Source organism: Arthrobacter sp. CJ23 (assembly GCF_024741795.1).
Taxonomy (GTDB): domain Bacteria; phylum Actinomycetota; class Actinomycetes; order Actinomycetales; family Micrococcaceae; genus Arthrobacter.
This window is the reverse complement of the sequence record NZ_CP102950.1, coordinates 397999-454170: the sequence shown is the minus strand read 5'-3', so window position 1 is coordinate 454170 and position 56172 is coordinate 397999. Positions and strand designations below refer to the sequence as shown.

Sequence of the window (56172 nt, the reverse complement as noted above, 5' to 3'; positions counted from 1 at the left end):
ACCTCATCCCTTCAGCCATCGGCGACTACGCCCGCGACCTCGCCGAGATGTCGTCCCGGACCGAGGCCGTCGGCGACGAAGCCCTGCGTAGCTGGATGACCAGCTGGACTATCTTCTACTGGGCCTGGTGGATCTCCTGGACGCCGTTCGTAGGCATGTTCATTGCCCGCATCAGCCGCGGCCGGACCATCCGGCAGTTCGTCACCGGCGTCCTGTTGGTCCCCAGCATCGTCAGCGTGATCTGGTTCGGCATCTTCGGTGGATCCGCCTTCCACGTCCAGCAGGAAGCCGACAAGGCCGGCACTCCCGGCCTGGTCACCATGACCAACGGAACTCCGTCCGTCAACTTCGATGGAGCGCTCTTCGACCTGGTCAAGAACCTGGACATGCCGGGATGGCTCATCACGGCCGTGATCGTGCTTGCCATGGTCCTGGTGGCGATCTTCTTCATCACCGGGGCCGACGCGGCCTCCATCGTGATGGGATCGCTGAGCTCCAACGGCGCGGAACACCCCCGCCGCGGAGTGGTCATCTTCTGGGGCAGCCTCACCGGTGCAGTAGCAGCGGTTATGCTGCTGGCCGGCGGAGATGAACCATCTGAGGCCTTGGCCGGACTGCAAAGAGTCACCATTGTCGCGGCGCTGCCATTCATCGTGGTCATGTTGCTGCTCTGTTTCGCCCTGACCAAGGACCTGCGCCGCGATCCTCTGGCACTGCGCAGGCGCTTGGCAACATCCGTTGTTGAACGGGCCATCCGCACCGGTGTTGAACAACACCGCGGTGTCCAGTTCGACCTCGTGACCAAGCATGACTGCGCGGAGAACTGCCCGGATTCCGACTGTCCCGGCGGAACCCCCACGGGGAGCATTCCCACGGTCCGGTCTCCCCGCCCGGAGCCAACCGACAAGTAACCAGCTTTTGGCTGACCAATCCACACACCAGTAAGGTCCACCATGTCCAACACCTCTGCTCAAGGCACCCTCCGTCTCAGCAACGAAGGCACCAATGATGTGACTCTCACCCTGGACGCGTCCAAACCCATGACAGTCCGGCTTGAGGTTGCCCATTGCCCCTGTGGCACGGAACATAGCCGGCCCGGCTCATACGTCGATAGCGATTTTGGCCAGCGCTGACCGCCCACACCCCCTCCAACACAACGAAGCAGGCGCCGGATTCCGGCGCCTGCTTCTTGTTTTTGCTGCTTCAGACCTAAGGCCTATTTGGGCATCTGCACCGAGTCGATCAGGTGACCGTTGCGTTGGCCGGGTAGACGCTAGAAGTACCGGCGGGTGATCAGCTCCAACGCGTGGCCCGAGGGGTCCTTGAAATAGACGCCTCGGCCGCCGTGTCCGGTGTTGGTCTCGCCGGGCCGGGTCATCTGCGGATCGGCCCAGTGCTCGACGCCGCCAGTCACCAGGCGATCGTAGGCGCGCTCGAAATGCTCCTCGTCCACCAGGAACGCATAGTGCTGCATCTGGATCTCTACAGGTGGTTCAGCGAACTGCAGCATGACCCCGCCGGCGAGGGAAATGTTGGTGAAGGGTCCCCAGCTGGGGGCTTCGTCGGCTTCAAGGATCGAGGTGTAGAAGGCGGCCGAAGCTGCGCGGTCCAGCGACGCGACGATGGTGTGGTTGAAAAGTGCGGGCATGCGTGACTCCTTTGATGTGGATCTATTCGATGAGGGATGTTCAATCGATCCACAAGGAGGTGCTCGCGCGAAGCCAGGATACGCGGTGCCGGCTTGCGCTGTGCGGGCAAACGCGGTCCGGGCGCGGCTCAGGTATCGGCCGGGTAGCCGATCCGTGCAGGGCCAGGGCCCGATCCGGTCATCACGCCCGCCAGTCTAACCGAGCGGCCGCAAACGAACCTACCCTTGTTCGAATGTGCCCACCGTTGAACGGCAGGATTTTCGAACAAGGGTAGGTTTCGTGGGCCGACGGCTGATGATGACCGCTAGGTAATGCCCGCTAGATGATGGCTGCGCGGAGCTCCTTGGCGGCCAGCGCGGGGTCAGCTGCGCTGTAGATGGAACCACCCACGACGGCGACATCCGCACCGGCACGCTGTACGGCGTTGATGGTGTCGATGTTCACGCCACCGGCCACGGAGAACGGCACACGGGCGGCTTCGCCGGCGTTCAGGAGGCCTTCGAGGTTGTAGCCCGGCTTGGCCTGCTCGTCCAGGCCGGCGTGGAACTCGATGAACTTGGCGCCGAGTGCACGGGCTTCCTTGGCGCGGGTGACCTTGTCCTGCACACCAATGAGGTCCACCACGATGCCCTTGTTGTGGGCCTTGGCTGCCTTGACGGCACCGGCAATGGTGGAATCGTCGGCGCTGCCGAGCACGGAGACCAGGTCTGCACCTGCGCTGAAGGCAATCTCGGCTTCGAGTTCGCCGGCGTCCATGGTCTTCATGTCGGCAAAGACGATCTTGTCCGGGTGGGCGTTCTTGACGGCGGTGACGGCGGAGAGTCCGGCGTTCTTCACCAACGGCGTACCGAGCTCGATGATGTCGACATATTCGGCGACCTTGCCGGCGAGTTCGAGGGCGGCGTCAACGGTGAGGACGTCCATAGCGACTTGCAGTTTCATGTGGTGATCACTTTCTTGTTGTCATTGTGTGTACATGAGGAAGCGAGAGGGCCTATTCGAGGTTTGCGTGGCGGAGCCAGAGCTCCTCCGGAGCGGCCGCGTCCTGGTCCCACAGGCTTTGGAAGACGGCTTCGCTGGCGATGAACAGCACCTGTTCAAAGAGGCTCCCCGAGTACTGGCGGGTGACGGTTGAGCCGTGATCGGTCTTCTGCGCGGCGGGGATGACGACGACGACGTCGGCAAGTTCCGCAAGCGGCGAATCGGCGTTGGTGGTGTAGGCAGCCACACGGGCTCCCTGCCTGGCGGCGGTTTCCGCCGCCTTGACCACGCCCGATGTTGTGCCGGAGCCGGACGCCACCAGCAGAAGGTCGCCGGAGCGAATGGCCGGCGCCGTGATTTCACCGACGACGTGCACGTTCAGGCCCAGGTGCATGAGGCGCATGGCGGCCATCTTCAGGACAAGCCCGCTGCGTCCTGCGCCAGTAACGAAAACCCTGCCGGCAGTCTTGAGTTCCGACACGAGCCCGGCAACCTGCCCGGGCTGGACGCCGCCGGCCACCTTTGCGATCTCCTCTTGGATGAGGAGCAGGTTCTTGCTGAAATCCCGGGTTGTATCAGTGAGGCCCGGGTGGGATTCGGCGATGACACTCATGGGTGCTTTGCTCCTTTCGCGGTGTTGCCCCTCAATCGTCGCGCGCTGAACGGGTGGGTGGTACGCCGTTAAAGAGCAGTAATTACTACCCAAAGGGATAGTCGCATCGGAAGACTCACCTAGAATGGGCAGGTGATCACCCCTGCCGAAGCAGCCCGCACCGTACCGTCCTCGCTACTGGCCTCAGGGGGCCGCCCATTCCTTGAGGCGCTGGCCAGGCTGACCACGGCGCCGCTTTCCGAAATCGCCCAACGGCTAAGGGAGGCCACGCTCCTCTATGTGAGTGGCAGCGCGTTGGTCATCTTCACCGAGGACTGCACAGGCCGCCCGCAAAAGAAGGCCGGCGACGAAACGATCATCAGTTCTGTCTCCATCGCCGAACTGGACCAGATCCGGGAGTCCATGCCCGGCGTCGACCCCTGGCATGGTGAGGCGGCCCTCGGCGGCAAGAACCGCCCGGTCCTGGCGCTGGGATCCCCCAGCAACGCGATCCTGGTGATTGCTGATCCGCAGCCGCAGCAGACCGGATCACCAGACAACGCATCCCTTCAGGACGAAGCAGCACTGTGGGTGGTCAACTACCTCTGGACGCTCGCCGCCGAACGCATCCGCGAAAAGGTGGCAGACGCACCGCCGTCGTACCTTATCGAGTCCCGCGCGGCGTCGGCCGAGCGCCTCAGGGTGACGGCCGAGCTCGTGGACCGCCACTCCACCGCCCTGGAAACCCTGCTCGCGGCACTGAGGTCCGGCACGCTGTCAGATTCCGAGGCCCGGAAATCAGCCACCGACACCGCAGCCAAGGCACTGGTCGGCCTGCGCACGCTTAGCGACCGCACCACGGAACTGGTGGAGGAACCCGTGAGCACTGCGTTCCAACGCCTCCGCGAAGACCTGAAGCCGCTCATGAATTTCAGCGGGATCGACGTCCAGTTCATCGAGCCGCCGGTCAATGGCCGTGCGCTGCCGGGCGAGGTGGCCCACGCGGCCCGGGCCATCGTCAGGGGCGTCGTGCTGGCCATGGTGGACCAACCGCAGGTACGGCGCATCCGCACGCAGTGGGATTGCGACGGCGAGAACCTCCTCATCAACGTCCGCGACGACGGTCACGGCGAACTATCCGCCGATTCGCCGGCCATCGGCCGGCTCGTCCAGCGCGTGGAGGCCTTGGACGGACGCATCTCCATAGACGTGATGTCCGGATGGGGTGCAGATGTCGCCGTCACGCTTCCGCTCGACCCGCCGGCCCGCCCCTTGGCGGACATCGCCGACTGGAAACTCGGCGAGCGCGAGCTCGAAGTCCTTCAACTCCTCGCCGCGGGCCAGCGCAACCGCTCCATCGCGGCGAAGCTCCACATCAGCGAGAACACGGTGAAGTTCCACCTCCGGAACCTCTTCCGGAAGATGGGTGCGTCCTCGCGCACCGAGGCAATCGCGCTGGCCCACAGCAGCGGGCTGCGTTAGGGCAACAGCAGATGGCAGGATGGCGGCATGGCAATCGAGGTTCGTCCAGCCACCGTGTTCGAGGACGTCAAGACCATGGTGGGCCCCAAGCACCCTGACGCCAACGTGTGCTGGTGCCTGAGCTACCGCATCCCGTCCAAGCAGAACCTGGGGCTGCAGCGGCAGGAGCGCGGAAAGCTGGTGGAGAAGCTCGTGGCGCAGGACCCGCCGCCTGGGGTGCTGGCTTACGACGGCGACGAAGTAGTCGGGTGGGCAGCTGTCCACCCGCGTGCGGACACCAGTTTCGCGAAGAACCGCAAGATCCCGCATGTGGACGACGCCGAAGTGTGGTCTGTCTGGTGCATCCGGGTGAGGCCCGGGCACCGCGGTAAGGGAATCTCACATCACCTCTTGGAGGGCGCCGTGGACCTGGCTCGCAAGTACGGCGCCCCCGCAATTGAGGGCTACCCCGTGGACAACAAGGGAAGCAAAGTGGATCTCACCATGGCCTATGTGGGCACCCGCAAACTCTTTGAGAAGGCCGGGTTCACCAAGGTTGCCGAAACAACCTCGGTGCTCAATGGCTTTCCACGGGTACTGATGCGGCTGGAGCTGGACTAACCGCCGCAGCGTGCTCGGCCAGGACACCTGTCTGGTGCCGGATCTTGAGTCGATACAGCAGTGCTCCGCTGACCACTACGGCTCCGACGAACAGGACACCGCCCCACTGCAGGTACCACTCGAAGGGCGGCACTGAGTTGTAGATTTCCGCTCGGGGCCAGATCAGGTTCACGGTCATCGCGCCGCCCCAGAGGACTGCCAGCACGTTGACCACCACGCCCCACTTCCCGAGGCTGAAGCCCACCTCGGTGCCGTCGTCCGCCAGCGGCCACTTCTTCAGGAAGCGCTGGCGCAGCATCGGCACGGTGACCAGGAGATAGGACAGGTAGATCAGCACGATGCTGATGCTGGAGAGGATGGTGAAGATGGCTGGCTGCATCACGTTGACCAGCAGCGGGATGATGGCCATGATGCCGATCACGATGGCCGCCACCGTGGGGGTCTTGCGGACCGGGTGGACCTTGCTGAGCTGGCGGCTGAAGGGGAGGTTATTGTCGCGGGCCATCGCGAACATCATGCGGATGGCGGCGGCGTGGACCGCAAGGGTGCAGACCACCACGGCCACCACGATGCAGGCCAAGAAGGCCTTGCCGAAGGGGCCGCCCAGCACGGACAGCACGATGTACTGCAGGCCGCCATCGGCAGCGCCGAGCTTGGGGTCGCTGAGATCCGGTGCCGCCAGGATGCCGCCGAAGAGCAGCAGGCCGCCCAGGAGGAAGGACGCCGTGACGGCCCGGATGATGGCCTTGGGCGCAGTCTTCTTGGGGTCCTTGGTCTCTTCGCCGAGGGAGCTCGCAGTATCGAAGCCGTACATGACGTAGCCGGAAGCCATGGCGGCGATCAGGAAAACGCCGAAGAAGCCCATGGGGTGTTCCTGGCCGAAGCCGGACGTGTCGAAGAGGACCTCGGGCCCGTTGACCACGTGCCAGAACAGGGCAACGATGAGCAGCGCCGCAGCGGCCAGCTCAACAAAAACACCGATGCTGTTGATCTTGGTCATGAGCTTCACGCCGAAGGCGTTGATCAAGGTGGAGATGGTGATCATGATGGCGGCCAACAGCACGCCGTTAGCGGCGAAGTCGTACGGGCCGGTGCCGTCGCCCACCAGCTGGAAGCCGGACCAGAGCTGCGGAAGGGTGATCTGCAGGGCCAGCGCCACGGAGCCGAGCGCGACGATCGAGGAAATCATCAGCAGCCAGCCTGACAGCCAGGCCCAGGTGCCGGTGGTGAGCCTCTTGGCCCAGTTGTAGACCGATCCCGCCACGGGATACCTGCCCGCGAGCTCGGCGAAACACAATGCGACCATCAATTGGCCGAGGAAGACGATGGGCCATGACCACGCGTAGGCCGGCCCGGCCGTGGAGAAGCCAAAGTAGAACAGTTGAAAAACACCGGTGAGGATGGAGATATAGCTGACGCCCGCGGCAAAGCTTGCAAATTTGCCGATGCTGCGGTCAAGGGTTTGGGCGTAGCCAAACTCGTCCATGCCGCTGGAGTCAGCACTCTTTTTGGGATCAAACATCTGAGCTCCTAAATCGAATAGCACGATGGTGATAGCCCGGCCCATCGTGGGCGCAGGCGTTATCCACGGCAGGGCGGCGCCGCTGAGGCGCGCGCCCTGCCGGATGTCCCCCTTGGTAGTGCCCTTTCCGGAAGTAGCAGTCCGGTAGTGCTGGTCCTAGCCAGCCTCAGTTGAGCCGAACCAGCGGCTCGGGGCAGGGGCAATGTTCTGCCAGATGTGCTTGGCTTCGCGGTACTCGGCCAGGCCGGCCTGGCCGAGTTCACGGCCGATCCCGGACTTCCCGAAGCCGCCCCATTCCGCCTGGGGGACGTACGGGTGGTAGTCGTTGATCCACACCGTTCCGTGCCGGAGAGCGCCCGCGACGCGCTGCGCCTTCGACGCGTCCGACGTCCACACCGCGCCAGCCAGGCCATACTCAGTGTCATTTGCTATCGCGATCGCCTCGGCCTCGGTTCGGAACGTCTCCACGGTCAGCACCGGGCCGAACGATTCCTCCCGCAGCACGCTCATGCCCGAGCGGCAGTTGCCGAGCACGGTGGGCGGGTAGAAGAAACCGTCGGCGAGCGGCCCGTCGTCGGGGATGTAGCCGCCGCACAACAGTTCTGCGCCCTCCTCGATCCCGGACTGGACATAGGCGTGGACCTGCTCGCGGTGCTTGGCGGAGATGAGCGGCCCAGTCTCGGCGTCGGCGTCGAACGGTCCGCCCATCCGGATCTTCTTCGCGCGTTCGACCACCTCGGCCACAAAACGCCCGGCAATGGTCTCCTCGACGACGAGTCGTGCCCCTGCCGAGCAGACCTGGCCGGAGTGCAGGAAGACCGCGGTCAGGGCGTTGTCGACGGCGGCGTCCCAGTCCGAGTCAGCAAAGACGACATTCGGGTTCTTCCCGCCGAGCTCGAAGGCGACGCGCTTCACAGTTTCGGCGGCGGCAGCCATGATCGTTTGCCCGGTGGAGAGTCCGCCGGTGAGCGAGACGAGGTCCACGCGCGGGTCGGAGCTGAGCGGGCCGCCTACTCTGGAGCCGGTTCCCGTGACCAGATTTGCTACGCCGGCGGGAACGCCAGCCTCTTCAAGGGTCTCCATGAGAAGGATCGAGGTCGACGGCGTGAGCTCGCTGGGCTTGAGCACGAACGAGTTCCCCGCAACGAGTGCCGGCGCCACCTTCCACGCCGCCTGGAGGAGCGGGTAGTTCCACGGCGCAATAAGCGCGCAGACCCCGAGCGGCTCGTACACCACGCGGCTGATCGCATCCGCCCGGCCGGTGTCGATGACACGGCCGGCGTCGAGTCCGGCGACCTTGCCGTAGTACCGGAAGCACGCGGCGATATCGTCCATGTCGTACTCCGCCTCCACGAGCCGTTTGCCCGTGTCGAGCGCCTCGGCCCGCGCATAGGCGGCCTTGTCCCGCACAAGGAGGTCCGCGACGCGCAGCATGACCGCACCCCGCTCGATGTCGGTGAGCCGGCGCCACGGGCCGTCGTCGAACGCGGTCCGGGCACTTGCGATCGCCCGCTCCGCGTCCTGCACCGTCGACGAGGCCACGACCGCCACCTCGCGCCCGTCCGCCGGGCAGCGCACAACGGTGGTCCCGCCGTCGGACGCCTCTTGCCAGGCGCCGTCGATGTATAAACCGCGGGCAAGCCCCAGTTGAGTATCCATGGTCACGCTCATACCCTTAGCCCTTCGCTTTCACGGCAGCGGCTGCTGCTCCTGGCACGGATCCGCCGCGTTCCAGCGGGCTGACCCCGTGGCGGTAGAAATCGGCGTGCTGGGCTTCCAGCGGGGCCTTTCCGGCGATGAGGTCCGCCGCCCTTTCGGCGAGCATCATGACCGGGGCGTAGATATTTCCGTTGGTGACATACGGCATGGCAGATGCGTCTACGACGCGGAGTCCCTGCGTGCCGTGGACCGACATGTCCAGCGGGTTGACCACGGCCATTGGATCCGTGTCCGGTCCCATCTTGGCCGTGCAGGACGGGTGCAGCGCGGTCTCGGCATCGCGGGCCACCCAGTCCAGGATCTCGGCGTCGGTCCGGACGCTGCGGCCCGGGGAAAGTTCGCCGCCGTTGAACGGGGACATCGCGGACTGGCCCAGGATGTCGCGGGCAATCCGGATGGCTTCCACCCACTCACGCCTGTCCTGATCCGTGGACAGGTAGTTGAACAGCATGGACGGGTGGACCGTGGGGTCCGTGGACTTGATCTTCAGGCTGCCGCGGGCATCCGAGTACATAGGTCCAATGTGGACCTGGTAGCCGTGCTTGGCGTCGGCCTTTTGACCGTCATAGCGCACGGCAACCGGAAGGAAGTGGAACATGAGGTTCGGGTAGTCCACATCTTCGTTGGACCTGACGAAGCCGCCGCCTTCAAAGTGGTTGGTGGCTGCTGGACCCTTGCGTCCAAGCAGCCATTCCAGGCCGATGAACGGATAGCGCCACAGTTCCAGGTTTGGCTGCATGGAAACCGGCTGGGTACAGGCGTGCTGGATGTATACCTCAAGGTGGTCCTGCAGGTTCTCGCCGACGCCGGGAAGGTTGACCACGGACTTGATGCCCAAGGAGGCCAGGTGCTTGGCATCGCCCACGCCGGAAAGCTGCAGCAACTGCGGGGTGTTGATGGCGCCGCCGGACAGAATGACCTCGCCAGCGTTCACGGTGTGGGTCTTGCCGTTGCGGCGATACGTGACACCGGTGGCCACGTTGCCGTTGAAATTGACCTTGGTGACCAATGCGCGGGTGAGGACCGTGAGGTTTTCCCGGCCGTAATTGGGACGCAGATACGCCCGGGATGCGGACAGCCGCTGGCCCTTGTGGACGTTGCGGTCAAAGGCCGCGAAGCCTTCCTGGCGGTAGCCATTGACGTCATCCGTGAGCGGGTAGCCGGCCTCCTGTGCCGCGTCGAAGAAGGCCTGGAACAGCGGATTCGTGGCGGGGCCGCGCTCCAGGACCAGCGGACCGGAATGGCCACGGAGTTCGTCATTGGGGTCGGCGGCCAGGGCGTTCTCCATGCGGTTGAAGTACGGCAGGCAGTGTGCAAAGTCCCAGGATTCCATGCCGGCGTCAGCGCCCCAGCGCTCGTAGTCCAGGGGGTTTCCGCGCTGGAAGATCATGCCGTTGATGGAGCTTGAGCCACCGAGCACCTTGCCGCGGGCATGGGCTATTCGGCGCCCATGCATATGGGGCTCAGGGTCGGACTCATACCGCCAGTCATAGAGGGGATTGCCGCTGGGGAACGTCAGGGCGGCGGGCATCTGGATGAACAGATCCCAGGGATAGTCGCTTCGTCCGGCTTCCAGGACCAACACGCTGTTGGTGCCTCCTGCGCTCAGGCGGTTAGCGAGTACGGAGCCTGCGCTTCCTCCACCGACGATCACGTAGTCGTAGCTGTTCACTGACATGTTGAGAATCTCCTTGCATGACGTGCAGTCCAGGCGACATGAGTCCCGGCAATTCAGTGGCCGGGAAGCTGTCGGTGCACCGTGGCAGAAGGATGCCGAAAGAGGCATTCACAACCTGCGTATTACACAACACGGTGCACATTGTGCGTGCTTGAAATATGACAGCCGTCACACTGATATGTCAATAGGCCTGCGCGATCTGCCCGTTTGCGACCAAGGCCGTCAAAGGCATTACGCGCCCTGCAATCTCGCCGTCATCCGGTGGGCTTCGGCCAGCAGCAACCTTCCGAGGAACGCCTGGCGATCCCCGCGAAACCGCGGCTCAATGCCGGTCAAGGAGAGCGCCCAGGCAGGGCGTCCCTGCCGGTCAAAAACGGCCGCACCCATCCCCCAACTGCCTTCCAGGACGAGCCCGGGATTCACTGAATATCCCGCCAGGCGGGCCTCCTCCAGCTTGGCCCGCACCACGTCAGCAGTGTGGCCGGCAGCAAAGTCACCAGCATGCGCGTCCCAGTCGGCGAGCAATTCTTCCTGTTCTTCAGGCGGTAGGAACGCCATGATGGCCGTCCCCGCGGAGGCCACTCCCAGCGGGAAACGCACGCCCTCGTGAAGCACGAAGGATCTCACCGGGAACGAGCCCTCCTCGCGCAGAACGCAGACCGTTTCATTGCCGCGCCGGATGGAGAAGAAGGCGCTCTCGCCCGTCTCGGCGGCGAGCCTGCGCAGCGATGGCCGGGCAAGGTCCTCCATGGGGAAACGTGCAGCAGCCACCGACCCCAGCAGGAAGATCTCAGGCCCCAGCACCCATTTTCCTGTAGCCGTTTCGTGCTCCAACAGGCCTTCCGCGGCCAGCGACGTCAACAGCCGGTGGACCGTGGGCCGGGTGAGCCCCGATTCGCGCACCAGGCCAGCCAGAGACGTCCCTTCCGGCTTGCGGCCAACCAGCCGCAGCAGCAGCGCCACACGGCCCACCACTTGCGCTCCCTGCACCGGGTTCTGGACCGCACTCCGCGTCGCCAAACCGCCTCCTCGAAGATTTCATCCACAATATGGACATCTTCAAGCGTAGCGTCCACACCATGAGTAGCCAAGGGCCCTGGCCGTTGACCACTTCCCGGAAGAAACCTAGGCTCCAACACAAAGACAAGTAGTCCACAAAGTGGATATCCCAAGAGCAAGACTCAAAGAGGAGTTCCGAATGTCCAAGGTGCAGACAGACGCAGCCACGGCGCTACAGGACGTGATGGCGGACGGCATGACCATCGCCGTCGGGGGCTTTGGCCTGAGCGGCATCCCCGCAGACCTGATCGACGCCGTCCGGGACTCCGGCGTCCGGGACCTCACTGTGGTCTCGAACAACATGGGGATCGACGGCAAGGGCCTGGGCGTCCTCATCGAAGCCGGCCAGGTGCGCAAGGTGATCGCCTCCTACGTGGGCGAGAACAAGCTCTTCGCCGAGCAGTACCTCTCCGGCTTGCTCGAGGTCGAGTTCACCCCGCAGGGCACCCTCGCAGAACGCCTTCGCGCCGGTGGTGCCGGCATCCCGGCCTTCTATACGCGGACCGGCGTGGGGACGCTCGTGGCGGAAGGCAAGCCGCTGGAAGCGTTCGACGGCGTGACGTACGTCCGCGAGCGCGCCATCCTGGCCGACGTCGCGCTCGTCCACGCGCACACCGCAGACACGGACGGCAACCTGATCTACCGCTACACCGCCCGGAACTTCAACCCGGTGGTGGCGACGGCGGGTGCCGTGACCGTCGCGGAGGCGGAGGTCATCGTGCAGCCGGGCGAGCTGGATCCCAACCACATCGTCACGCCCGGCGTCTACGTCCAGCGGCTGGTGCAGGCCACCGGCCGGGTCAAGGACATCGAACAGCGCACCGTCCGGCCGCGCGCTGAAGCACTGGCCGCCGTCGGCGCCTCAGGAAACTAGGAGAATCACCATGGCATGGACACGAGACGAAATGGCCGCCATCGCGGCTGAAGAACTGAACGACGGCGACTACGTCAACCTCGGCATCGGCATCCCCACGCTGGTGGCCAACAACCTCCCACGCGGCGTACGGGTGGTCCTCCAGAGCGAAAACGGCCTGCTCGGCATGGGCCCGTTCCCCTACGAGGGCGAGGAAGACGCCGACCTCATCAACGCCGGCAAGCAGACCGTCACCATCACCCCGGGCGGCAGCATTTTCGACTCCGCCACCTCGTTCGGCATGATCCGCGGCGGGCACGTGAAAGTGGCCATCCTGGGCGCCATGCAGGTGTCCGGCAGCGGCGACCTGGCCAACTGGACCATCCCCGGCAAGATGGTCAAAGGCATGGGTGGTGCAATGGATCTGGTGGCCGGGACGCCGCGCGTGGTGGTCCTTACCGAACACAACGCCAAGGACGGCACCGCCAAGATCGTCACAGAATGCACGCTGCCCCCGACCGGCCTGGGCTGCGTGGACCGCATCATCAGTGACCTCGCGGTCTTCGACATCGTGCCGGACGAGACAAACGCCGACGGCGGCGGGCGGCAGCTGCTGCTGACCCGCCTCGCCCCGGGCGTCACCGTGGAGGAGATCCGCAGCAAGACGGAGGCGGAGTTTTCCGTCGCACTCGAGTCCCACACTTTTGAAGGAGTAAACGCATGAGCCTGCAGGACCAATTCGGCAAGGACATCCTGCTTACGGGATGGGGCCACAGCAAGTTCGGGAAGCTGACGGACGACACCCTCGAATCGCTGATCGTGCAGGTTGCCGGCGAGGCCATCCGGAACTCCGGCCTGGAGCCCAAGGACATCGACGAGATCTACCTCGGCCAGTTCAACTCGGGCATGCAGCCGCTGGGCTTCACGTCCTCGCTCGCGCTGCAGCTGTCCGAGGATCTGGCCAACGTGCCCGCCACGCGTGCCGAAAATGCCTGTGCTTCCGGTTCTGCAGCCTTCCAGCAGGGCGTCAAAGCCGTACTGGCCGGGACCGCCCGCAGCGTGCTGGTGATCGGCGCCGAGAAGATGACCGACGCCGGGGCCGACGTGGTGGGGGCCGGCCTGCTTGGTGCTTCGTACGAGATGGCAGGCAAGGCGTCCTCCACTGGATTCACGGGCCTGTTCGCGGAGGTCGCCAAACACTACGAGAAGCGCTACGGGGCTGTCATCGCCGGTTCCGGTTTTGCCGGCGGCCTGGGCGACATCCTCGGTTCCATCGCCGCCAAGAACCACCACAACGGCATGGACAACCCCTATGCGCAGATGCACCGGGACTTCGGCGAGGAGTTCTGCCGGACCATCTCCGAGAAGAACCCCATGGTTGCCGAACCCTTGCGCCGCACGGACTGTTCGCCAGTGTCCGACGGTGCCGCCGCCGTCGTGATTTCAACGTCGGCGAGCGGCGGCGCAACCGCACCGGTGCGCCTGGCCGGTTTCGGGCACGCGAACGACTTCTTCCCCGCGGAGAAGCGCGACCCCACCGAGTTCGCCGCCACCCGGGTGTCCTGGGAGCGGGCGCTGGGGATGGCCGGCGTCGGGATTGAGGGCCTGGACTTCGCCGAGGTGCACGACTGCTTCACCATCGCCGAACTGCTCATGTACGAGGCCATGGGGCTGACACCGCGCGGCGAGGGCTGGCGCGCCATCCAGGAAGGCTGGGTCTACAAGGACGGCAAGCTGCCCATCAACGTCTCCGGCGGGCTGAAGGCAAAAGGCCACCCCGTGGGCGCCACCGGCGTGTCGCAGCACGTCATCGCAGCCATGCAGCTCAGCGGCACGGCGGGCGCCATGCAGCTGCCCAATGCGCGGCGCGGCGCGGTCCAGAACATGGGCGGCGTGGGCATCGCCAACTACGTGAGCGTGCTGGAGGCCGTGTAGGGCCGGCCGGCCTGACCAGCGCAGTTGGGGCGAGCGCCGCCGTCGTGGGCTGCTTTGAGGCTGGTTCTGCAGGAACAGGCCCAATTCCACGGCGTGTCCGCGCCAATGTGCCCCGGGACGGCCGGGCCGGCAGCGCAGGCCGGTCAGCGGCCCCGGATCATCGCCGCGATCTCCGCGAACCCGAGCCGCTCCGCATTCTGCAGGGCGGTGCGGCCCTGGGGGTCGCGGATGTCCGGGTCGGCGCCGGCGTCCAGGAGCTGCCGGACCACGTCCTGCTGCCTGGGCCCGCCGTTGTTGAGCAGGATGGCCTCCTGCATGGCGGTCCAGCCCAGGTTGTTCACGTGGTCCACGGGCACGCCTGCAACGATCAGGATCCGCACGGTGTCCACGTGGCCGTGTTCGCTCGCGGGGATCAGCGCGGTGCCCCCGTAGCGGTTGATGCTGCGGACATCCGCCCCCGCGGCCAGCGTCAGCTGCAGCACCTCGTTGAAGCCCTCGGCCCCCGCGTACAGGAACGCGGAGTCCTGGATGGCGTCCTTCGCGTTGACGTTGCCGCCGGCCGCGATGAGTTCCTTGACCCGGGCCGGATCGTTGGCCTTGGCGGCGAGGATGAGCAGTCGGTCGGTTTCCATCTGTGCCTCCGGAGTGAGGGCGGGCGGTGCCGAAGCGGCCGACGCAGCCGACGACGGCGGTGCGGTGTCCGCGGCGGCGGGCACCGGCGTCGTGTTTGCCGAAGTAGCGGCCGGCTGGGGCGCGGACGGTGCGGAGCCGCACGCGGCAAGCAGCCCGGCGGCCGCGGCCCCGGCCAGGATGACCAGGGTACGGCGCCGGACTACTTTCCTGAACGTTCGCATTGGCTGGAAGCCTACTTGACCAGGATGGCCTCGGCGCCAGCCGTGGCGCAGGCTTCGTCCAGGGCGCCGTCAGGTGCGCCGCCTACGCCGATGCCGGCCACGGAGACGCCGTTGACCTTCAGCGGGACGCCGCCGGCGAGGAACAGGGTGCCGGGAAGATCGGCGATGGAAGGCTTGCCGTTGCCGCTGATCCGGCCGTTGAGCTCGCTGGTGGGGGCGCCGAAGGCAGCTGCGGTGTATGCCTTCTGCTTGGAGGCCTCGATGGTGTGCTCGGCGGCGTTGTCGCCACGCAGCACGGCCTGGACGGTGCCGAAGCGGTCAACCACGGAGACGGTGACGAACGGCAGCTTGTCGGCCGCGCACTTGGCCAGGGCAGCCTGGACAGCCTTCGCGGAGGCGGTGGCGGAGACGCGGTTCTGAGCCACGGTGGTGCCCTCACCGGCGGGGACGTCGACGGCGGGAACGGCTGCGGGAGCCTGCGAGACTGTGGCCTGCTGCGGCACGGAAACGGCGTTGGCAACAGCGGTGATACCGCCGGTAAGGACCAAGGCGCTGACGGCTGCGCTGGTGAACATCATGGTGGACTTCTTCATGGCTTCTCCCGTTGTTCGAGACTTGATTGCTTCAAGGTCTGATTTGGTTCAAGGTCTGTGGCGTGCCGGCAACCTTACCGGCTCGCTCTTCAAGCTTGGCCCGGGCCGCTGCGGAACACATCGCTCGGCCGGCCCTCTCCCTCTCATCCCTTCCGCCCCCCATATCAGCCGAAAGGTTGAGAGACCGGCAATAGCAAGGGAATTAGCATGGTGGATAGCGCCCTTCACGCGGACAGGAACCCATGACAGAGAACAGGATCGGTGGCCGGATCGACGCCGTGGTCCACATGAGCTTCGCCGTGCTGATGGTGGCGTCCGGGGTCCGGTACGTTATGCGGCATTCGCCGGCGGACAATCTCTGGACAGTGGTCCTGGCAGCTATGGTCTGCGTACTCTATGCTGTGACAGCCGTCCTGGCGCAGCACCGCCAGCCCTGGATCCCATGGATGTTCGCGCTGGTGGCCGCCTGGTCCGCGCTGGTCATCGCCGCCCCGAGTTTCGCCTGGTGCTCCTTCGCGCTCTTCTTCCTCTCCCGCACGGCGTTCCGCGGCTGGGCCGCTTACGTTGCGGGGGGCGCAACGGCGGCCGCCACCGCCGTCGGGCTCTTCCGAATGAGCGGCGGCAGCGACGTCGCCATGCTGCTGGGACCGCTCGCCGCCGGCGCGCTGCTGACCCTGATCTACGACAAGATCGAGCGCGACGCCGCCCTGCAGCGCCGGCTGGTGGACGAGGTCACGGAGGCCCAGGACCGGCTCGCGGCGAGCGAACGGGCCGCCGGGGTGGCCGCCGAACGCGAGCGCGTATCCCGGGAAATCCACGACACCGTAACCCAGGGCCTGGCCAGCAGCCTGCTCCTGCTCGAGGCCGCGCAGCGTTCCTGGCCCGATGCCGGGGCCCAGGACGAGGTCCGCAAGGCCGGCATCCTGCTGCGCCAAAACCTGGCCGATACCCGCAGCCTGGTCCACGAGCTCTCCGCCCCCGGCCTGGAAACAGGTCCCCTGCCAGAGGCCCTGGAACAGGCCGCCCAGCAGTACCTCGACGGCGTCCGGCTGCAGATCACGGGCGAGCCCCGCCCCGTGCCCGGCGAGGTCCGCCATGCCCTGCTGCGCGTGACCCAAAGCGCGGCGGCGAACATCAAGCTCCACGCCGGGACCACGCGCGCGAGCCTCACGCTCGGGTACCTGCCCGACGCCGTGACCCTGGACGTGTTCGACGACGGCCGCGGCTTTGATCCCGCAGCGGTGCCAGCCCCCTCCGAACGGGGCGGGTACGGGCTGCGGGCGATGCGGCAGCGCGTCGAACAGCTGGGCGGGGTGTTTTCGGTGGAAAGTTCGCCCGGCGAAGGCACCATCATCGCCGCGCAGCTGCCCCTGCCACCGTCCCCGCCACTGCCCGTGTCGCTGGCGGACCACCCCGAAGCCAACGCTCAGGAGACCCCATGACCCCCATCTCCGTCCTCCTCGTCGACGACCACACCGTGGTCAGGAGCGGACTCAAGGCGCTGCTGGGCACCCAGCCGGACATCGTCGTCGTGGGCGAAGCGGCCTCCGGCGGGGACGCACTGGCGGTAGCGGAAGAACTCACCCCCGACGTGGTGCTGATGGATCTGGCCATGGGCCCCGGCATGGACGGCATCGAGGCCATCAAACGTCTCCGGCAGCGCAATGGCCGGCAGGCGGTGATCGTCTTCACCACCTACGATTCCGACGCCGACATTGTGCGGGCCGTCGACGCCGGGGCCATGGGCTACCTCCTCAAGGACGCGGCACCGGAGGAGATCTTCGCGGCGGTCCGCGGGGCCGTCCAGGGCAAGAGCGTCATGAGCGCCCCCGTGGCCAGCCGGCTGTTCCAACAGCTGCGCAACCCGGACGAGGTCCTCACCCCGCGCGAGGCCGAACTCCTCAGCCTGCTCACCCAGGGCCTGAGCAACCGCGAGCTCGGCAAGCAGCTGTTCATCTCCGAGGCGACGGTCAAGACGCACCTGGCGCACATCTACGCCAAGCTCGGCGTCGAGACCCGGGCGGCCGCGATTGCCACCGCCATCCGCCGCGAGGGAATGCGCTAGGCCCGGCACGCCGCCGTCGTGGGGCGCTTTGGAACGCAAGGGCCCCACGATGTGCCCAACTCGACGGCGTGTCCGTGTCAAAGTGCCCCGAGTTGGGTGTGATCCGGACGGCCTGGCTTCTCGCTTTGGTAGGGGCCGTCGAGGCACAGCAAAAGTACTGGCCGCCCAGAGTCCGCTGTCGAGGTCCTCCAGCACGTCACCCGGGAACTCCGACGCAACGACACCTCCCTGAAAGACTTGGACACCCTGACCCTACTTTCTGCGATTCTCCCGGTCCTGACGCTCAACAAGGGCGGGGCGGGGCGCAAGATAGCGAGGAACTTGCAATGGGCGCTTGAGAGTCCGAGCGGCGCACGCCCCATCCGCCGCGAGGGAATGCGCTGACTCCTGTTGCACCGGACCCCTTTCCCATAAACTGGCCCTATGTCCGACACAACAGGACGCAAGCTGTTTAAGCATTCCGGGACGGCGCTGCTCTTCCGGGGAACCCTCGCCATTGCCCTTGGCTTGCTGGTTGCCTCCTTGCCGGTTGCCACGGTTTTTGGCCTCGTCTACGTGTTCGGCATCTACGCCATCACCGATGGACTCGCCAACTTGGCCCACTACTTCTACGATCCTGCGCGCCACTCCCGTTGGAGCATGGCGGGGGGCTTCATCTCGGTCGCGGCCGGCCTCGTGGCGGTTTCGTGGCCGGGCATCACGGCCACCGCGCTGAGCCTCCTCATCGGCATCTGGGCCTTGGCTCTGGGGATCTCGCAGATCATGCAGGCCTTGGAAGCCCGCGCCGAAACCGCGGCTTGGGGAATCCGTTTGCTGACAGGGCTGGCCATGGCAGCACTTGGCTTCATGTTGGTGCTCAATCCCGGCGCCGGAATCGTCAGCCTGGCCTGGCTGCTGGCGACGTTCACCGTGGTCGAGGGTTTGCTGTTGATCGTTTCCGGTGTGAAGTTCCGCAGGCGCGCCACTTCGACCATGATGCTTGCCCGCTGACGCCTGCCCGCCGCTTCCCCCGGCCCCCCGCCGTCGTGGGCGTCTTTGATTGCGGCAGGTGCCACAAACCGCCTTCCCGACGGCGTGTCCGCGCCAAAGCGCCCCGATTCGGGGCGCACAGCAGCATCCCCCGGCCGCCAAGTTGGGTAAGTTAGTCATGTGAAGATTGCTACCTGGAATGTGAATTCGCTCCGCGCCCGCGCCGACCGCGTGGAGGCCTGGCTGCAGCGCAGTGACTGCGATGTCCTGGCCATCCAGGAGACCAAGTGCAAGGACGACAACTTCCCCTGGGAACTCTTCGAACGCATGGGCTACGAGGTGGCCCACTTCGGCCTGAGCCAGTGGAACGGTGTGGCGATCGCCTCCCGTGTAGGGCTCGACGACGTCGAACGCACCTTCCTGGACCAGCCCGCCTTCGGCAAGGACGGCAAGGATCCCGTCCAGGAGGCCCGCGCCATTGCCGCCACGTGCGGGGGCGTGCGCATCTGGAGCCTTTACGTGCCCAACGGCCGCTCCCTGGATGACGAGCACATGCCCTACAAGCTGAAGTGGCTGGATGTCCTCCAGGGCCACGCCGCCGGCTGGGTTTCCGGGAATCCTGAGGCCCAGATCGCGCTCATGGGCGACTGGAACATCGCCCCGTTGGACGAGGACGTCTGGGACATCGAATACTTCCAGGCCAACGCCCTCACCCACGTCAGCGAACCCGAGCGCGCCGCGTTCCAGGCGTTCGAATCGGCGGGTTTCGCCGATGTCGTACGCCCCCACACGCCGGGTCCGGGCGTGTACACCTACTGGGACTACACGCAGCTGCGCTTCCCCAAGAAGGAAGGCATGCGGATCGACTTCGTCATGGCCTCGCCCGCTTTGGCTGCCCGCGTCACGGGTGCTTCGATCGACCGCGAGGAACGCAAGGGCAAGGGCGCCTCGGACCATGCGCCCGTGATCGTGGAATTGGCTGAGTGATGGGAAGGGCGGGCCTGCGATGACTGGAAACCTGTACAGAGGTCAGGCTGGGCTGCCCTTCTCCTCCTCGCTGCGCATCTACGAACCGATCGAGGCCTTCCCCGAGGAGCAGCAGCGCCAACTGCTGGCCGACGGCCGCCGCACCGGTTCCCGGGCGGACGTCGAGAATGCCGAACTCCAGGCCTCCCTCGGCCGGATCACCCGGCCCGGCGGGGACCCGTTCCCCACAGGCCGCACGGACCTGGTCCGCATGACCAAGGTTCCGCAGGGCCGGCACGCCAAGCAGGACGCGGACGACCCCGACGCCGGGCGGCTGCTTTACTGCCCCAGCCAGCTCGTGATCCGGGCCGGCTTGGCGGCCAACGCGCTGATGGACGGCGTCCACAGCCCGCTGGCCGAACTGCTGATCCCGATATCACAGCGCGACAAGCACCAGGCCCGGATCGACCGGATCAACGCCGGCGACGACGCCAAACGCGTCCACACGCGGGCCTCCACCTGGGGCATCCCGTTCAGCTGGTTCTCTCTGTTCCAGGAATCGGACCGCAAGGACGTGGTGGAGTCGGAGGGACGGATCCAGACGGTGCGGGTATGGTGCCCGCTCACCGACGCCCTGGACCGGGCGCGCTACGCGGTGGCCCACCTGGCGCTGGCAGCCCCGGACCTGGACATGCTCGATGACCTCACGCAGCTCACCGAGTGGCTGGAACTGTTCCACGTGCAGTCCATGGTGGAACTGGACTACGGTGCCGTGGCGGACAAGGTCTACCCGGACGAGTCCCCCATGGATGTTCGGCTGGGCATCGAATGCCTGGCCGAGGGAGACATGACGGGTGCTGCTGCGGCCTACCGCCGCCTGGCCTCCCGCTGGATCCCGATCCGGCAGCTCGCCCGGGCCTCCTGAACTGCTTGCCGCGTCTCTCGCTCGGCGGCCGCGGCCAGGCTGCGGCCTCAGCCGCGTGCAGAACTCAAATCGCGGGGCGGGGCCGTCGTCTCCCTGACGATCAGCTCATGTGGGGCGACGGCCGAGCGCACTGCCCCGGCCACGCCGTCGAGCTCGTCCAGGAGCATCCTGGTGCCAAGCTCTGCCTGGTCATCCGGGCGCTGGCCCACGGTGGTGAGGCCGAGCGCTGCGGAGAAATCGTGGTCGTCGATGCCGATGACGGACAGGTCCTGGGGGATGCGCACACCGTGGCGGCCTGCCTCGAAGATCACACCCATGGCCATCTCGTCCGAGGAGCAGAAGATCGCGGTCGGTTTGCGGCCGGGCTGGGACCACAGCCGGGTGAACGCTTGCTGGCCGCTGGCTACCGTGAAGTCGCCCCACTCATCCCATTCGGGACGGACCTCCAGCCCTGCGTCGGCCATGACGTCCTGGAACGCCCGGATCCGGACGCGGGGGACGTCGAAGTTCAAGTCGGTTTCGTCGTCGCCGTGCAGCAGCGCAATGTCCCGGTGCCCCAGCTCCAGCAGGTGCCTGACCGCGGTGGAGGCGGCGTCGTAGTCGTTGATGCCGATGTAGGGGCAGTCCTCCACATGGCCGCCGACCACCACCAGGGGGATGTCGATCTTGTGCAGGTGCTCCAGTTCTTCCTCACTCAGGGCCATGCAAAGGACCAGAAGGGCATCGATCTGCTTGTAGACCATGGTGGAGCTGAAGAGCCGTTCACGGTTGCTGCCGTGGCCGCCAAGGTTGAAGAGGGAGAGGTTGTAATTGCGCGAGTGCAGTTCCCTGTCGGCACCCTCGATGGCCTTGGAGAAGAACCAGCGGCTCACGAAGGGTGCAAGCACCCCCACGGTCCGGGTGCGGCCGGTGGCCAGGCCGGACGCGGACGATGAGGCCACGTAGCCAAGGGCTGCGGCGACCTCCAGGATCTTCTCCCGGGTGGCCGGCGAAACCCTGGGAAGCCCGCGTACCGCCCGCGACACCGTGGCCGTGGACACGCCGGCAGCCGCGGCAACGTCCTCAATGCTGACGCCCGTATGGCCGCCCCGCTGGGCCCTACCCGTTGTTCGTGACACCATGACCTCTCGTCGGCTGCATGCAGATATGCGCCGCCTTGCTTCCCCAGCGGCGACAAGCCAGTTTATTCCGCGCGGCGGCCGGCTGCGCAGTGTGTCCACGCAGCCGGCAACCGGAGCCGCTCAGCCTTTGAGGCCGCCGGACAGCAGGCCACGGACGAAGTAGCGCTGCAGCCCGAAGAACACCAGCAGCGGAATGATGATCGAGACGAACGCCGCGGCAGGGTTCAGGTAGTCCCTGCTGCCTCGTGTTCCCGAGATCTCCGCCAGTCGCTGGGTGATCGGGGCGACGTCGGCCGTGCCGCCGGAGAAGACCAGTGCAACCAGCAGGTCGTTCCAGACCCACAGGAACTGGAAGATCGCCAGCGACGCGAGAGCCGGCACGGACAACGGCAGGATGATGCGCCAGAAGATCGTGCTGTGCCCGGCACCGTCAACCCTGGCTGCCTCGATCACTTCTCCCGGGATCTCGGAGATGAAGTTGTGCAGCAGGAAGATGCCAAGCGGCAGGCCGAACATGGTGTGGGCGATCCACAGCTGGGCATAGGATCCCGGCGGCAGGTGCAGCACCTGGGTGAAAAGCTGGAGCAGCGGGATCAGCGACATCTGGAGCGGAATGATCTGCAGGGCGAAGACGAAAATGAACAGCCCGTCACGGCCCCTGAACTTGCCCCACGCGAAGATGTAGGCGGCCATCGAGGCCAGCACCAGTACAAAAATGGTGACCGGAATGACGATGGCGATGGAGTTGACGAAGTACTGCGACAAGTTGGGCGACTGGGACCCGGCGCTGACCGTCACATCCACATAGTTCTTGAAGGTGAAGTCCCAGTCCGTGAACGCATTCCACCAGCCGTCCGAACGCGGGCCGATCTGCTTGGCGGCCGGCCGGAAGGAGGACACGAAGAGGCCGAACGTGGGGACAGACCAGACGACGGCGATCAGGATGGCGGCCGACGTTGCCCACTTTGAGGTGAGCTTGGTCTTGACCCGCCGCATGATCGGCTGGGCGTCCTCGGCGGGGTCGGAGGTCCTGGCGCGGCGGGCGGTGCCGGCGGCCTTGGCAGCCTCTTTCGGTGCTGGCGTGGCGGTCATCGGATCTCCCTTTGCTTGCGAAGGACTCGTGCGTTGTACACCACGATGGGCAGGACCAGCAGGAACAGCACCAGGGCGAGGGCTGCACCGCGGCCCGGTTCACCGGCCCGGAAAGCCTGCGTGTACATCTCGTTGGCGATCACGGACGTGTCGTAGTTTCCTGCTGTCATGGTCCGGACGATGTCAAAGACCTTCAGCGTGGCGATGGTGATGGTGGTCAGCACCACCACCAGGGATCCTCGGATTCCCGGAATGGTGACGTTGCGGAACTGCTGCCAGGGATTGGCCCCGTCCAGGCGGGCCGCCTCGACAAGTTCGACCGGGACGCCCTTGATGGCTGCGGACAGGATGACCATGGCGAAACCGGTCTGGATCCAGACCATGACGATGATCAGGAAGACCGTGTTTTCAGGGGCATCGAGCAGGAATTGTTTGGGATCCAGGCCCAGCGCGACCCGCAGGAAGTTGAGCACGCCGGTCTGTTCGATGCCGGGACCACGGTAGTCGTAGACCAGCTTCCAGATGATGCCGGCACCCACGAAGGAGATGGCCATGGGCATGAAGACCAGCGCCTTGAGTGCCCGCTCGCCACGTGCCTTGTCGATGAACACGGCGTAGGCCAGGCCAATGCTTGTTGAGAGCAGCGGGACCAGCACCGTCCAGATCACGGTGTTCCGCAGGGTGACCAGTGCCGCAGGCTGCGTGAACATCCAGACGAAGTTGTCTACCCCATTGCCCTGGCCCTTTGCGTCCGTGAACGCAAAGATTGACGTCTGCACGGCCGGGTAGACGAGCCCCACCAGCATCAGGATGGCTGCCGGAGCCAGGAATCCTGCAACGGTCACTTTGTCTTTGATCGACTTTGGCGCTCTGTCCACGAGCAGCATGATGATGCCGATAACGGCAGCGAACGCCGCGACGGCGATCACTACTTGAAGGAGTTTCCCTCCGATAAAATCCATAGCCCAACCTCCAAGGGGGTGCGTGGGTGCATAGTTCAAGGAAAGGCGCTGCCTTCCCGGGCAGAGAATCCAGCCGGGAAAGCAGCGCCTTGGGCGTCAGCTCTTGGGCCAGCTGGCTTCAATGCTGTCGGCGACCTGCTGGGCAGGCGTGCCGTTGACCCAGGAGACGATGCCCTTCCAGAAGGAGTTGGAACCCACGGCGCCCGGCATCAGGTCCGAACCGTCAAAGCGGAAGACGGTCTTGGGATCCTGCAGGAGCTGGATGGAGAGTTTGTCCAGTTCCGAGCCAGCGTTGTTGGCGTCCAGGCCCTTGTTGGCGCTGATGGCACCACCGAGCTTGACCCGGTTGTTGGCGAAGTCCGCGCTGGCCATGAAGGTCAGGTAGGCCTGGACCTCGGGGGTGTCCTTGTAGGCGCCGATCATCTCGCCGCCACCGGTGATGGCAACACCCTTGCTGGCGTCAACGGGGGGAGCCATGAAAGCCCACACGTCTCCGTCAGGGGCCACCTTGGTACCCGCCGGCCAGTTGGCTGCCTGGAAGGTGGCTTGGTGGTGCATGGCGCACTGTCCGTCCAGAACCGGCTGGCCTGCCTGGGCGAAGCCCGTGCTCAGGATGGAGCGGACGTCACCGAAACCGCCGTTGACATAGTTCGGGTCCAGGAGGACCTTGCCTGTGGTGTTGAAGGCGTTGACGATCTTGGGGTCATTGAACGGGATCCCGTGGGTAACCCATTGGTCGTAGACCTCCGGCCCTTCAGCGCGGAGGACGACGTCTTCGATCCAGTCGGTGCCCGGCCAGCCCGTGGCCTCGCCGGATTCAAAGCCTGCGCACCAAGGCTTCATGGCCTTGTCGTCGGCGATCTTCTTGGTGAGCGTCATCATCTCGTCCCAGGTCTTGGGAACTTGCCAGCCCTTGTCCTTGAAGGTCTTGGGCACGTACCAGATGTATCCCTTGACGTTGGCGAGCATGGGGGACGCGTAGAACGTCCCGTTCACGGTCCCGTACTTCTTCCAGTCCGCGGACCAGTTCTTGTCCACCAGATCGGAAACGGCCTTCGGCGCGGGCTTCAGGTTGCCCGTCTTCGCTTGATCCGCAAGGAGTCCGGGCTGCGGGAAGATGGCGACGTCCGGGGCGTTGCCGGCCTTGGAGCGCACGCCGATCTGCGTCTCGAATTCCTTGCTGCCCTCGTACTTGATGGTGATGCCGGTGCACTTCTCGAACTGCGCCCAGGATTCTTCGAGGTTGGTGGCCTCAGTGTCGACGATGGTCGAGTAGACCGACACCGTCTTACCGTCGTGCTTGCCGTAGCTGCTGTACGCCGAACAGTCGTCGGAGGTGGTGGAGGTGCCACCGCCGCCGGTGGAGCCGCAGGCCGTCAGCGTGAGGGCCAGGGCCCCGACGACGGCGAGCGGTGACAGGTAGTTGTGGGTTTTCATGCTGGGAACTCCTCGGTGAGTGAACCAGAATTTGCCGCAGTGCGGTTGTTGTGGTGAGGCTCACACTAGTAAAGTTCCACACAAGAATGCAAGCGTTTACACAAACCAAAGAACACGGTTTCGTAACAGTCCTCCAACAGCCCCGTAACGGTGCGGAAACAAAGCTGCGGCCTCGCTCTGGCCGCTCCGTGGACCGTCCACGGAGCAGTCGCGGGCTGTTGCCGGCCCGCCCTACTAGGCTGGTGGCAAAGCCGTTGCCGCCGAAAGGAAGCCCATGCCTGAAGCCACAAAGTCCCCGCTCCCCTGGTGGCACGACGCCGTCATCTACCAGGTGTATCCGCGCTCCTTCGCCGATGGAAACGGCGACGGCATGGGCGATCTGCCCGGCATCACCTCACGCCTGGGGCACCTGAAGGAGCTGGGGGTCGACGCCGTCTGGCTCTCCCCGTTCTACAGTTCGCCGCAGGCGGATGCCGGCTACGACGTCTCCGATTACCGGCAGGTGGATGAGCTGTTCGGCACCCTGGCCGACTTCGATGTGCTCCGGGACCGGGCGCACGGGCTTGGCCTGAAAGTCATCGTCGACCTGGTGCCCAACCACACCTCGGACCAGCATGCATGGTTCCAGGAGGCCCTCGCCGCAGCCCCGGGATCCGCGGCACGGGAACGCTACATGTTCCGGCCCGGCAAGGACGCAGTCCCTGGGTCCGGCGACGGAACCGTGCCACCGAACGACTGGAACTCGATCTTCGGAGGCCCCGCATGGACCCGTGTCACCGAGGCCGACGGCACGCCCGGCGAGTGGTACCTGCACCTCTTCGCTGCTGCCCAGCCGGACCTCAACTGGGAGAACCCGGCGGTCCGCACCGAGTTCGAGGACGTCCTCCGCTTCTGGCTGGACCGCGGCGTGGACGGTTTCCGCGTGGACGTGGCGCACGGAATGATCAAGGCGGCCGGGCTCCCGGACTGGTCGGCCCAGGTGGCCATGGTGGAGGGGTCCAAGAAGAAGCGCGGCAAGGACAAGGTTCCGCCCCCTCCCCCGTACTTCGACCAGGACGGCGTGCACGAGATCTACCGCAGCTGGAACAAGTTGCTGGCCACATACGAGGGCGACCGCGTCCTGGTGGCAGAGGCCTGGGTTGAACCGGCATCCCGTCTGGCACGGTACATCCGCCACGATGAAATGCAGCAGGCCTTCAACTTCGGGTACATGTGCTCCGGCTGGGACGCGGAAAAGCTCGGCGGCAGCATCAAGAGCTCGCTCCAGGCCGTGGCCGAGGTGGACCGCCCCTGCACCTGGGTGCTTTCCAACCACGACTCCGTCCGGCACCCGTCCCGCTTCGGGCTCAGCGATCCCACCACGTACCCGCACGGCATCTCCAGCAAGGACGAGCAGCCCAACGAGGCCCTGGGCCTGGCCCGCGCCCGCGCGGCCACCATGATCACCATGGCCTTGCCAGGGTCCGCCTACATCTACCAGGGCGAGGAACTGGGCCTGCCCGAGCACACAACCCTGGCCGCCCGCTTCCGGCAGGACCCCTCGTTCATCCGCACCAAGGGCCAGGAGACGGGCCGCGACGGCTGCCGCATTCCCCTTCCGTGGGCCAAGGACTTGCCGAACTTCGGCTTCAGCACCATTCCCGACGACGGCGGTCCCGACGGCGGCGCACCCGCCAGCGGCGCACCCGCCGCGCCGTGGCTGCCGCAGCCCAGCAAGTACGGTCGTTACGCCGCGGACCAGCAGTCCGGCGTCGAGCACTCAACGTTGGAACTGTACCGGGCGCTCCTCGCCGAGCGCCGTGCTCGGTCCCTGGGGACCGGAACACTTCGGTGGCCGCGGATCCACAAGCCGAAGGCCGGCATTCTCGCCTTCGAGAACAGCGGCGTGCTGGTGATCGCCAACATGTCCGAGGCCCCGGTGGAGCTGCCCAAGGGCTACCGCGTGCTCCTGCGCAGCCAGGCCGCCGCCGTCAGCCACGGCCGCGTCAAGCCCAACCGCGCCGTGTGGCTGGTGGCGGAGACGGGCACCGCTTAACGCGAAAATGGCAGGTTCCGGCGCCGCGCCTGGGCGCAGCGGCCGGGACCTGCCATCCCGTTGAAAGCTGGGTGCTACTTCTCGCCCTTGAAGAAACCGGCGATCTTGGAGCCGAGGCCCTTGACGTTTTCCGCGACGTCTCCGGCCAGTTCCTTGGCGTTCTCCGCGACGTCACCGGAGAAGAACTCCTTGACGTTTTCCGCGGCTTCGCCAGCGAATTCCTTCACATTCTCCACGGCCTCGCCGGCGAACTCCTTAACGTTGTCGACGGCCTCGCCGGCGAACTCCTTGGCGTTCTCCACGGCGTCGGCTGCTGCGTCCTTGCCGTTCTCCACGGCGTCAGCCGCAACATCCGTGGCGTTCTCGGCAGCGCCTTCGACGCCCTCTGCAGCTGCGCTTCCGTTTACTTCTTCACTCATGGTGCTCTCCTTTGTATACGTCTGGCGGTCGGGTCCCCGGCAGCCGTGCAGGCCGGAGACCGCTTGTGCAAAGGGAGTCAGTCCCCCTATGCCTTCAAACTATGGCCATGCGTTGGTGAGCGCAACGGCGAAACGCGGGGCCGGAACAATTGGACACACGGGCCGGTCAGGGCACGGGAGTTCAGCGGACGCGCTCTGCCCGGGCGAACCTGGCCCTGGCTCCGGCGGCGATGTGCACCAGGACGGGGGTCCTTTTGCCGACCACGGCGTCCAGGGCTTCCACCAGCCGTGACACGTCCTCGGCCAGCGCGTGCGGTGCCACGCCCTGCCTCGGCTGGATCCGGACGCGCAGGCCCGGCAGGCCGCCCACCTCATAGGTGGAGACGGTTGCCGAAGCGAGGTCGGGACGCTCCGCGAGGGCGGCCTTGAGCGCCTGTTCGGCAACTCCGCCGCCGATTCTGACGTCGCCGTCCACATCGCCGTTGTCCTCGCCGGACACCAGCTGGTTTGCCCGACCCTTGCCCTGCTGTGACACCCAGGCCACCATGGCGATGATGAGGGCCACGAGGACTGCCGCGGCCACAAGCCACAGCCAGCTTTCCTCGCGCCCGGGGAACCGGGTCTGCCTGAAGGTTTCCTCGGCCCGGGCCCAGGCGCCGGCCGACCAGCCATGCCACCAGTCGGCCACGGCCGGCACGGTGGCCAGCAGCACCAGCAGCAGGCCGATGGCCAGGAACTTGACGCCCAGAATGAAGAGCAGGATGCGGTTGATGACGCGCGGGGTTCCGTTCATGCGCCGATCACCCCCGAGGTGGCCAGATTGACGCGGACCTCCGGCATGGGCGAAGGCGACATCTGTTCCAGTTCCTCCCGGACCGCGGCGCTGATGGAGTCCCCGCTTATGGGGACGCCCGAGGTGGGACGGACGTTGACCACCACCAGCCGCTTCGAAACCACCACCATGACCTGCTCCTGCGAGACGCCGGCGGCCGTCCGCGCGCGGCGGGCCAATGCTGAGGCAATGACCTCGTCATCCACCACGACGGCGACGCGCGGGTCCTGCAGAAGGTGCCGGGCGCGCCGGCCCGGCAGAACCGCATTGAGGAGGAAGAAAAGACCGACCATGGCAATGACGCCGCCGCTGGCGCCCAGCAGCAGCGGCGAGATGCCCTGGGGCAGGGCGATGAGGCGTTCCGCGGCGGTACCGGGATCGATCAGCCACGGCGGCTGGCCCACCACCCGGACGGCTGATTCCAGGAGCGCGTAGACGCACAGGACGATCACGAGCCCGGCCGCGAGTCCGGCCGCCCCGGCGCGCGCGGAAAAGCTCTCCCGGTGCAGGATGCGGCGCATGTGGGGGCTGCCGGGGGCGTCGGGCCCGCCGTGTGCGGTGCCCGTGGCGTTCACAGTTCCGGCGTCGTATTCGGTGCCGCTGCCGGCCTGCTCGATGTGGCTCACTGGACGCGGCCCCCCTCCGTGATGTGTGCCCCGCTGATCCTGATGTCCACGCGGCTCAACTGCGAGCCGCTGAGGCGGGTGACGCGTTCCAAGACAACGCTCTTGGCCGCTACGGCGCGGTCCCAGATGCTGCCGCCGAAGCCCGCAACGCGGCGCGGATCGCGGAGGACCTCGCTGAGCGACGGGACGCTGATGGGTCCCACGATGGACAGCGCCAGCAGGCCGTCGTCGTCGGACCAGTCGGCCCGGATGTCGCTCGCTGCCACGCCCAGGGCCTCGGCAGCGGCGGCCTGCGCAAGGGTGGTCAGGGCCTGGGTGCTGATCCGGTTGTGGCCGGCCAGGCTGGTGGCGGTGTCAACAGCCTCGGCCGAGGTCATGACGAGGAGCGCCGGCCCGTGATGGCGTCCAGGACACTGCGGAGGTCAAGCTTGCCCTCGGCGGCACGGCCCAGGAGGGCGCCGATGCCCATGAACAGGAGCGCTATCAGGAAGCCCCACAGTCCGAACTGGAACGCCATGAACGCCAGGAAGGCGCCGATCCCGATTCCCACAACGGTCATGCTCACTGGAGTGGCTCCCTTTCCGATAGCGCGGCTTTGGCTCCTGCCGGTTTGGCCGGCGGGGCCACGTAAACGTCATTGATTTCGATGTTGACCTCGATGACCTCGAGGCCCACGAGTTCTTCGACGGCCCGGTAGACGGCCGCACGGACCATGTTGGCGACGTCGTGCAGGGGATAGCCGTAGTGGGCCACGAGGTTGATATCCACGGCCACCTGGGTCTCGCCGACCTCGGCCCGGACACCGGCCGCATGGTCCGAGCTCCCGACGGCGTCGCGGATCGCGCCAAGCGCACGGGACGGGGCTGAACCCAACGAGTACACGCCTGGAACGGAGCGTGCCGCGATCCCGGCAACCTTGGCCACGGCCGAGTCCGAAATGACGGTGCGTCCCGGGCCTTGCTCTGCCCCGTTGTTGCCGGGCGCATCTGCTTGGCGCGTGTTCTGGTCTTCCATCGAGCACTCCCCTTCTCTTGAGTACCACCCTAACGTCTGAGGCAGACAAAACGCCGGGTGCCGGGGCCGTACCCCTTCACCCGGCGTTTGGACCCGGCGTGGACCGGTCTGTGCCCGCCTACTTGCAGTTCTTGTCCAGCCAGTCCTCGATCGGTTTCATGGCCTCTTCGAACTCGCCGCTGCCGTATTTGCTGAAGTCGGAGCCTGCCGATTCGGTGAAGGCCTTCAGTTTCTCGAAGTGGGGCTTCAGCTCGTCCGGCACTTGGCCCTGCATCTTGGCCAGCTCGGCCTGCGCCTTTTCCACGTCCTCGGACTTTCCGCCCATGAGGCCGGCCAGCGGCAGGATGGTGACGCTGAGCATGGTGGCGCTGACCGCGATGCAGGCCTCGCTCATCGAGCCGAAAGCGCCGAAGACGCCGCCGGCACCGCCGCTCGCCTGGTCGGTGGCCGCATTGCTCGGTGCCGCACTGCTGGGTGCCGCCGAGGAGGGCGGGGACGTCTGGGTGGACTGGACTGTAGGCTGCGGGAAGGAACAGGCGCTCAGGGCCAGGCTGGCTGCCAGAATGGCGCCAAGGAGCAAACGGCCGCCGACGCGGCTGTGGCGTGTGATCAGTGTCATGGTGTCCCCCGTATGAATGCGATGCGATGACCAGCCCGGCGAGGCCAGAATACTCCCGGCCGGACTTCACTGAACAGGGGTTGGGAACAGGTGCTCCGGACAGACGGTTAAATGAAGAAAAGCACCAGTTCCGAAGAACTGATGCTTCCCAGTGGTGGCTCCGACCGGCGTCGATCCGGTGACCTTTCGATTTTCAGTCGAACGCTCTACCAACTGAGCTACAGAGCCTAGGTGACATGTCACCATGATGACTGGAATCTCTTCCGATCATCAGAGCGACCCTGACGGGACTTGAACCCGCGACCTCCGCCGTGACAGGGCGGCGCGCTAACCAACTGCGCTACAGGGCCTTGCGTTGCGGTATCGCTACCGCGTTTTTTTCAAGGCTTCTAGCTTACCAGACTTTTTCGACTGGCTTTACCACTTCCTTGCGTACCCCCAACGGGATTCGAACCCGTGCCGCCGCCGTGAAAGGGCGGTGTCCTAGGCCGCTAGACGATGGGGGCCTGAACTCAGTTCGATATTACGAGGGCCAAAACGCTGGGCGCTTTTCCGCTTCTCGCTCGTCCGAACTGGACTCTAAAACTTTAGAGCATAGTTATCGATATTCCCAAATCGAGCGTCCGGAGCCATTGGAACGCCCCGGAAAAGTTGGCGGGATCTTGCCCTGAGATGTCCGGATTCCGCCAGCCCTGCGTGCGCCCGCGGGACTAAGTTGGCTGTATGAAAACCACCATTCCGGCCGAACCCGGCCAGCCTTCCAAGGGCCTGGAGGAGCGCACCATCCCCGCGCCCGCCGCACCCATCAGCAAACTGGGCATCGCCGCCGTCGTCGTGACCGTGGTTCTGTGGGCCTCCGCCTTCGTGGGCATCCGAGCGGTGGGCCCCAGCTTCTCCCCCGGCTCCCTGACGCTCGGGCGGCTGGCGGTCGCCGCCGTCGTCCTCGGTTTGGTGGTCCTGCCGACGCTCGAGCACTGGCCCAGCAAGCGCGAGTGGGGGCCCATCCTGGCCTATGGCGTGATGTGGTTCGGCGGCTACAACGTGGCGCTGAACGCCGCCGAGCACATGCTCGACGCCGGCACCAGCGCCATGCTGATCAACGTCTCGCCGATCCTGATCGCCGTCATGGCCGGTGTGGTGCTCAAGGAGGGCTTTCCGCGCTGGCTGATCATCGGCAGTGTGGTGGCGTTCGGCGGAGTGGCGATGATTGCGCTCGGTTCGGGCCAGCGCTCGACGGCGGACGTGGCCGGCGTGCTGCTCTGCCTCCTCGCCGCCGTGCTCGCCGCAGTCAGCGTGATCATCCAGAAGCCGGTGCTGCGCAAGTTCACGGCGGCGCAGGCCACCTGGTTCGGGATCCTGGTGGGCGCGGTGTGCTGCCTGCCGTGGACCGGGCAGCTCGTCATGGAGGTCCAGTCCGCGCCGCTGCCGGCAACCCTGGGGCTGGTCTATCTCGGCATCTTCCCCACGGCGATCGCGTTCACCACGTGGGCGTACGCACTGTCGCTCATTTCGGCGGGCCGCCTTGCCGCCACAACCTACCTGGTGCCGGGCACCACCATCCTGATCTCCTGGGCCGTGCTCAACGAGGTGCCGTCGATCTGGGGGCTCATTGGCGGCGTGGTGTGCCTGATCGGCGTGGGGCTGACGCGGCGCAGGTCCCTCTAGGAGGCTGCGCCGCGGCTCGGCGCGAGCCTACCTGGCCATCCCTGCGAGCAGTTCCCGGTGCGTGGGCGGGTTCGCCCCGGGCCGGCCCACGGTGATGGATGCGGCCATGGAGGCAGTGGTGCCGATCCGTTCCAGGACCGTGGGGGCGAGGCCGTCGCTGCCGCGCAGCAGCAGGCCGAGGATCAGCGCGGACATGTAGGAGTCGCCGGCGCCGATGGTGTCTGCCACCACGGACGGGATGGCCGGGACGTTAAGCTGCATGCCCGGCGTGGCCATGAGCGAGCCTTCCGAGCCGCGGGTCACCACGCACAGGTCCGCACCGAGGCCGAGGATGTGCCTGGCCGTGTCCTCAAGGTCCTTGCCCGGGTACAGCCAGCGGGCGTCGTCGTCGCTCATTTTCACGACGTCGGTGAGCGGCACGAGCTCCTCGAAGATCCCCAGCGCCTCGTGGTGGCTGCCGAGCAGGTCCGTGCGGATGTTGGGGTCGTAGGTGACCATGCAGCCGCCCTGCGCCTGCTCCAGGAGGCTCTTGACCACGCTGGCGCCGGGGGCCAGGAATGTGGCGATCGAGCCCGTGTGGAGCACCTTGGGGGCGTATGGCAGGGCGATGGGGGCCAGGTCCCATTCGATCTCGAAGGTGTACTCGGCCGAACCGTCCGCGGCGATGTCCGCCGTCGCCGTCGCCGTCCGGGCCAGCGACTGCGAGCCGGGAAGCAGCACCACGCCGGCGCTTTCCAGGTGGGCGGCGATCGCCTGGCCGCGGGCGTCGCGCCCAACGGCGGTGAGCAGCCCGGCCTTGACGTCCAGGCGGCCGAGTCCGTAGGCCACGTTGGCCGGGGAGCCACCGGGGTACTCCCGCTGGCCTTCGGGGCTGTGCACGATGTCGATCAGTGCCTCGCCCACCACGACGACGTCGAGGGGCTCGGGCGCGGAAGTTGGGGTGGCGGTCATGCGGTTCCTGTTCGTTGGTTGGGGAGGTGCGCTGGCGGGCCCACGGAATCGCGTTCGATCAGCGGGCATTCCAGAAGTTCGGTGCGGCCGGTGGCCTCTGCGCCGTCGAGGATCAGCTCAACGGCCCGGCGCCCCATCTCCAGGAGGGGCAGTTCCAGGGTGGTCAGGCCCGGCCGCAGGTGCGGTGCCAGGGATTCCTGGTTGTCGAAACCCACCACGGAGACGTCGCCGGGGATGCCCAGGCCCAGCGTGGCGAGCGCCTGGTAGGCTCCCCAGGCCGTGCGGTCGTTGCCGCAGAAAATGGCCGTGGGCGGGGTGGGCCCGGCCATGAGTTCCAGGGTGTTGCGGTAGCCGCCGTCCTCGTGCCCGTCGCCGGTCTTGTACAGCGCGGGCAGGGCGGGCAGCCCGGCCTCCTCGAGCGCGCGGCGGTACCCTGCAAGGCGCCCGACGACGGCCGGCAGCCCATCCTCGACGCGCCCGATGTTGATGAAGGCAATCCGGCGGTGGCCGGCGTCGATGAGCGTCCGGGTGGCGGTGTAACCGCCCAGCTCCTCCGAAGGGGCGATGCTGGGGAAGCGTCCGGCGCGGTCCTGCGAGTTGAGCACGACGGCGGGGACCTCACCCAGGACGGGCGGCACGTCCACGATGCGGTGGAACATGGACGCGTAGACCACCCCGGCCACCTTGTAGGAGAGCATGGCCTCCAGCGACGCGGCTTCGAGGTCCCGGTCGCCCGCCGTGTTCACCGTGAGCAGCAGCAGGCCGGCTTCCCAGGCCCGGGCCTGGGCGCCCTCGATGATCTTGCCGGCGAAGGGCGTGGTTGCCACGGAGTCGCCCACGAAGCCGATCATCCCGGCCACGCCGTCGCGCAGGACCTTGGCGTGGGCGTTGGTCCGGTAGCCCAGTTGGACCGCGGCCTGGTGCACGCGTTGGCGGGTTTCCTCCGAGAACCGGGCCCCGCCGGCGTCGTTGAGGACCAGCGAGACCGTGGCCTGCGAAACCCCGGCAGCGGCCGCGACGTCGTGCATCGTGGGGCCGGACCTGAAGCCTGGGCGGGTCATCGCGGAGCCTGTCATTTGGAGCGTCGGGAGGTGGGCCAGTGCGTAGGTTATGCGTATAACTGAGCCCCGGGAAACTGTATCTTCCGGGGCAGGCGGCGTCAATGGTTGGCCGAGGGCCGTGTATCTCACCACTCCGGTGAACCGGGAGGATCTCCGCTCAGAGCTCGCGGAGGTAGCAGAGCATTCGATAGTCTTCGCCCGGCTGGATGTTGACGAAGCCGTGACGCTCGTAGAAGCGACGCGTGTCATGGTCGATCTCGTCGACGTTGATGTGGATCTCCTCGCAGCCGACCTCGCGCACCCTTGCGTCAATCTCCTGCAGCAGGGCGGTTCCGATGCCTGAGCCGCGCAGCTCAGGTCTGACATAGAGTTCCTCGAGTTGCGCGAGTGGACCGTCGGAATACGGGGTCGGACGTAGCGTCAGGAAGGCGAACCCCGTGGGATCCAGCACATTGCCGGACAGAAGCACCATGACGTCGTCGCGTTCCAGCAGTTGCGTGAAGCGGCGCGTGAACTCGGCAGCTTCCGGAGTCGGAGTTTCGAATTCAGAGTTGAAATCATAGAGTAGCCGGCCTGCAATCTCGGCGTGCTCGGGTCCGGCCCGGAAGATTGTCATGACCTCATTTTTGTCTGCCTGCGACCACTCGGCAAATACCATGTGGTGCCGTCGGGGGATAGTGCTTGCAATCTTCTGCCGCCAGGTATTACCGTCTCGACAAGCGGTTGCAAACCACAATCCGAGGGGCTTCATGCTGAAGCAAGTCGCTGAGGGCGTTCTAGTTCACGAGAGCGAGTTCATCCAGAGCAATTCCATTGTGGTCCAGGGCCGGGACGGTGTGTTGCTCATCGACCCCGGCATAACGGGCGACGAAATGGCGGCCCTCGCGAGCGAGCTTCGCGAGTTGGGCCAGCCCGTCGTCGCAGGCTTCTCGACGCATCCCGATTGGGACCACGTTCTCTGGCACGCGAACTTCGGCGACGCGCCCCGTTACGGTACAGCCCGCTGCGCGGCCTCTATCCAAGACCTGCTGTCGAATGTGGACTGGAAGGCCCGCGTTGCCGAGGTACTACCGCCGGAGTACGCCGAGGATATCCCGATGGATCTGCTCGGTCTCATCACCGGCCTGCCCGCCGGTACTGCGCAGATTCCTTGGGAGGGCCCCAAAGTCCGGATCATCGAGCATCAGGCCCACGCCCCGGGCCATGCGGCGCTGTTGATCGAGGAGCGCGGCGTCCTGGTTGCCGGCGACATGCTTTCTGACATCCTGATGCCGTTCCTCGACCTGGAGGCCACGGACCCGCTCGAGGACTACCTCGCCGCGCTGCGGCTGCTCGAGAGCGTGGCCGGCGACGTTGATGTGGTCATCCCCGGCCACGGCTCAGTAGGCGGAGCTGAGCAGCTACGAGCACGAATCACACAAGATCGCGCGTACGTGCAGAACCTGCGAGACGGCGGTGTTACCAACGACCCGCGGGTCGGCCCATCGGCCACATTGGATTGGCTGGCCGACGTGCATGAATGGCAACTACAGCAGCTCGCTCAGAAGGAGCGCGACGGAACGCCCGGCTAGCGATCGCATACCGGGCACCAGCCTGTATGCCCTCAACGCCACCAATTCCCGTTCATGCTCGAGCCGCCTGGACACGCCTTTTGACAGCATGCTGTCAATCAGGTGATAATGACAGGACGCTGTCAAATTTAGGGGTAGGGCAACAATGAAGAATGTGGTTCTTTACGCAACTGACACCATGGCCGATTGGGAGTATGGCTACGTCATCGCTGGCATCACGATGGCCGAGCAAACCATGCCCGGTAGATTCAGACTTGTCGTCGCATCAGACAGTCAAGGAAAGCCCGTCAGGACCATGGGTGGCCTGCAAGTTCTCCCTGATACGCATGTCAGTGAACTCAACCCTGATGATGTTGGCATGCTGATCCTCCCAGGGGCTGATACCTGGAGCAGTGATCACGATGCCATCCTCAGCTTCGCCGAAGACCTGCTGGCCGAAGGTACACCCGTAGCGGCGATCTGCGGAGCCACGCTTGGGCTGGCTCGTTCTGGGCTTCTGAACGACAGGGCCCACACAAGTAATGCCCCCGAATTCCTGCTCGGCACTCCCGGGTACAACGAAGGGGACCACTATCGGTCAGAGAAGACCGTGTCGGACGGCACTCTGATCACAGCACCCGCGACAGCTCCCATCGATTTCGCCAAAGCCATATTTGAACGACTCGAGCTCTTCCCCCAGCCGATCACTGACGCATGGTACGGGCTGCACACAACCGGAGAGAAGAAGTACTTCGACCAGCTCATCGGCACGTCCAAATGAGCGAGCGATCTGCTGACGGTGAGGCCCTGACGAATCTGGTTCTCCCGATCTTTGAGCTCAACGGCGAGTTCCTTGCAGCTGCCCGCGACATAGCAGAACCAGCCGGACTCACCCCTGCCTGGTGGCAAGTCCTCGGAGCAACGCTGGATGAGCCCCTGACGGTTTCCGAGATCGCGCGCCGCGTCGGACTGGGACTGGCACGCCAGAGCGTGCAACGAAGCGCCGACATCCTCGTCGAAAAGAAATGGGCCGAGTACCTGGAGAATCCACGTCACCAACGAGCACAACTCCTCCGGCCAACCCCGGCGGGGCGAGAAACAATTACCCAGTTACAACAAGCACAACACCAGTGGGCCGACACGGTCGGGAAAGCCTTGGGCGAAAACGAATTGGTGGCCACAATGGCAACCGTTCAGCGCATCATCGCAGCATCCCGGGCATACCGAGGAGATCCGCCCGCGAGTCCAGATGCCGATCCAAGATGAGGCAACGAGCGCGGATCTGCGTTCCCGGTACCGGTTGGGATTCCCCGGCTGCGGTGGCTATCTGCGCCTCGCGAACTGGATCTGGATGCGCTCGAGCTCGGCGCGTGGAAGCACTGCTGTCACCACGCCACCGCCTGCCAGTTCAGCGCCGATGCCGTAGACGAACGGGTCGGTGTCGATTTCCGCGGCGGATACTTCAACGCCGTTGACGAGGACACCGACCTGATCGTTGATCATTCGCTCGGTCACTACCGGTCCGGGCATGTCCCAAGGGTTGCCGCCCAGTCCGGGCTCGTGCCGGTACTGATTCATGAGGATGTAGTTGACGTGGTCGAGCAGCACGCTGCGGACCGATGAACGCCCGGATGGGTCGCGGTGCCAGGTAGTTCGCACGGCCTCCCATAGCTGCGGATAGCGCATTCGCGCCACTTGCTCCACCAGCCACGCGGGTCGCGGCCAGGGCGGAACGTCCTCGATCGCCCTGCGCGTCTGCTCGTCGAGGTCCGCGAGGTTTATTGGGTCGGAGCGGTCGTTCGGGTTTCGCCAGACCGTATAGGTGACGCTCGCTGTCATTTCGCTGTAGCCACGATCGTCGTGGCCGTATGCCAGACCGACCGTATCCGTGTCCTCCAGCGAGGGCTGGGGCACAAGTCCCATCACCGGGATGGGCAGGAGCTTGAGGCGCCCAGCCAGCTCGACACGAGGGTCCGGCGCGTCTTCGGGGAGAATTCCGGCCATTCTCATGGCTCGATTATGAACCAACACCTGTTCGCGGCCCAGAGTCGCCGAGGAGCGCGCCGAACGCCCATTTTCCGGGGCAGTGCGCGGCGCCCGCACGCAGACTAGAGTCGGATCATGCCCGCGAACCTGCCTCCCGGCCTCCCGATCGTTCCCGACGGCGAGCGCGCTTCCTCGCCGCTGCCGGCCGCCGCGGAGGCTGCTGCCGGAGATGCAGCGCCCGAATGGGAGCCGCAGGCGCCGTTCGAGATGTCGCCGGATGACTTCGAGGCGGCTGTGAGCGACGCCCTGCTGCTGATCCCGCGGAAGGTGGCCCGGGCCATGGACAACGTGGCCATCTTCATCGAGGACGACTACGTGCCGCACCCCGACGAGGATCCGGACACGGTGCTGCTGGGCCTGTACGAGGGCGTGCCCCTCACGGAACGGGATTCGTGGTGGGACGCCGGGTCCCTTCCGGACCGGATCACCATCTTCCGGCAGCCCATCCTGGACATCTGCACCAGCCGCCAGGAAGTCATTGACGAGGTGGTCATCACCGTGGTCCACGAGATCGCACACCACTTCGGCATCGGCGACAACCGCCTGCACGAGCTCGGCTGGGGCTAGCCTTGTAGCCATGGGGCACGATCACGACCACTCGCACGGACTCACCGCCACCGGCAGGCACCGGAAGCGGCTCATCGCCGTCTTGGCCATCACGCTCGGGGTGGTGGGCATCCAGGTGGTGGGCGCCGTCGTGTCCGGATCGCTGGCGCTGCTCGCCGACGCCGGCCACATGCTTTCGGACGCCGCAGGCGTCTTCATCGCCCTGCTGGCGGCCTGGATCGCCACGCGCCCGGCCAGCGACCAGCGCACCTACGGCTACCAGCGGGCGGAGGTCCTCGCGGCCCTGGCCAACGCCCTGATCCTGATCGTGATCGCCGTGGTGATCATGATCGAGGCGGTCCGGCGCTTCGGCGAATCCCCCGAGATCCACACGGACGTGATGCTTTACGCCGCGATCCTTGGCGCCGTGGCCAACTTGGTCTCGCTGCTGATCCTGCGCGGCGCCCAGAAGGAAAGCCTGAACATCCGCGGGGCCTACCTTGAGGTGATGGGCGACCTGCTGGGCTCGTTCGCCGTCATCGCGGCCGCCGTCATCATCATGACCACGGGATTCCAGGCCGCCGACCCCATCGCCTCCGTGCTGATCTCCCTCATGATCCTGCCGCGCGCCTGGCACCTGCTCCGCGACGTGGTGGACGTGCTCCTCGAGGCCACCCCCAAGGGCGTGGACGTGAACATGATCCGTGAGCACATCGAGTCCGTGGACGGCGTGGTGGGCGCCCACGACATCCACATCTGGACCATCACCTCCGGCGTTCCGGTCTTTTCGGCCCATGTGGTGGTGGAGGACGCGGTCCTGAACGCCAGCGGCGCGGACATGATCCTGGACCAGCTGGGCTCCTGCCTGGGCAGCCACTTCGACACCGAGCACTGCACCTTCCAGCTGGAACCGGTCAGCCACTCGGAGCACGAGTCGCACCAGCACGCGTAGCCGGCTACTCCAGCCCTTCCACGCGCGGCGCCGCCACGCTCACCGTCCCGGCGGCGCCGTCCACCGTGATCCGCTGGCCTGTGGTGATCCGTGACGTGGCGTCCGGGACACCCACCACGGCCGGGATGCCATACTCGCGTGCCACCACGGCGCCGTGCGAATTCGGCCCGCCCATCTCCATCACCAGCCCGCCAGCCGTCAGGAACAGCGGCGTCCAACCGGGGTCCGTGGACGGCGCCACCAGGATTTCGCCGGGTTCCAGCCGCGCTCCCACCGGGTCCAGGATGACCCGCGCCGGGGCCGTGACGAGCCCCGCCGACGCCGGACTGCCGCGGAGGGCCCCCTCGCCCACCGGCCCGCCGGGCTGCCCCACCGCTTCCGGCTCGGTGCCGTCGGACAGCAGAACACGGGGGATGTGCCGGCGGCGCAGCTCGAGCGCGTAGGCATCCCTGCGCTCCGCCACCCGCCCGTGCTGCTCCGCGCCGTCGAGCGCTGCATGGGCGTCGTCCAGGTCCAGGAAGAAGATGTCATCCGCCTCCGCGATCCTGCCGGCGGCCGCCAGCTCCTCCCCCACGATCGCCAGCTGCTCCGCTACCGCAGCCAGGCCCACCACGAGGTTGAATTTGGGGAGCTCGCGCATCCCGGCGAAGCGGCGCATGCGGTCCAGGGCGAGCCGGACCACTATGGCGTGCAGGGGGCTCCTGCTCCGGGCACGGGCGATGAATCGCGCCACCTGTTCGTCCGCTTCCCGGGCCGCCTTCTCAAACTGCTTGTCCGGCGCCAGCGCGGGATCGTCCAGGCGCAGGTAGTTGGCCAGCACGCCGATGATGTGGGTGGGGTCGCCGGACCAGCGTGGCATGCCGACGTCGATCTCGGCCACAGCGCGGTGCCCGTACGCGGCCAGGAAATCTTCAAGGCCCAATTGCGCGACGCCGGGCAGCGCGCCGTCGCGGTACTGCTGGGCCAGTTCCGCCGCCGCTTCGGCAGCGAAGGGGGCGGCGGCGTCGGGGTCTTCGCGGATCCGGACGGCAAGCTGCCACAGCTCAAGATCCATTTCCGTGGTGACGTTGTTCGGCAGCCCGCGCAGGACCGTCTGCAGCTCATCCACCGGGGCCTGCTCGCCCAGGATCCTGCGGACCAGGGCCAGCATGGCGAAGCCCAGGGCGGGCAGGGGCAGGATCCGGGGCACGGTGGCGAACAGCTCCTGGCCGAGGATGCGCTGGACGTGCTCCAGGCGTTCCCTGGCGGAGGCCTCGCGGGGCACGGTCAGGATCTCGCGAAGATCCCTGCCGAGGCGCTCCACCTGGCGTTGGGCCGCGTCCGGGCGGAACAGGCCGCGCAGCAGTGTTTCCGGGACGCGGAAGCGGGCCGCAACCGGGGCCACGTGCCGGATCAGCCGAAGCGGGGTCCTGCTGGTGACCGGGAAGCGGGGATCATCGAACAAACCGCGCAGCAGCATGGCGGAGCGCGCCTCCATGACGTCGAACACCCGGGGCATGATGGCGCGGCCCGCGGCGCTGCGGGCCACGGCCGTGAGGTCGATGAAGATCCGCTGGCCGGCCTCGTAGTAGGGCGGAGGTCCCTTGCGGGGGTCCGGCACGGTGAACCGCGCGGCGCGTGCCACGGAGGAGCCGATCAGCCGGATCCCGGCAAGGCCCATGGGCGTGAGCGGACGGGTGAGCCCTTGGGCCAGGCTGAAGTTCAGGAACGCATGGGTTCCAGGCGTGACGGGTTTCCGCGTGGGCTGGGGGTACAGGGTGGTGATGGGCCGGGCCTGGGTGAGCCACAGCGTGCCCCGGGCATCGATGGCCCATTCAGTGTCCTGCGGCGCGCCGTAGTGCTTCTCCACCCGCTCGCCGAGGGCGGCCAAGGCACGGATGCGTGAGTCGTCGAGGCAGGCGACCGTTTCCGCAGCAGTGCCTGCATGCTCGATCCGTTCGGTGCCGCCGCCGGGAACCGGGCGGATTTCCACGGTCCGGTCCCCGATCCGGCGCTCCAGGATGACCCCCGTCATGGTGTCCACCACGAAATGGTCCGGATTCACGGCCCCCGAGACCACGGCCTCGCCCAAGCCCGGGCTGGCATCGATCACGGCTTCCCGCCTCCTGCCCGTCACGGGGTTGGCGGTGAACAGCACCCCCGCCGTTTCGGCGTCCACCATGCGCTGCACGACGACGGCGAGCGCCACCGCGCCGTGCTCGATCCCGTTGGCGGCACGGTAGCTGACGGCCCGGTCCGTCCACAGCGAGGCCCAGCACTGGCGCACGGCGGCCAGCACGGGGTCGATTCCCACCACGTTCAGATAGCTGTCCTGTTGGCCGGCGAAGCTCGCGAACGGGAGGTCTTCTGCCGTGGCCGAGGACCTGACGGCCACAGGGAGGTCCTCCCCCAGCGCAAAGTAGGCCGAACGGACGGCTTCCTCAATGTCCGCCGGGATCCCGGCGTCGAGCACCAGGATGCGGGCACGTGTGGCGAGCTCGGAGAGCTCCTCAACGTTGCCGGGCGCAGCGGCCTGAAGCGCGGCGAGGACCGTCTCCAGGCCGGCCGGGGCCATGGCCCGCCGGTACGCCTCGGTGGTGAGGCAGAAGCCCGGGGGCACGGGCAGCCCGGCGGCCGTCAGTTCGCCAAGGTTGGCGGCCTTTCCGCCGACCGCCGCCAGCATGTCCGCGCGGATCCTGCCGAAGTCAAGGATGAGCCCGGCTCCGGCAGGCTGCCGGCCTGGCTGCGGGTGCTCCATGGCGGGAGGGCTTGTCCGGTTAGGCTGCGCCGAGGAACGGCCCGAACTTGGCGCGGTCCGCCAGCCGGGGATCCTCGCGGTCCGGCACCACCAGCACGGGGCCCTTGGCATGGTGCAGCACACCGTCCGAGGTGGAGCCGAGCAGCATCCCGGTAAAGCCGCCGCGCCCGCGGGTCCCCAGGACCACCAGTTCAACTCCGCGGCTGGCCTCCACCAGCACGTCCACCGGTGAGCCGTCCAGGAGCTGTGCTTCCACGTTCAGCCGGGGGTAGTGGCTCTGGATCCAGGCCACGCCGGCGTCCAGCTGGACGCGGATGTCCTTGAACAGTGCCTCACGGTCCAAGGGGGCGGGCACCCAGGCGAGTGATCCGCTGTACTGGGGCACGGCGCAGATGACCCGCAGGGTGGCCCCCATGCGTTCCGCCTGCGCGGCGGCCTCCAGGACAGCCACGCGGGCCTGCTCGGAACCATCCACGCCGACGGCGACGACGTTCTCCACCGTCCGGGGGCCGTCCTTGGCGTGCTCTGCCTTGATATGCCTGTCATCGGTGCTTTCGCCTAGCCGGTCCGCGCAATACAGCGGGACGGTGACCGTGGGGCATTTGGAGTGTGCGGGCAAGGCACTGCTCACGGAGCCCAGGAGCCGGCCCACGAAGCCGCCCCGGCCGCGCGTACCGAAGACCAGCAGCTCGGCGGAACGGGAAAGTTCGAGCAGCACCCCGGCGGCGTCGCCGTTCTCCACGGAAGCATCGACGTCGACGCTGTAACCGGAGACCTTGTCCATGGCCTGTTTGACGATGGCCTCGGCGCCGTCGCGGATGACCGAATCGTCCACGGTGGCATAGCCGCCGTCCAGCCCTGACGCCGCGAAGATGGGCACCGAGTAGGCAGTCACGATGTGCAGGGGCAGCTGCCGGCGTTCGGCCTCACGGGCAGCCCAGACCAAGGCGCACTGGCCGTGTTCGGAACCGTCGACGCCCACCACGATGCCGCCGGGCGCAACGGCAGGATCGCCGTCCTGTGGTTCCTCTTCATGTTTGCCGTGCTGGTCCATGGGGCCCGCCTCCTCGCATTACTGCCTGATGTTGCGGCTATTCTGCCAGAGGCCTCGCCTGCGGACCGGATCGCTCCGGGGAATAGTGAAGGTTTGTCCTCCAATCCCCACTATTCTCGGTTGCCGGGGCCGAATCAAGACGGCTGCATGGTAAGTGGACAGGCCCTTTCGGGGATGGCCACGTGGACGGGTTTACGCTCCAGATGAACATCTGGAACCGCTGCGCGCGGAGGCTATCCAGCGCCGGAAAAGTTCTGTAGTGTTCGATGCACCGAATGGCCGGCAAGGGTGCTGCAGAGCACTCCCGGCCATTTGTTGCGGCCGTTTGGGGACCCGGACGCACTATTGAGTTGAGATGTCAGCACAACAGTCGAAGAAGGGTCCAAGCAAGTGCCAAACACGCCTGTCTCCGGCATGGAGCACACCACCACCGTAGTCATCGGAGCCGGCCTTTCCGGCCTGGCCGTGGCCAGCGAACTCAGCCGCTACGGCGTGGGGTCGATCGTGGTTGATGGCCTGGACGTCCTCGGCTCCGCAGCCGTCTCAACATCCACCGGTCTCCTGCCGCGCTGCGACATCGCGGACCCCGCCTCCATGCAGGAACGCAGCGAAATCATGCGGCACCTGCGGAACTACGCCGCCAGCCACAGCCTGGACGTGCGCAACAGCACCCGGGCCGTACGCCTGGACAGGATCAACGCCGTCCCCGGCCTGCTGGGTGCCGGCCTGGACAGCGCAGCCGCCTGCCCCACGGGCCAGTGGGCCGTCCACACCGTCCAGGGCGTACTGCTTGCGGACCACATCGTTGTCACCCGGTGCGGCCAGAGCCAGCTCCGCCGCATGCTCGCCGATCTGGGCATCGCCCTCGGCCAGAATTTCGTTGCGGCCATGCGGGCCATCGGCATGCACCTGGTGGGCGTAGGCGAGCTCATCACCCCCACGCCCAAGGAAGTCCTGCGGCAGGCCAAGGTGGTGGGCCAGGCGATCTCCGCGAAGGTGTACCCGGACAGCGTGCAGGCAGCCCTCACCGGCAGCTTCGCCGCCGTGCCGGCCCTGGCGTAGCAGGCGCGTAGCCCGGGCTGTTAGGCGCCGGCGCGGACGAAGGTGATGGGACCCGTGGCGGTGAGCCAGCTGATCGGGTGGATGCCCGTCTGGTTGCCGTTGATGCCGCCGCTGATGGCCTGGCCGTTGCCGATGTAGATGGCGACGTGGCCGGACTGGACGATCATGTCACCGGGCTGCGGGTCGCTGACCACGGTGCCGTAGTTCAGGAACTGCATGGGGCCCAGGTCGCCCACGTGGATGCCGGCCGAGCCCAGGGCCCGCTCCACCATGGCGGTGCAGTCCTGGAAGATGCCGATCTGGGCGTAGGCGGAGGCCACCATGGCGGCGTTGATGCTGCCGGCCGGAGCTGCCGCAACCGGGGCGGCCGCTGCTGCCGGTGCCGCGGCGGGCGCTGCAGCGGCAACGGTGGCCCGTGCCGGTGCTGCTGCCACGGGGGCTTCGACGACGGGGGCCGGCGCCTCAACCACGGGCGCCGCCTGGGCAACCACGGCGGGACGCTCGAAGGAAACGGTGGCCGTTGTGGCAGCCGCAACCGGCTTGGTGGCCTCTACGACTGCCTTCGGGGCAGCTACGGGGGTGCTGGACTCAAGCTGGGCGGGTGCCTCCGCTGCGTGGGCGGCGAGGCTGCCTGCGAGGACGAGGCCCGATGCGGCCACGATCACGGCGGCCTGGCGGCCTGCGCCTGCAGCGCTGCCGGCTACTGCCTTGGAGATGGAAACAAGGGGATTGGAGCGAACATTGGACGCGCTCCGGCGCGCAAGAAAATGGCGTGAAGACATGAAAGAGCCTCTCCCAATGCCTGCGAGGTTAGCTGTCGGATTCGGATGGGAGTCACCCGGCCGCAGCCCCGCTGTCAGCGTGGCGTGCGGCTTCACCCCAAGACCGCTCGAAAGCGGTCCAAAATGGGTTCCCCGTCTCTGCCGGTAAGTGTTTTGCGAACGGATCCCGGTCTGCGGCAGAGCTAGGCAATCAGCCGGGAACGCCTGTCGAAGACAACAGGCACGCCCTTAACGGTACGCGAGAGGCGGCCGGAAGTCACATTTGAGTAACAAGGCGAGTCGATTCGGCGTGTCGCAGTGACCGAATCGAGACATCTTCTGCCGTTACTCGGCCGGGGCGTTGCCCCCGTTTTCGCCGTCGGAGTCGCCGCCGCGGGCCAGCTTGCGGCGCGCCGTGACACCCAGGAACACCAGCAGGCCGGCGGCCACCACGGCGAAGCCCACGATGCTCCAGGGGAAGGGCTGCGAGGCGTCCGGGACGGTACCCGGTGCCGGGGTGGAGCCCGGCGCTGCAGTGCCCGCCGTCGGGACGCTGGCTGAGGGAGCCGAAGCGGAAGGCGAGCTGCCCGCAGTGGCGGTTCCCGGCGTCGTGCCCCCCGCGGAGGCGGTGAAGCTGAAGCTTCCCTCGATGGGGTGCGAATCGGAGCTGACCACACGCCACACCACGGTGAACGTGCCGGCCGGGGCACCGGGCCGCAGCTTCTGGGTCACCACGTTGTCCACGATCTCGACGGCGCCGTCCGCCCAGTTTTCGCCGCCGGCGTTGACCGCGATGCCCGAGCCGATGGCCAGCGGCTTGTTGCTGAAGGTGATGGAGACCGACGCCGGGACAGCAGCCACGGTGGTACCGTTCGCCGGAGCGGTGGACTCGGCGACGTCGTGGGCCGATGCCGGGGCCGCGGAAAACAGCACTGCCGCGGCGAAGGTGAGAGCGGCGACAACGGCGGCCAGAAGCGGGCGGATGGTACGCATGGGGTGGTGACTCCTAGTGTTGGCTTCCTTACAGACTAGGCGAATGTCCCGGCCGGCCGATCCGGGCGGGCATAGGATTTGAGAGCAAACTCCCCCAATCCCCCGGAGACAATCCATGCTTAAGCAGGGTTCCGCCCTCGACCGCTACTTCAAGATCTCGGAACGCGGCTCCACCTATTCGCGGGAAATCCGCGGCGGTTTCGCCACGTTCTTTGCCATGAGCTACATCGTGGTCCTGAACCCGCTGATCCTCTCCGGGGCCGACTCCAGCGGCGCGTCGCTCGGTTTCACGGCCGTTGCCGCCACCACGGCCTTCGTGGCCGGCATCCTCACCATCCTCATGGGTGCCTGGGCCAAGCACCCGTTCGCGGTTGCCACCGGGCTGGGCGTCAACGCCTTCGTGGCCGTCACGGTGGCCTCGCACCCGGGGCTGACCTGGCCGGACATGATGGGCCTGGTGATGCTCTCCGGGTTGACCATGCTCATCCTGGTGCTCACCGGCTTCCGCACCGCCGTGTTCAAGGCCGTGCCGGAGGCGCTCAAGACGGCGATCGTGGTGGGCATCGGCCTGTTCATCGCGCTGATCGGCCTGGTCAACGCCGGCTTCGTGCGCCGCATCCCGGACGCCGCCGGCACCACGGTGCCCCTGGGCCTGGGCGTGGACGGCAAGCTGCTTGGCTGGCCCACCCTGGTGTTCGCGGTGGGCCTGGTCCTGACCATCGCCCTGGTGGTCCGGAAGGTCCGCGGCGCCATCCTGATCGGCATCGTGGCCTCCACCGCGCTGGCCGCCATCCTTGAATTCACCCTGCACATCGGCCCCAGCTTCGACGGCACCACCGCCAACCCGCGCGGCTGGTCCCTCGTGGCACCCACCCTCTCGGAGTGGGGCGCCCCGGACCTGTCCCTGATCGGCAAGGCCAACCCCTTCGGCGCCTTCGAGCACCTCGGCTTCGTGGCCGCGACCCTCCTGGCCTTCGTGATCCTGCTGAGCATCTTCTTCGACGCCATGGGCACCATGGTGGGCCTGGCCAACGAGGCCGGCACCGTGGACGAACACGGCAACATCCCCAACGTGGACCGCGTCCTCCAGGTGGATGCCCTCGGCGCGATCGTGGGCGGCGGCACCTCCGTCTCTTCCAACCAGATCTTCGTGGAGTCCGGCGCGGGCATCGGTGAAGGCGCCCGGACCGGCCTCGCGTCGATCGTCACCGGCCTGCTGTTCATCGTGGCCATGTTCTTCACCCCGCTCATCAACCTGGTCCCGTTCGAGGCCGTGGCCCCCGCCCTGGTGGTGGTCGGCTTCATGATGGTCTCCCAGGTGGGCAAGATCGACTGGCAGGACTGGGGCGTCGGCATCCCGGCGTTCCTCACCATCGCCCTCATGCCGTTCACGTACTCGATCGCGAACGGCCTGGGCGCCGGCTTCATCTCCTACGTCCTGATCCGCTCCTTCCAGGGCCGCACCCGCGAGGTGCACCCGCTGATGTGGGCCGTGGCCGCGGCGTTCCTGCTGTTCTTCGGCATCGGCACCGTAGAGGAAATCCTGGGCATCAAGTAGGTGAGTCCGGAGTTCCAGACACTCGCGGCGCTGGACAGGTAGTTTTCATGTCCAGGTTCGGGTGTGCTTGAAGCATGGAAACCAGCGTGCTCACCGTAGATGTCACCCCCACGCCGTGGACCGGCCGTTTCGACGGCGACGGCGACGCCCACCGCCGCTGGTGGCAGGCCATTGCGCCGCACACTTCCGCAGTGGCCGCCGCGGCCTTGCGGCCCGCCGTCGTGCTGGGTTTCTGCAGCGACGCCGGCGTCCTCCGCAACCAGGGCCGTGTGGGTGCCGCTGCGGCTCCTGCCGCTATTCGTGCCGCGCTGGGACCGCTGGCTTACCACCTGGACCGTGACGTGTTCGACGCCGGTGACGTGGTTGTGGAGGACGACTCGCTGGAGGCTGGCCAAGAGCGTGCCGGACGCGCCATTTCGGGACTGCTCGACGCCGGTAGCCTCACCGTGGTGCTCGGCGGCGGCCACGAGACCGCGTTTGCCAGCTACCTTGGCGTTGCCGGTTCCGAGACGGTGCGGGGGAAGCGGCTGGGTGTGCTGAACCTGGACGCGCACTTCGACCTGCGCGACGAGCCAGTGCCCAGCTCCGGCACCCCGTTCCTCCAGATGGCCCACGCGGAAGCCGCCGCGGGACGCGGACTGAACTACGCCGTCGTCGGAATCTCCGAACCGAACAACACCCGCACGCTCTTCGACACCGCGGACCGGCTCGGCGTGAAATACCTGCTGGACGAGGATTGCTCGCCGGAATCCGTTGAGGCCTTCGTGGCGGATTTCCTGGCGGGTGTGGACGTCCTGTACCTGACGATCGACCTGGACGTGCTGCCGGCGTCCGTGGCGCCTGGCGTCAGCGCACCCGCTGCGTACGGCGTGCCCCTTCCCGTCATCAGCGCCGTGTGCCGGCAGGTGGCCGCGAGCGGGAAGCTGCTGCACCTGGACGTGGCCGAGCTGAACCCCGAGTTCGACATCGACGCCCGCACGGCCAAGGTGGCGGCCCGGCTTGTGAACACGCTGCTGGCGTAGCTGGCGCAGATTGACGCCGCGCCTCCGCGGCGTCACGACAGGCAACCCTGCGCAACGCTGCTCAATCTTGGGCAACCCGGCGCAACCATTCTTGGAGCGGGCTCGGCGGCCTGCCTACTCTCATTGCACGTGGTGTACCCGAGAGGCCAGGGAGCTGCCTGCAAAGCAGCGCACGCGGGTTCGAATCCCGCCACCACGTCTGAAGGGAGCCATGGCTCCCGGGCACGCGGAGACGCCGCCGCCCACGCGGTGCACTGAAGGAGTGGACTGCCTGCCCTGGGCCAGCCATCATGAAAGCAGGCGCAAGGATTCGCCGACCGCAACAGCACGGCCGCTCCTTGCGTGGCGGAGGCGCAGCGACATGTCACCAAGGATCGAGCCCGCGGACCACGCCCAGGGCGGCGGATCCATCCGAACGGCGGAAGGATTCCTGACCGACTACTACGAGCACGTGGCCGATGACGATATCCGCAACTACACGGCGGATACGCTCCTGGAACGGGCACGGTACCACCGATCGTTGGCGGAACGGCGGACTCCCGGCCAGGCCGTGATCGGCATACTGAACGAGGCCGATGCCAGCCTCGTGGCGATCGTCACCGACGACATGCCCTATCTGGTCCCGTCCGTCACCGCGGAAATCGCCAGGGACAACGCCGCCATCCGCCTCCTGGTCCATCCCACGTTCAGCGTCAGCCGGGACCCCATAACCCACGCACTCACGGACGTCCGCCGCGGACCGCTGCGGACGGGACTGCCGTCCGGCGTCGACGTTCATGCGCAAGCCGCGCCTTCCGTGTCTTCCGCCCCCATGCACCAGCACGACGGCGGACCGCTCACCGAGGCTTGGATCGCCGTCGAGATTTCCCGGCTTCCGGACGAGGCGAGCGCAGAGCGCCTCATTGAGCGGCTGCAGACCGTCCTGGGCGATGTCCGGGCCGCGGCGGAGGACACCGCCGCCATTCACGAGGAACTGGCGGGCGAGGTCCGTGGCTTGGACGAGCTCTCGCGGACAGTCCCCGCAGCGCGGGAGGTCCAGGAGTTGCTGCGCTGGCTGGACGACGGGAATTTCGTGTTCCTGGGATACCGCGGCCGGCACGGACTAGGGCTGCTCCGGGGTACGGCGGACGCTTCGCACCACGGACCCGCCACGGCCTCGGCCACCGCTTCGAAACCTTCCATGGGGACGGGAACAGCCCCGGCGCTGACCTTGACCAAGTCGAGTCTGCGTTCGACGGTGCTGCGCCGGGCCTACCTCGACGAAATCAGCCTGGCCACGGTCAACCGTGACGGCACGCGCGGCGGCGAACGCACTTTCGTTGGCCTCTTTGCTCCCAGCTCTGCCTCCCGTTCGGCCCTCCAGATCCCCGTCATCCGGGACACCGTGGATGAAGTGCTGCGGACCTTCGGCTACTCGCCCACCTCGCACCAGGGCAAGGAGCTCCTGGCCGTGGTGGAGGCCTATCCCCGCGACGAGCTGTTCCACATTGATGCGGGCCAGCTGGCCGGGCACGCGCGCGACATCCTGCGCCTGCAGGAGCGGCACAGCACGCGGCTGTTCCTCCGGCCGGATTCGCACGGCCGGTTCATGACGGCCCTGGTCTTCCTGCCGCGCCACCGCTACAGCACGGCCGTCCGCCTCAATATTGAACGCGAACTGCGGGAGGCCTTCGGCTCCGACGCCATCGAGTTCGAGCTCCGCCTGGGCGAGTCCGCCATGGCCCGCGTGTTCTTCCGGATCCTGTTGCCGGGCGGGGGCGCGGCCGGCGGAGGCGCGGCCGGCGGGGGCGCGGCCGGCGGGGGCGCGGCCGCCGTCGTCGATTCAGCGGTCCTGGAGCAGCGGATCATCGCCGCCACAAGGTCCTGGGCGGAGGGCCTGGACGAGGCACTGCAGGCCAGGTTCCCGGCGGACGAGGCCTCGCGGCTGTCCCGGGAATGGGCCACCGCCTTCCCGGCCAGCTACAAAGCCGACTACGAGGTGGAAGACGCGGTTGGGGACATCATCCGGTTCGAGAGCTTCGGACCCGGGGTGGATGCCGGCACCGCAGACCCGCTGCTGACCGTGTACCGGCGCCCGGGGACTGCCGTCCTGGCCGAGGATGCACGGATCCGGCTCTATTTGACGCGGCCGCAGAGCCTCACCCAGATCCTGCCGTTCTTCCACAACCTGGGCCTGAAGGTCCTCGACCAGCGTCCGTTCGATGTGCAGCGCGCCGACGGCCGCTCCTTCTTCCTCTACGACCTCGGGCTCAAGTACCCGCGCGGGGTGGATCCCGTGGGCACCGGTGAGCTGCTGGCCGGCTCGTTCTGTGCCGCGATGCGCGGTGACGTGGAGTCGGACGCCTTCGATGCGCTGGTGATCCGGGAGGGGATCGACTGGCGGCGGACAACAATCCTGCGGGCGTACGCGAAGTACCTCCGGCAGTTGGGGAGCACCAATTCGTACGGATTCATCGCGGACACCCTCCGCGAGAACGTCCGGGCAACCCACGCACTGCTTGCCCTGTTCGAGACGAAGTTCGATCCCGACCGCTTTGACCCGGACCTCTTCGATCCTGACCTTCTCCAGCCGAACCTGCTGGAAGCGGGCAGCAGGTTCAACCACCGGGCCCGTGCCGCCGAGGCGGCCCGCAAGGAGCTGGCGGAGGCCATCGACGCCGTCCCGGTCCTCGACGCTGACCGCCTGCTGCGGCAGTTGGCGAGCCTGGTGGAGGCCACGCTGCGCACCAACTTCTACCTGAACAAACCGTATGTGAGCTTCAAGCTCAACCCGTCCGCTGTCCCGGCCGCCCCGGCTCCCCGGCCACAGTTCGAAATCTGGGTCTACTCACCACGCGTTGAGGGCGTCCACCTGCGCTTCGGCGCCATCGCCCGCGGCGGCCTGCGCTGGTCCGACCGCCGTGAAGACTTCCGCACGGAAGTCCTGGGACTGGTGAAGGCCCAGACGGTCAAGAATGCCGTCATTGTTCCCACCGGAGCGAAGGGCGGTTTCTACCCCAAGCAACTCCCGGACCCCGCCGAAGACCGGGCCGCCTGGCTGGCCGAGGGGCAGGAAAGCTACCGGATCTTCATCCGCGGGCTGCTGGATATCACGGACAACCTGCTTGCGGATCCCGACGGCGGCACCAACGGCCGCGTGGTTCCGCCGCCACGGGTGGTGAGGCACGACGGCGACGACTACTACCTCGTGGTGGCCGCCGACAAAGGTACGGCGACGTTCTCCGACATCGCCAACGCGCTGGCGGCGGAGTACGGATTCTGGCTGGGCGATGCCTTCGCCTCGGGCGGATCGGTGGGCTATGACCACAAGCAGATGGGCATCACCGCCCGCGGCGCCTGGGAGTCCGTGCGGCACCACTTCAGCGAACTCCTGATCGACTCCCGCACCGAGGACTTCACGGTGGTGGGCATCGGCGACATGAGCGGCGATGTGTTCGGCAACGGCATGCTGCTCTCCAAGCACATCAAGCTGCTCGCCGCCTTCGACCACCGGCACATCTTCCTGGACCCCACGCCCGATCCGGCCGTGTCCTACGCCGAACGGGAGCGGCTCTTCAAACTCCCCCGCTCCTCCTGGGCCGACTACGACCCCGCCAAGCTCAGCCCCGGCGGAGGGGTGTTCTCCCGGCTGGAGAAGTCGATCGGCATCACCGAACCCGTCCGCCTCGCCTTGGGATTGGAGGAAGGCGCCGATCCGAGCGGCCAGTTGGCGATGTCCCCGCCTGAACTGCTGAAGGCCGTCCTCATGGCCCCGGTGGACCTGCTCTACAACGGCGGAATCGGCACCTACGTCAAGGCCACCACTGAGTCGCATGCCGACGTCGGGGATAAGTCGAACGATGCCATCCGGGTCAACGCCGCCCAGCTCCGCACCCACATCATCGCCGAAGGCGGCAACCTCGGCATCACCCAGCGAGGCAGGATCGAGGCGGCCCTGGGCGGGGTCCTGCTGAACACCGACGCGATCGACAACTCTGCCGGCGTGGACTGTTCTGACCACGAAGTGAACATCAAGATCTTCCTCGACCGGATGATCGCCGCGGGAAAGATGTCCGCGCACGAAAGGACGGGCTTCCTGCACTCGCTCCAGGACGAAGTGGGCAGGCTCGTGCTGAAAACCAACGCCGACCAGAATGTGCTCCTGCTCAATGACGGGCAATTGGTCCTCAAATGGAGCCCGAGCTTCGAACGGACCATGGACTGGCTGGACTCTGCCACTGACCTGGACCGCGAGCTCGAATGCCTGCCCACCACGGAGGAGTTGCAGGCACGCGTCGACACCGGAAGGGGACTGACCACGCCCGAACTCGCTGTGCTGGCGGCGTATGCCAAGATCGAGCTGGCGCGTGAGCTGACCGAGGGTGGGCTGGCGGACGAGCCCTGGTTCTCGCAGACGCTGCACGAGTATTTCCCCCGCCAGCTCTCCGAGCGGTTCGGCGAAGATCTCTCCACACATCCCCTTCGCCGCCAGATCGTGGCCACTGTGGTGGCCAACGACATGATCAACCTCGGCGGCATCGCCTTCGCCTTCCGTGCCATGGAGGAAACCACGGTTTCCGCGGCCGCGGTGGCGCGCGGATTCGTGGTGATGCGCCATCTTTGGGACCTCGACTCAATCACTGAGGCCTTGGCCCAGCTGCCGGCCAGCCTCCCCAGTGAGCACGGATGCGCCGTGGCGTTGGACATGAGACGGCTCCTCGACCGGTCCACCCGCTGGTACGTCACCCATGATTTCCGGGACAAGCCCATTGCGGATGCCTTGGCCCGTTTGGAGCAGCCCATGTCCCTCATGCGGGCCAATCTCACGAGCTTCCTGCACGGCAACAACCTGAACCACTCACTGAAGCGCCTCGCCCACACGGACGCCGTCGGGCTGCCCCATGACTTGGGACTCCGGGCCTCCGAGATCCTGGTCTGCTACGGGCTCCTGGACATTTGCGCGATAGCCGAGGAACTGCAGGAGCCCGTCGAGACCGTGGGGGAGGTCTACTTCTCCATCTTCGAACGCATCTCGGCCGTACCGCTGCTGGAGCACATCACCATGCTTCCGCGTGACACCCATTGGGAGGCGTTGGCGCGAGCCGCGCTGCGGGATGACATGTATCTGGTCCTGGCCGACATGACCAAGGCCGTGGTCCGGCACACGCCCCGTTCCTCGGAAGCAGCAGCGGATCCGGTGGAGCGGATCATGGATTGGGAACGCGGAAACATCGAACAACTCGCCCGCATCCAGGACACCATCAAGGAGGCCATCAAGCCAGGTCCAGTGGATATCGCGGCCCTGTCCGTGGCAGTGAAACTCCTCCGTGCCACGGTCCGCCGCTGACGCCCCCTGAGCGTCGCGTGCCAGTCATCTTACAAATATTGCGGACAAAGGTCCTATGATTGATGGGTCGCCCTCGAAGGCGACAAGTAATAGGAGGCCCCCACATGACCGCTGTAGTGACAGAAGAACGCGAAATCCGTTTGTCCTTTTCCCGGGCCGACGAGGTCCACGACGGCCTCGACCGCGCCGTCGATTCCCTCATCGAGGCAGCAGCGCAGGACGCCTCCTGCGGCATCCTGGTGACGCGCCACGAGCCCGGAACGTACACCGTTGCCCTGGACGAGTCCGTGCCCTTCGGACAGACCCGTGAGGCAATCGCCGCCTAGCCAGGTCCACCCCGGCCAGGCCCACCCCCGGCCCGCAGACAGCAAACCGGGGCTTGCTTCCGAATCCGCACCTACTACCTGCGGAATGGGAAACAAGCCCCGGTTTTCTCGTAGCCAGCTGAAGTTACACCCGGCGCAGCACCACGCCGTCGGACTTCATGAACAGCTGCTTGGGGGCCTCGTCGGCGCCGGGCCCCGCGGGCTCAAGCCATACAACGTTGCCGCTGCCCGAGACTTCCTGCACCTCCCCGGCTGCGATCACGTGTGCGTGCTTGACGACTTCGATCCGCTCCCCCACCTTCAAGGCTCCCCAGTTGGAAACCGTGGCGGACTGTGCGTTTCGCCTGGACAGGACTGCCCCGCGTGCCTTCATTGAACTTCTACCCCTTTGTGGATGTTCGTTGTTTTCAGTTGTGTGAACGGTTGGGCTGCATGGCCACGACGTCTTCGGCGCGGCTGTGAAGCACCCCACCAGTTTTACTACATCTGCAGCGCCCCGGAGACTGCGTTGCGAACAATTTCCGGGACGCTGCAAATTCACCCACCCAGAGGGTGTTTTGTTCGGCGCTAGGCCAGAATCCCGACGGCGGATTCGGCGGCCGCGCGAACGGCACCCGAGCCCACCAGACGGTCAGCGGCCTCCAGTTCCGGGGACAGGAACCGGTCCGTGCCGGGGCCCTGGACCACTTCACGCAGCACCTCGAGCACGGCCGCACCTGCCGGGCCCGGGGTGAGTTCGCCGTCGGACAGCTTGGTGCGGATGTCGATGGCGCGGGTGCTGGTGACCAGTTCCACGGCCAGCACGCGGCGAAGGTTCTCCACGGCCTTGCGCAGCTTGCGGGCGGCGTGCCAGCCCATGGAGACGTGGTCTTCCTGCATGGCGGAGCTCGGGATGGAGTCCACCGACGCCGGAACGGCCAGGCGCTTGTTGTCCGAGACGAGCCCGGCCTGGGTGTACTGGGCGATCATGAGGCCCGAGTCCACTCCGGGATCGTCGGCCAGGAAGGCCGGCAGTCCGTGCGAGCGGGCGGGGTCCAGCATGCGGTCCGTACGGCGCTCGGCGATGGAGGACAGGTCCGCCACGGCGATTGCCAGGAAGTCCAGTACGTAGGCCACGGGGGCGCCGTGGAAGTTGCCGTTAGAGGACACGCGGCCGTCCGGGAGGACCACGGGGTTGTCGATCGCGGCGGCCAGTTCGCGGGAAGCGACCAGCTCGGCGTGGGTGACGGTATCGCGGACGGCACCGGCAACCTGCGGGGCGCAGCGCAGCGAGTAGGCGTCCTGGACGCGGGAATCGCCCACGCGGTGCGATGCCACGATCGGCGAGTTGGACAGCACGCGCAGCATGTTGTCGGCGCTGGCGGCCTGGCCAGGGTGCGGGCGAAGGGCTGCGTGCAGCTCCGGCAGGAACACCTGGTCCGTGCCGAGCAGCGCCTCGACGCTGAGTGCGGCGGTGATGTCGGCCGTCGTGAGCAGCATGCGCAGGTCCGCGATCGCCATGAGCAGCATGCCGAGCATACCCTCGGTGCCGTTGACCAGCGCCAGGCCTTCCTTCTCGGCCAGCGTGACCGGCTCGATGCCGTGCTGGGCGAGGAGTTCGGCGACCGTGGGGCGGCCTTCGACGCCGTAGAGCTCGCCGTCGGGGCCGAAGGCTTCGCCTTCACCCATGACCACGAGGGCGCAGTGGGAGAGCGGTGCGAGGTCGCCGGAGCAGCCGAGGGAGCCGAACTCGCGGACCAGCGGGGTGATGCCGGCGTTGAGCACCTTGACGAAGGTCTCGAGGACCTCGCGGCGGACACCGGTGCGGCCGGACGCCATGGTCTTGGCACGCAGGAACATGATGCCACGGACCACTTCGCGTTCCACGGCCGGGCCCATGCCGGCGGCGTGGCTGCGGATCAGCGACTTCTGCAGCTGGGTGCGCAGCTCGTTGGGGATGTGGCGGTTGGCGAGGGCACCGAAC

The 56172-nt window shown here is 66.7% G+C and carries 53 protein-coding genes, 4 tRNA genes and 1 riboswitch (2 of these 58 cut by a window edge); of the genes, 24 read left to right on the top strand and 33 right to left on the bottom strand.

What is annotated here, in order from left to right; all coding sequences use genetic code 11:
• Nucleotides 1-911, top strand: the final stretch of a protein-coding gene (locus NVV90_RS02015; protein WP_258439530.1) for a BCCT family transporter. 1111 nt of this gene lie to the left of the window's left edge; only the last 911 of its 2022 coding nucleotides appear in the window; the start codon falls outside the window, past its left edge; its stop codon occupies nt 909-911.
• Between the two features lie 362 nt (nt 912-1273).
• Here the strand turns inward: NVV90_RS02015 and NVV90_RS02010 are convergent, their stop codons facing one another.
• From NVV90_RS02010 to hxlB, 3 genes are all read right to left on the bottom strand, one after another.
• Complete coding sequence (locus tag NVV90_RS02010; RefSeq protein WP_258439529.1) at nt 1274-1648, bottom strand: VOC family protein; 375 nt, start codon at nt 1646-1648, stop codon at nt 1274-1276.
• A gap of 319 nt (nt 1649-1967) precedes the next feature.
• The gene (gene hxlA, locus NVV90_RS02005) at nt 1968-2591 is read right to left on the bottom strand and encodes a 3-hexulose-6-phosphate synthase (RefSeq protein WP_258439528.1); all 624 of its coding nucleotides are present in this window, start codon (nt 2589-2591) and stop codon (nt 1968-1970) included.
• 52 nt (nt 2592-2643) lie between these two features.
• A complete protein-coding gene (gene hxlB, locus NVV90_RS02000) occupies nt 2644-3243 on the bottom strand; it encodes a 6-phospho-3-hexuloisomerase (RefSeq protein ID WP_258439526.1) in 600 nt (199 codons plus the stop codon).
• A gap of 135 nt (nt 3244-3378) precedes the next feature.
• On the opposite strand from hxlB, the gene NVV90_RS01995 reads away from it, so the two are divergent.
• Nucleotides 3379-4704 carry a response regulator transcription factor family protein gene (locus tag NVV90_RS01995; RefSeq protein WP_258441037.1) on the top strand — a complete coding sequence of 442 codons (1326 nt, stop codon included), beginning with the start codon at nt 3379-3381 and terminating at the stop codon, nt 4702-4704.
• A gap of 27 nt (nt 4705-4731) precedes the next feature.
• The gene (locus tag NVV90_RS01990) at nt 4732-5304 is read left to right on the top strand and encodes a GNAT family N-acetyltransferase (protein WP_258439525.1); all 573 of its coding nucleotides are present in this window, start codon (nt 4732-4734) and stop codon (nt 5302-5304) included.
• On the opposite strand, the gene NVV90_RS01985 is transcribed toward NVV90_RS01990, so the two are convergent.
• From NVV90_RS01985 to NVV90_RS01970, 4 genes are all read right to left on the bottom strand, one after another.
• Nucleotides 5261-6826, bottom strand: a complete 1566-nt coding sequence (locus tag NVV90_RS01985) for an APC family permease (protein WP_258439524.1) — start codon at nt 6824-6826, stop codon at nt 5261-5263. The genes NVV90_RS01990 and NVV90_RS01985 overlap by 44 nt on opposite strands.
• Nucleotides 6827-6982: 156 nt before the next feature.
• Nucleotides 6983-8497 (bottom strand): aldehyde dehydrogenase family protein, encoded by a 1515-nt coding sequence (locus tag NVV90_RS01980; RefSeq protein ID WP_258439523.1) that lies wholly within the window; start codon nt 8495-8497, stop codon nt 6983-6985.
• 4 nt (nt 8498-8501) lie between these two features.
• Complete coding sequence (betA, locus tag NVV90_RS01975; protein ID WP_258439522.1) at nt 8502-10223, bottom strand: choline dehydrogenase; 1722 nt, start codon at nt 10221-10223, stop codon at nt 8502-8504.
• A gap of 231 nt (nt 10224-10454) precedes the next feature.
• Nucleotides 10455-11186 carry an IclR family transcriptional regulator gene (locus tag NVV90_RS01970; protein WP_258439521.1) on the bottom strand — a complete coding sequence of 244 codons (732 nt, stop codon included), beginning with the start codon at nt 11184-11186 and terminating at the stop codon, nt 10455-10457.
• 235 nt (nt 11187-11421) lie between these two features.
• On the opposite strand from NVV90_RS01970, the gene NVV90_RS01965 reads away from it, so the two are divergent.
• The 3 genes from NVV90_RS01965 to NVV90_RS01955 are packed head-to-tail and all read left to right on the top strand — an operon-like array spanning nt 11422 to nt 14070.
• Nucleotides 11422-12156, top strand: coding sequence for a CoA transferase subunit A (locus tag NVV90_RS01965; protein WP_258439520.1), 735 nt, complete (start codon nt 11422-11424; stop codon nt 12154-12156).
• Between the two features lie 10 nt (nt 12157-12166).
• Entirely contained in the window at nt 12167-12859 is a 693-nt protein-coding gene (locus NVV90_RS01960) for a CoA transferase subunit B (protein WP_258439519.1), read from the top strand.
• A complete protein-coding gene (locus NVV90_RS01955) occupies nt 12856-14070 on the top strand; it encodes an acetyl-CoA acetyltransferase (protein ID WP_258439518.1) in 1215 nt (404 codons plus the stop codon). Before NVV90_RS01960 ends, NVV90_RS01955 begins: the two co-directional genes overlap by 4 nt.
• 143 nt (nt 14071-14213) lie before the next feature.
• Here NVV90_RS01955 and NVV90_RS01950 read toward each other — a convergent pair whose 3' ends face one another.
• Together NVV90_RS01950 and NVV90_RS01945 are read right to left on the bottom strand one after the other, a co-directional pair.
• Nucleotides 14214-14924 (bottom strand): ankyrin repeat domain-containing protein, encoded by a 711-nt coding sequence (locus tag NVV90_RS01950; protein WP_258439517.1) that lies wholly within the window; start codon nt 14922-14924, stop codon nt 14214-14216.
• Nucleotides 14925-14935: 11 nt separating this feature from the next.
• Nucleotides 14936-15517 carry a heme-binding protein gene (locus tag NVV90_RS01945; RefSeq protein WP_258439516.1) on the bottom strand — a complete coding sequence of 194 codons (582 nt, stop codon included), beginning with the start codon at nt 15515-15517 and terminating at the stop codon, nt 14936-14938.
• A gap of 242 nt (nt 15518-15759) precedes the next feature.
• Between NVV90_RS01945 and NVV90_RS01940 the strand changes: the two genes are divergently transcribed.
• The 5 genes from NVV90_RS01940 (at nt 15760) to NVV90_RS01920 (ending at nt 20442) form a co-directional block, all read left to right on the top strand.
• Complete coding sequence (locus NVV90_RS01940) at nt 15760-16959, top strand: sensor histidine kinase (RefSeq protein WP_258439515.1); 1200 nt, start codon at nt 15760-15762, stop codon at nt 16957-16959.
• Complete coding sequence (locus tag NVV90_RS01935; protein WP_258439514.1) at nt 16956-17582, top strand: response regulator transcription factor; 627 nt, start codon at nt 16956-16958, stop codon at nt 17580-17582. Before NVV90_RS01940 ends, NVV90_RS01935 begins: the two co-directional genes overlap by 4 nt.
• Nucleotides 17583-18005: 423 nt before the next feature.
• On the top strand, nt 18006-18572 hold the full coding sequence (locus NVV90_RS01930; protein ID WP_258439513.1) for an HdeD family acid-resistance protein: 567 nt from the start codon (nt 18006-18008) through the stop codon (nt 18570-18572).
• Between the two features lie 159 nt (nt 18573-18731).
• On the top strand, nt 18732-19538 hold the full coding sequence (locus NVV90_RS01925; RefSeq protein WP_258439512.1) for an exodeoxyribonuclease III: 807 nt from the start codon (nt 18732-18734) through the stop codon (nt 19536-19538).
• A gap of 19 nt (nt 19539-19557) precedes the next feature.
• Nucleotides 19558-20442 carry a hypothetical protein gene (locus tag NVV90_RS01920; protein ID WP_258439511.1) on the top strand — a complete coding sequence of 295 codons (885 nt, stop codon included), beginning with the start codon at nt 19558-19560 and terminating at the stop codon, nt 20440-20442.
• Nucleotides 20443-20489: 47 nt separating this feature from the next.
• Here NVV90_RS01920 and NVV90_RS01915 read toward each other — a convergent pair whose 3' ends face one another.
• The 4 genes from NVV90_RS01915 to NVV90_RS01900 all read right to left on the bottom strand — a co-directional run bounded on the left by NVV90_RS01915 (nt 20490) and on the right by NVV90_RS01900 (nt 25054).
• Nucleotides 20490-21560: a LacI family DNA-binding transcriptional regulator gene (locus NVV90_RS01915; protein ID WP_258441035.1), complete on the bottom strand. Its 1071-nt coding sequence runs from the start codon at nt 21558-21560 to the stop codon at nt 20490-20492.
• A 123-nt stretch (nt 21561-21683) separates the two neighbouring features.
• A complete protein-coding gene (locus tag NVV90_RS01910; protein ID WP_258439510.1) occupies nt 21684-22655 on the bottom strand; it encodes a carbohydrate ABC transporter permease in 972 nt (323 codons plus the stop codon).
• Entirely contained in the window at nt 22652-23617 is a 966-nt protein-coding gene (locus NVV90_RS01905; RefSeq protein WP_258439509.1) for a carbohydrate ABC transporter permease, read from the bottom strand. Before NVV90_RS01905 ends, NVV90_RS01910 begins: the two co-directional genes overlap by 4 nt.
• A gap of 96 nt (nt 23618-23713) precedes the next feature.
• Nucleotides 23714-25054 (bottom strand): ABC transporter substrate-binding protein, encoded by a 1341-nt coding sequence (locus NVV90_RS01900; protein WP_258439508.1) that lies wholly within the window; start codon nt 25052-25054, stop codon nt 23714-23716.
• Nucleotides 25055-25328: 274 nt separating this feature from the next.
• Between NVV90_RS01900 and NVV90_RS01895 the strand changes: the two genes are divergently transcribed.
• Nucleotides 25329-27089 (top strand): glycoside hydrolase family 13 protein, encoded by a 1761-nt coding sequence (locus tag NVV90_RS01895; protein ID WP_258439507.1) that lies wholly within the window; start codon nt 25329-25331, stop codon nt 27087-27089.
• Between the two features lie 74 nt (nt 27090-27163).
• Here the strand turns inward: NVV90_RS01895 and NVV90_RS01890 are convergent, their stop codons facing one another.
• The 10 genes from NVV90_RS01890 to NVV90_RS01845 form a co-directional block, all read right to left on the bottom strand.
• Entirely contained in the window at nt 27164-27508 is a 345-nt protein-coding gene (locus NVV90_RS01890) for a hypothetical protein (RefSeq protein ID WP_258439506.1), read from the bottom strand.
• 181 nt (nt 27509-27689) lie between these two features.
• The gene (locus NVV90_RS01885; RefSeq protein WP_258439505.1) at nt 27690-28301 is read right to left on the bottom strand and encodes a hypothetical protein; all 612 of its coding nucleotides are present in this window, start codon (nt 28299-28301) and stop codon (nt 27690-27692) included.
• Nucleotides 28298-28861 carry a DUF6286 domain-containing protein gene (locus tag NVV90_RS01880; RefSeq protein WP_258441033.1) on the bottom strand — a complete coding sequence of 188 codons (564 nt, stop codon included), beginning with the start codon at nt 28859-28861 and terminating at the stop codon, nt 28298-28300. The genes NVV90_RS01885 and NVV90_RS01880 overlap by 4 nt, the downstream gene beginning before the upstream one ends.
• Before the next feature lie 101 nt (nt 28862-28962).
• The gene (locus NVV90_RS01875; protein WP_258439504.1) at nt 28963-29343 is read right to left on the bottom strand and encodes a hypothetical protein; all 381 of its coding nucleotides are present in this window, start codon (nt 29341-29343) and stop codon (nt 28963-28965) included.
• Nucleotides 29340-29531 (bottom strand): hypothetical protein, encoded by a 192-nt coding sequence (locus NVV90_RS01870; RefSeq protein WP_207616839.1) that lies wholly within the window; start codon nt 29529-29531, stop codon nt 29340-29342. The genes NVV90_RS01875 and NVV90_RS01870 overlap by 4 nt, the downstream gene beginning before the upstream one ends.
• Nucleotides 29528-29980 carry an Asp23/Gls24 family envelope stress response protein gene (locus tag NVV90_RS01865; protein WP_258439503.1) on the bottom strand — a complete coding sequence of 151 codons (453 nt, stop codon included), beginning with the start codon at nt 29978-29980 and terminating at the stop codon, nt 29528-29530. Before NVV90_RS01865 ends, NVV90_RS01870 begins: the two co-directional genes overlap by 4 nt.
• A gap of 118 nt (nt 29981-30098) precedes the next feature.
• Nucleotides 30099-30599, bottom strand: coding sequence for a hypothetical protein (locus tag NVV90_RS01860; protein WP_258439502.1), 501 nt, complete (start codon nt 30597-30599; stop codon nt 30099-30101).
• A gap of 152 nt (nt 30600-30751) precedes the next feature.
• Nucleotides 30752-30827 (bottom strand) — tRNA-Phe (locus NVV90_RS01855).
• A 48-nt stretch (nt 30828-30875) separates the two neighbouring features.
• Nucleotides 30876-30949: transfer RNA gene (locus tag NVV90_RS01850), tRNA-Asp, on the bottom strand.
• A gap of 83 nt (nt 30950-31032) precedes the next feature.
• Nucleotides 31033-31105 (bottom strand) — tRNA-Glu (locus tag NVV90_RS01845).
• A 217-nt stretch (nt 31106-31322) separates the two neighbouring features.
• On the opposite strand from NVV90_RS01845, the gene NVV90_RS01840 reads away from it, so the two are divergent.
• A complete protein-coding gene (locus NVV90_RS01840; protein WP_258439501.1) occupies nt 31323-32264 on the top strand; it encodes a DMT family transporter in 942 nt (313 codons plus the stop codon).
• A 27-nt stretch (nt 32265-32291) separates the two neighbouring features.
• Here NVV90_RS01840 and NVV90_RS01835 read toward each other — a convergent pair whose 3' ends face one another.
• The 3 genes from NVV90_RS01835 to NVV90_RS01825 form a co-directional block, all read right to left on the bottom strand.
• Nucleotides 32292-33215, bottom strand: a complete 924-nt coding sequence (locus NVV90_RS01835) for a carbohydrate kinase (RefSeq protein ID WP_258439500.1) — start codon at nt 33213-33215, stop codon at nt 32292-32294.
• Nucleotides 33212-34276: a LacI family DNA-binding transcriptional regulator gene (locus NVV90_RS01830; protein WP_258439499.1), complete on the bottom strand. Its 1065-nt coding sequence runs from the start codon at nt 34274-34276 to the stop codon at nt 33212-33214. The genes NVV90_RS01835 and NVV90_RS01830 overlap by 4 nt, the downstream gene beginning before the upstream one ends.
• A gap of 157 nt (nt 34277-34433) precedes the next feature.
• Nucleotides 34434-34892 carry a GNAT family N-acetyltransferase gene (locus NVV90_RS01825; RefSeq protein WP_258439498.1) on the bottom strand — a complete coding sequence of 153 codons (459 nt, stop codon included), beginning with the start codon at nt 34890-34892 and terminating at the stop codon, nt 34434-34436.
• A gap of 133 nt (nt 34893-35025) precedes the next feature.
• Here NVV90_RS01825 and NVV90_RS01820 point away from each other — a divergent pair, with 133 nt between their 5' ends.
• The 3 genes from NVV90_RS01820 (at nt 35026) to NVV90_RS01810 (ending at nt 37092) form a co-directional block, all read left to right on the top strand.
• On the top strand, nt 35026-35847 hold the full coding sequence (locus NVV90_RS01820; RefSeq protein ID WP_258439497.1) for an MBL fold metallo-hydrolase: 822 nt from the start codon (nt 35026-35028) through the stop codon (nt 35845-35847).
• Between the two features lie 154 nt (nt 35848-36001).
• A complete protein-coding gene (locus NVV90_RS01815) occupies nt 36002-36607 on the top strand; it encodes a DJ-1/PfpI family protein (protein ID WP_258439496.1) in 606 nt (201 codons plus the stop codon).
• Nucleotides 36604-37092, top strand: a complete 489-nt coding sequence (locus NVV90_RS01810) for a MarR family winged helix-turn-helix transcriptional regulator (protein WP_258439495.1) — start codon at nt 36604-36606, stop codon at nt 37090-37092. The genes NVV90_RS01815 and NVV90_RS01810 overlap by 4 nt, the downstream gene beginning before the upstream one ends.
• A 57-nt stretch (nt 37093-37149) precedes the next feature.
• Here the strand turns inward: NVV90_RS01810 and NVV90_RS01805 are convergent, their stop codons facing one another.
• The gene (locus NVV90_RS01805) at nt 37150-37836 is read right to left on the bottom strand and encodes a hypothetical protein (protein WP_258439494.1); all 687 of its coding nucleotides are present in this window, start codon (nt 37834-37836) and stop codon (nt 37150-37152) included.
• 111 nt (nt 37837-37947) lie between these two features.
• Here NVV90_RS01805 and NVV90_RS01800 point away from each other — a divergent pair, with 111 nt between their 5' ends.
• Both NVV90_RS01800 and NVV90_RS01795 read left to right on the top strand, forming a co-directional pair.
• A complete protein-coding gene (locus NVV90_RS01800; RefSeq protein ID WP_258439493.1) occupies nt 37948-38439 on the top strand; it encodes a metallopeptidase family protein in 492 nt (163 codons plus the stop codon).
• 10 nt (nt 38440-38449) lie between these two features.
• Nucleotides 38450-39370: a cation diffusion facilitator family transporter gene (locus tag NVV90_RS01795; RefSeq protein WP_258439492.1), complete on the top strand. Its 921-nt coding sequence runs from the start codon at nt 38450-38452 to the stop codon at nt 39368-39370.
• 4 nt (nt 39371-39374) lie between these two features.
• On the opposite strand, the gene NVV90_RS01790 is transcribed toward NVV90_RS01795, so the two are convergent.
• The gene (locus tag NVV90_RS01790; RefSeq protein ID WP_258439491.1) at nt 39375-42107 is read right to left on the bottom strand and encodes a PEP/pyruvate-binding domain-containing protein; all 2733 of its coding nucleotides are present in this window, start codon (nt 42105-42107) and stop codon (nt 39375-39377) included.
• Between the two features lie 19 nt (nt 42108-42126).
• Entirely contained in the window at nt 42127-43161 is a 1035-nt protein-coding gene (locus tag NVV90_RS01785; protein WP_258439490.1) for a universal stress protein, read from the bottom strand.
• A 390-nt stretch (nt 43162-43551) separates the two neighbouring features.
• Between NVV90_RS01785 and NVV90_RS01780 the strand changes: the two genes are divergently transcribed.
• Complete coding sequence (locus NVV90_RS01780; RefSeq protein ID WP_258439489.1) at nt 43552-44223, top strand: FAD-dependent monooxygenase; 672 nt, start codon at nt 43552-43554, stop codon at nt 44221-44223.
• 20 nt (nt 44224-44243) lie between these two features.
• Here NVV90_RS01780 and NVV90_RS01775 read toward each other — a convergent pair whose 3' ends face one another.
• Both NVV90_RS01775 and NVV90_RS01770 read right to left on the bottom strand, forming a co-directional pair.
• Nucleotides 44244-45005 carry an NlpC/P60 family protein gene (locus tag NVV90_RS01775; RefSeq protein ID WP_258439488.1) on the bottom strand — a complete coding sequence of 254 codons (762 nt, stop codon included), beginning with the start codon at nt 45003-45005 and terminating at the stop codon, nt 44244-44246.
• A gap of 3 nt (nt 45006-45008) precedes the next feature.
• Nucleotides 45009-45194, bottom strand: a riboswitch (cyclic di-AMP (ydaO/yuaA leader).
• Between the two features lie 135 nt (nt 45195-45329).
• Nucleotides 45330-45977 carry a copper resistance protein CopC gene (locus NVV90_RS01770; RefSeq protein WP_258439487.1) on the bottom strand — a complete coding sequence of 216 codons (648 nt, stop codon included), beginning with the start codon at nt 45975-45977 and terminating at the stop codon, nt 45330-45332.
• 115 nt (nt 45978-46092) lie between these two features.
• On the opposite strand from NVV90_RS01770, the gene NVV90_RS01765 reads away from it, so the two are divergent.
• The 5 genes from NVV90_RS01765 (at nt 46093) to NVV90_RS01745 (ending at nt 54209) form a co-directional block, all read left to right on the top strand.
• Nucleotides 46093-47535 (top strand): NCS2 family permease, encoded by a 1443-nt coding sequence (locus NVV90_RS01765; RefSeq protein WP_258439486.1) that lies wholly within the window; start codon nt 46093-46095, stop codon nt 47533-47535.
• A 74-nt stretch (nt 47536-47609) separates the two neighbouring features.
• Nucleotides 47610-48557, top strand: coding sequence for a formimidoylglutamase (gene hutG, locus NVV90_RS01760; RefSeq protein ID WP_258439485.1), 948 nt, complete (start codon nt 47610-47612; stop codon nt 48555-48557).
• Between the two features lie 128 nt (nt 48558-48685).
• Nucleotides 48686-48756: transfer RNA gene (locus NVV90_RS01755), tRNA-Cys, on the top strand.
• A gap of 162 nt (nt 48757-48918) precedes the next feature.
• Entirely contained in the window at nt 48919-53883 is a 4965-nt protein-coding gene (locus tag NVV90_RS01750) for an NAD-glutamate dehydrogenase (protein WP_258439484.1), read from the top strand.
• 104 nt (nt 53884-53987) lie between these two features.
• Nucleotides 53988-54209: a hypothetical protein gene (locus NVV90_RS01745; RefSeq protein WP_258439483.1), complete on the top strand. Its 222-nt coding sequence runs from the start codon at nt 53988-53990 to the stop codon at nt 54207-54209.
• Nucleotides 54210-54333: 124 nt separating this feature from the next.
• On the opposite strand, the gene NVV90_RS01740 is transcribed toward NVV90_RS01745, so the two are convergent.
• Nucleotides 54334-54582, bottom strand: a complete 249-nt coding sequence (locus NVV90_RS01740) for a hypothetical protein (RefSeq protein ID WP_258439482.1) — start codon at nt 54580-54582, stop codon at nt 54334-54336.
• Between the two features lie 194 nt (nt 54583-54776).
• On the bottom strand, nt 54777-56172 hold the 3' portion of the coding sequence (hutH, locus tag NVV90_RS01735) for a histidine ammonia-lyase (protein ID WP_258439481.1). 197 nt of this gene lie beyond the right edge of the window; the window shows 1396 of its 1593 coding nt (coding positions 198-1593); its start codon lies beyond the right edge, outside the window — the gene reads right to left on this strand; its stop codon occupies nt 54777-54779.

Coding starts and splice junctions, on each gene's coding strand:
- NVV90_RS01945 (WP_258439516.1), bottom strand. CDS start 15,517: ATGAAGAAGTCCACCATGATGTTCACCAGCGCAGCCGTCAGCGCCTTG.
- NVV90_RS01985 (WP_258439524.1), bottom strand. CDS start 6,826: ATGTTTGATCCCAAAAAGAGTGCTGACTCCAGCGGCATGGACGAGTTT.
- NVV90_RS01890 (WP_258439506.1), bottom strand. CDS start 27,508: ATGAGTGAAGAAGTAAACGGAAGCGCAGCTGCAGAGGGCGTCGAAGGC.
- NVV90_RS01750 (WP_258439484.1), top strand. CDS start 48,919: ATGTCACCAAGGATCGAGCCCGCGGACCACGCCCAGGGCGGCGGATCC.
- NVV90_RS01745 (WP_258439483.1), top strand. CDS start 53,988: ATGACCGCTGTAGTGACAGAAGAACGCGAAATCCGTTTGTCCTTTTCC.
- NVV90_RS01825 (WP_258439498.1), bottom strand. CDS start 34,892: ATGACAATCTTCCGGGCCGGACCCGAGCACGCCGAGATTGCAGGCCGG.
- NVV90_RS01930 (WP_258439513.1), top strand. CDS start 18,006: ATGTCCGACACAACAGGACGCAAGCTGTTTAAGCATTCCGGGACGGCG.
- NVV90_RS01950 (WP_258439517.1), bottom strand. CDS start 14,924: ATGCGAACGTTCAGGAAAGTAGTCCGGCGCCGTACCCTGGTCATCCTG.
- NVV90_RS01820 (WP_258439497.1), top strand. CDS start 35,026: ATGCTGAAGCAAGTCGCTGAGGGCGTTCTAGTTCACGAGAGCGAGTTC.
- NVV90_RS02010 (WP_258439529.1), bottom strand. CDS start 1,648: ATGCCCGCACTTTTCAACCACACCATCGTCGCGTCGCTGGACCGCGCA.
- NVV90_RS01740 (WP_258439482.1), bottom strand. CDS start 54,582: ATGAAGGCACGCGGGGCAGTCCTGTCCAGGCGAAACGCACAGTCCGCC.
- hxlA (WP_258439528.1), bottom strand. CDS start 2,591: ATGAAACTGCAAGTCGCTATGGACGTCCTCACCGTTGACGCCGCCCTC.
- NVV90_RS01830 (WP_258439499.1), bottom strand. CDS start 34,276: ATGACCCGCCCAGGCTTCAGGTCCGGCCCCACGATGCACGACGTCGCG.
- hxlB (WP_258439526.1), bottom strand. CDS start 3,243: ATGAGTGTCATCGCCGAATCCCACCCGGGCCTCACTGATACAACCCGG.
- NVV90_RS01765 (WP_258439486.1), top strand. CDS start 46,093: ATGCTTAAGCAGGGTTCCGCCCTCGACCGCTACTTCAAGATCTCGGAA.
- NVV90_RS01905 (WP_258439509.1), bottom strand. CDS start 23,617: ATGGATTTTATCGGAGGGAAACTCCTTCAAGTAGTGATCGCCGTCGCG.
- NVV90_RS01860 (WP_258439502.1), bottom strand. CDS start 30,599: ATGACACTGATCACACGCCACAGCCGCGTCGGCGGCCGTTTGCTCCTT.
- NVV90_RS01935 (WP_258439514.1), top strand. CDS start 16,956: ATGACCCCCATCTCCGTCCTCCTCGTCGACGACCACACCGTGGTCAGG.
- NVV90_RS01810 (WP_258439495.1), top strand. CDS start 36,604: ATGAGCGAGCGATCTGCTGACGGTGAGGCCCTGACGAATCTGGTTCTC.
- NVV90_RS01785 (WP_258439490.1), bottom strand. CDS start 43,161: ATGGACCAGCACGGCAAACATGAAGAGGAACCACAGGACGGCGATCCT.
- NVV90_RS01795 (WP_258439492.1), top strand. CDS start 38,450: ATGGGGCACGATCACGACCACTCGCACGGACTCACCGCCACCGGCAGG.
- NVV90_RS01790 (WP_258439491.1), bottom strand. CDS start 42,107: ATGGAGCACCCGCAGCCAGGCCGGCAGCCTGCCGGAGCCGGGCTCATC.
- NVV90_RS01900 (WP_258439508.1), bottom strand. CDS start 25,054: ATGAAAACCCACAACTACCTGTCACCGCTCGCCGTCGTCGGGGCCCTG.
- NVV90_RS01800 (WP_258439493.1), top strand. CDS start 37,948: ATGCCCGCGAACCTGCCTCCCGGCCTCCCGATCGTTCCCGACGGCGAG.
- NVV90_RS01910 (WP_258439510.1), bottom strand. CDS start 22,655: ATGACCGCCACGCCAGCACCGAAAGAGGCTGCCAAGGCCGCCGGCACC.
- NVV90_RS01865 (WP_258439503.1), bottom strand. CDS start 29,980: ATGGAAGACCAGAACACGCGCCAAGCAGATGCGCCCGGCAACAACGGG.
- betA (WP_258439522.1), bottom strand. CDS start 10,223: ATGTCAGTGAACAGCTACGACTACGTGATCGTCGGTGGAGGAAGCGCA.
- NVV90_RS01920 (WP_258439511.1), top strand. CDS start 19,558: ATGACTGGAAACCTGTACAGAGGTCAGGCTGGGCTGCCCTTCTCCTCC.
- NVV90_RS01770 (WP_258439487.1), bottom strand. CDS start 45,977: ATGCGTACCATCCGCCCGCTTCTGGCCGCCGTTGTCGCCGCTCTCACC.
- NVV90_RS01940 (WP_258439515.1), top strand. CDS start 15,760: ATGACAGAGAACAGGATCGGTGGCCGGATCGACGCCGTGGTCCACATG.
- NVV90_RS01955 (WP_258439518.1), top strand. CDS start 12,856: ATGAGCCTGCAGGACCAATTCGGCAAGGACATCCTGCTTACGGGATGG.
- NVV90_RS01775 (WP_258439488.1), bottom strand. CDS start 45,005: ATGTCTTCACGCCATTTTCTTGCGCGCCGGAGCGCGTCCAATGTTCGC.
- NVV90_RS01875 (WP_258439504.1), bottom strand. CDS start 29,343: ATGACCTCGGCCGAGGCTGTTGACACCGCCACCAGCCTGGCCGGCCAC.
- NVV90_RS01980 (WP_258439523.1), bottom strand. CDS start 8,497: ATGAGCGTGACCATGGATACTCAACTGGGGCTTGCCCGCGGTTTATAC.
- NVV90_RS01835 (WP_258439500.1), bottom strand. CDS start 33,215: ATGACCGCCACCCCAACTTCCGCGCCCGAGCCCCTCGACGTCGTCGTG.
- NVV90_RS01965 (WP_258439520.1), top strand. CDS start 11,422: ATGTCCAAGGTGCAGACAGACGCAGCCACGGCGCTACAGGACGTGATG.
- NVV90_RS01895 (WP_258439507.1), top strand. CDS start 25,329: ATGCCTGAAGCCACAAAGTCCCCGCTCCCCTGGTGGCACGACGCCGTC.
- NVV90_RS01885 (WP_258439505.1), bottom strand. CDS start 28,301: ATGAACGGAACCCCGCGCGTCATCAACCGCATCCTGCTCTTCATTCTG.
- NVV90_RS01805 (WP_258439494.1), bottom strand. CDS start 37,836: ATGAGAATGGCCGGAATTCTCCCCGAAGACGCGCCGGACCCTCGTGTC.
- NVV90_RS01880 (WP_258441033.1), bottom strand. CDS start 28,861: ATGCGCCGCATCCTGCACCGGGAGAGCTTTTCCGCGCGCGCCGGGGCG.
- NVV90_RS01960 (WP_258439519.1), top strand. CDS start 12,167: ATGGCATGGACACGAGACGAAATGGCCGCCATCGCGGCTGAAGAACTG.
- NVV90_RS01840 (WP_258439501.1), top strand. CDS start 31,323: ATGAAAACCACCATTCCGGCCGAACCCGGCCAGCCTTCCAAGGGCCTG.
- NVV90_RS01990 (WP_258439525.1), top strand. CDS start 4,732: ATGGCAATCGAGGTTCGTCCAGCCACCGTGTTCGAGGACGTCAAGACC.
- hutG (WP_258439485.1), top strand. CDS start 47,610: ATGGAAACCAGCGTGCTCACCGTAGATGTCACCCCCACGCCGTGGACC.